This window comes from Staphylococcus sp. T93, from assembly GCF_016743875.1.
GTDB lineage: Bacteria > Bacillota > Bacilli > Staphylococcales > Staphylococcaceae > Staphylococcus > Staphylococcus aureus.
The window spans coordinates 2,479,872-2,537,542 of sequence record NZ_CP068247.1; the positions used below are offsets into that span (position 1 = coordinate 2,479,872).

Genomic DNA, 57,671 nt, shown 5'->3' on the forward strand with positions numbered 1-57,671 from the left:
TAAAAATGAAAAATTACGTTACTTACTCAATATCAAAAATTTAGAAGAAGTAAATCGTACACGCTACACATTTGTGTTGGCACCAGATGAATTATTTTTCACAAGAGATGGATTACCCATTGCTAAAACAAGAGGGTTACAAAATGTTGTTGATCCATTACCTGTGTCAGAAGCTGAATTTTTAACAAGATATAAAGCGCTGGTTATCTGTGCATTCAATGAGAAACAATCATTTGATGCTTTAGTTGAAGGAAACTTAGAACTACATAAAGGAACGCCATTTGAAACTAAAGTTATTGAAGCGGCAACGTTAGATTTACTAACGGCATTTTTAGATGAACAGTATCAGAAACAAGAACAAGATTATAGTCAAAATTATGCATATGTACGCAAAGTAGGACATACCGTTTTCAAATGGGTTGCTATCGGTATGACAACGTTAAGTGTTTTATTAATTGCATTCTTAGCCTTTTTATATTTTTCAGTAATGAAGCATAATGAGCGCATTGAAAAAGGATACCAAGCATTTGTAAAGGATGATTATACGCAAGTACTAAATACGTATGATGATTTAGATGGTAAAAAATTAGATAAAGAGGCACTTTACATTTATGCCAAAAGTTATATCCAAACAAATAAACAAGGTTTAGAAAAAGATAAGAAAGAAAATTTACTTAATAATGTGACACCAAATTCAAACAAAGACTACTTATTATATTGGATGGAATTAGGACAAGGACATCTTGATGAAGCGATTAATATTGCCACTTATTTAGATGATAACGATATTACAAAGTTAGCGTTGATTAATAAATTAAATGAGATTAAAAATAACGGAGATTTATCGAATGATAAACGTTCTGAAGAAACGAAAAAGTATAACGATAAATTGCAAGATATTTTAGACAAAGAAAAACAAGTTAAAGATGAAAAAGCGAAATCTGAAGAAGAGAAAGCAAAAGCGAAAGATGAGAAATTAAAGCAACAAGAAGAGAACGAAAAGAAACAAAAAGAACAAGCACAAAAAGATAAAGAAAAACGCCAAGAAGCTGAAAGAAAAAAATAGTATAGGACTGAGGCAAAGACAATGCATAAATTGATTATAAAATATAACAAACAATTGAAGATGCTCAATTTGCGAGATGGTAAGACATATACTATTAGCGAAGACGAGCGTGCAGATATTACGTTGAAATCGTTAGGCGAAGTCATTCATTTAGAACAAAATAATCAAGGTACTTGACAAGCGAATCATACTTCTATTAATAAGGTGCTTGTTAGAAAAGGTGACCTTGATGACATTACATTACAGCTTTATACAGAAGCTGATTATGCATCATTTGCGTATCCTTCAATTCAAGATACGATGACAATTGGACCAAATGCGTATGATGATATGGTTATTCAAAGCTTGATGAATGCCATCATTATTAAAGATTTTCAATCAATACAAGAATCACAATACGTACGCATTGTGCACGATAAAAATACAGATGTGTATATTAACTATGAACTACAAGAGCAACTAACGAACAAAGCTTACATTGGTGATCATATTTATGTTGAAGGGATATGGCTCGAAGTACAAGCTGATGGTTTAAATGTATTGAGTCAGAATACAGTGGCATCGTCATTAATTCGCTTAACACAAGAGATGCCACATGCACAGGCAGATGATTACAATACGTACCATCGTTCGCCAAGGATTATTCACCGTGAACCGACGGATGATATTAAGATTGAAAGACCGCCACAGCCAATACAGAAGAACAATACAGTGATATGGCGTTCCATTATACCGCCATTAGTAATGATTGCTTTAACTGTTGTCATCTTTTTAGTGAGACCAATTGGTATTTATATTTTAATGATGATTGGTATGAGTACAGTAACGATAGTATTTGGTATTACAACGTATTTCTCTGAAAAGAAAAAGTATAACAAAGATGTTGAAAAACGAGAGAAAGATTACAAAGCTTATTTGGATAATAAATCTAAAGAAATTAATAAAGCGATTAAAGCACAACGTTTTAGTTTGAATTACCATTATCCAACGGTTGCTGAAATTAAAGATATCGTTGAAACGAAAGCACCAAGAATATATGAAAAAACATCGCATCATCACGATTTCTTACATTATAAGTTAGGTATTGCGAATGTAGAAAAGTCATTCAAATTAGATTACCAAGAAGAAGAATTTAACCAACGTCGTGATGAACTATTCGACGATGCTAAAGAATTGTATGAATTTTACACAGATGTAGAACAAGCACCATTAATCAATGATTTAAATCATGGGCCAATTGCATATATTGGTGCACGACATCTCATTTTAGAAGAATTGGAGAAAATGCTAATTCAATTGTCAACATTCCATAGTTATCATGATTTAGAGTTTCTATTTGTGACACGTGAAGATGAAGTTGAAACATTGAAATGGGCACGTTGGTTGCCACATATGACATTGAGAGGGCAAAACATTAGAGGATTTGTTTACAATCAACGAACGCGTGACCAAATTTTAACGTCAATTTATAGCATGATTAAAGAACGTATCCAAGCTGTGCGTGAACGCAGCAGAAGTAATGAGCAAATTATTTTCACACCGCAATTAGTGTTTGTCATTACAGATATGTCATTAATTATTGATCATGTCATTTTAGAATATGTAAACCAAGATTTATCAGAATATGGTATTTCATTAATCTTTGTTGAAGATGTGATTGAAAGTTTGCCAGAGCATGTAGATACCATTATTGATATCAAGTCTCGTACTGAAGGCGAACTGATTACGAAAGAAAAAGAATTAGTTCAATTGAAATTTACACCTGAAAATATTGATAACGTCGATAAAGAATATATCGCGCGACGTTTGGCGAATTTGATACACGTCGAACATTTGAAAAATGCAATTCCTGATAGTATTACATTTTTAGAGATGTATAACGTGAAAGAAGTAGATCAGCTTGATGTGGTTAATCGATGGAGACAAAACGAAACATACAAAACGATGGCAGTACCTTTAGGTGTAAGAGGTAAAGATGATATTTTATCATTGAACTTACATGAAAAAGCACACGGGCCACATGGTTTAGTTGCTGGTACCACTGGTTCAGGGAAATCTGAGATTATCCAATCATACATTTTATCTTTAGCTATTAATTTTCACCCTCATGAAGTTGCATTCCTATTGATTGACTATAAAGGTGGGGGTATGGCGAACTTATTTAAAGATTTAGTCCATTTAGTTGGTACGATTACAAACTTAGATGGCGATGAAGCGATGCGTGCCTTAACATCAATCAAAGCCGAATTGAGAAAACGTCAACGTTTATTCGGAGAGCATGATGTTAACCATATTAATCAATACCATAAGTTATTTAAAGAAGGTATTGCGACAGAACCAATGCCACATTTATTCATTATTTCCGATGAGTTTGCCGAATTAAAATCAGAACAACCTGATTTTATGAAAGAACTTGTATCAACGGCACGTATTGGACGTTCGTTAGGTATTCATTTAATACTTGCGACACAAAAACCATCGGGTGTTGTTGATGACCAAATTTGGTCTAACTCTAAATTTAAGTTGGCATTAAAAGTACAAGATAGACAAGACAGTAATGAAATTTTAAAAACACCAGATGCAGCAGACATTACATTACCAGGTCGTGCGTATTTACAAGTTGGTAATAATGAAATTTATGAATTATTCCAATCTGCATGGAGTGGTGCAACATATGACATCGAAGGCGATAAATTAGAAGTTGAAGATAAGACGATTTACATGATTAATGACTATGGTCAACTTCAAGCAATCAACAAAGACTTGAGTGGACTTGAAGATGAAGAAACGAAAGAAAATCAAACTGAGTTAGAAGCGGTCATAGATCATATCGAATCTATTACAACACGATTAGAAATCGAAGAAGTTAAGCGTCCATGGCTACCACCATTGCCAGAAAATGTATATCAAGAAGATTTAGTAGAAACAGATTTCAGAAAATTATGGTCAGATGATGCAAAAGAAGTGGAATTAACATTAGGACTTAAAGACGTACCAGAAGAACAATATCAAGGACCGATGGTATTGCAATTGAAAAAAGCTGGGCACATCGCGTTAATCGGAAGTCCAGGATATGGTAGAACAACGTTCTTACACAACATTATTTTCGATGTTGCAAGACACCATCGTCCTGATCAAGCACACATGTACTTGTTCGATTTCGGTACCAATGGTTTGATGCCAGTTACAGACATACCACATGTCGCTGATTACTTTACAGTAGATCAAGAAGACAAGATTGCTAAGGCGATACGTATATTTAATGATGAAATTGATCGTCGTAAGAAGATTTTAAGTCAGTATCGTGTCACTAGTATTTCTGAATATCGAAAATTAACTGGTGAAACAATTCCGCATGTCTTTATTCTTATTGATAACTTTGACGCAGTAAAAGATTCACCTTTCCAAGAAGTTTTTGAAAATATGATGATTAAAATGACGCGTGAAGGGCTAGCATTAGACATGCAAGTAACCTTAACTGCTTCAAGAGCTAACGCTATGAAAACACCAATGTACATTAATATGAAAACGCGTATCGCAATGTTTTTATATGATAAATCAGAGGTGTCGAACGTAGTAGGACAGCAAAAATTTGCGGTTAAAGATGTTGTGGGTCGAGCATTGTTAAGTAGTGATGACAACGTATCATTCCATATTGGCCAACCATTTAAACATGATGAGACCAAATCATATAATGATCAAATTAATGATGAAGTATCGGCGATGACAGAATTTTATAAAGGTGAAACACCAAATGATATTCCTATGATGCCAGATGAAATTAAATATGAAGATTACAGAGAATCATTAAACTTACCAGATATAGTTGCAAATGGTGCTTTACCAATTGGATTAGATTATGAAGGTGTTACACTACAAAAAATTAAATTAACTGAACCAGCAATGATTTCATCAGAAAATCCGAGAGAAATTGCGCATATTGCTGAAATTATGATGAAAGAAATTGACATATTAAATGAAAAATATGCGATTTGTATCGCAGACTCAAGTGGAGAGTTTAAAGCTTATAGGCATCAAGTGGCTAACTTTGCCGAAGAAAGAGAAGACATTAAAGCGATTCATCAACTAATGATTGAAGACTTAAAGCAAAGAGAAATGGACGGCCCATTTGAAAAAGATTCACTTTATATTATCAATGATTTTAAAACATTTATTGATTGCACGTATATTCCGGAAGATGATGTTAAAAAGCTTATTACAAAAGGACCAGAACTTGGCTTGAACATTTTATTTGTCGGCATTCATAAAGAATTAATAGATGCTTATGATAAACAGATTGATGTTGCACGTAAAATGATTAACCAATTTAGTATAGGTATTCGTATTTCAGACCAACAATTCTTTAAATTTAGATTTATTCAACGAGAACCTGTTATTAAAGAAAATGAAGCATATATGGTCGCAAACCAAGCTTATCAAAAGATTAGATGGTTTAAATAGCAATGAATTAAATAGGAGGGAGGTATGTTATGAATTTTAATGATATTGAAACAATGGTTAAGTCGAAATTTAAAGATATTAAAAAGCATGCTGAAGAGATTGCGCATGAAATTGAAGTTCGTTCTGGATATTTAAGAAAAGCTGAACAATATAAGCGATTAGAATTTAATTTGAGTTTTGCACTAGATGATATTGAAAGCACAGCAAAGGACGTACAAACTGCAAAATCTAGTGCTAATAAGGACAGTGTAACTGTTAAGGGAAAGGCGCCCAATACGTTATATATTGAAAAAAGAAATTTGATGAAACAAAAGCTTGAAATGTTGGGTGAAGATATCGATAAAAATAAAGAATCCCTCCAAAAAGCTAAGGAAATTGCTGGCGAAAAGGCAAGTGAATATTTTAATAAAGCAATGAATTAATATTGAGGTGAAGATATGGGTGGATATAAAGGTATTAAAGCAGATGGTGGCAAGGTTGATCAAGCGAAACAATTAGCGGCAAAAACAGCTAAAGATATTGAAGCATGTCAAAAGCAAACGCAACAGCTCGCTGAGTATATCGAAGGTAGTGATTGGGAAGGACAGTTCGCCAATAAGGTGAAAGATGTGTTACTCATTATGGCAAAGTTTCAAGAAGAATTAGTACAACCGATGGCTGACCATCAAAAAGCAATTGATAACTTAAGTCAAAATCTAGCGAAATACGATACATTATCAATTAAGCAAGGGCTTGATAGGGTGAACCCATGATGAAAGATGTTAAGCGAATAGATTATTTTTCTTACGAAGAATTAACAATTTTAGGTGGTAGTAAATTGCCTCTCGTAAATTTTGAATTGTTTGATCCATCAAATTTTGAAGAAGCTAAAGCTGCTTTAATTGAAAAGGAATTAGTAACAGAGAATGACAAGTTAACTGATGCAGGTTTTAAAGTGGCTACATTAGTCAGAGAGTATATTAGCGCCATTGTAAATATTCGAATTAATGATATGTATTTTGCACCATTTAGCTATGAAAAAGATGAATATATTTTGTTAAGCCGGTTTAAAAATAATGGGTTTCAAATACGAATTATCAATAAAGACATTGCATGGTGGTCGATTGTACAATCATATCCTTTATTGATGAGACAAGAAAAGTCCAATGATTGGGACTTTAAACAAATTGACGATGAAACATTGGAGAACTTAAATAATGAAAGTATCGATACGATTGGGCGTGTTTTAGAAATTGAAATATACAATCATCAAGGTGACCCTCAACAAAGTTTATATAACATTTATGAACAAAATGATTTGTTATTCATTCGATACCCATTAAAAGATAAAGTGCTGAATGTTCATATTGGTGTCATTAATACATTTATACGAGAATTATTTGGATTCGATACTGATGAAAATCATATTAATAAAGCAGAGGAGTAATGACGTTGAGTGGAAAAATTAGTGTTAAAGCTGAAACGATTGCACATGTTGTAAAAGAATTGGAAAGCATAAGTCAAAAGTATGATGAAATAGCTCAAAACTTTGGAAAAATAGCGCAATTAAATTACTACAGTAGTGAAAAAGCTGCACATTCTATGGAAAATGGCTATAGTAGTGCTGCAACAGTCATTAGTGGTCTCAAAGGTCCATTGAGTACACTCGGTGGTGGCGTCATGAATTCAGCACAAAAGTTCTTTGAAGCAGATGAACATTGGGGTACGGAATTTGCCAAGCTTTACTATAATATTGAGGGATAGGTGCATGACATGACAAAAGATATTGAATATCTAACAGCTGATTATGACAATGAAAAGTCATCTATCCAAAGTGTAATAGATGCAATAGAGGGTCAAGACTTCTTAGATGTAGATACAACAATGGATGATGCGGTAAGCGATGTCAGTTCTTTAGACGAAGATGGCGCAATATCATTAACAAGTAGTGTAGTAGGTCCACAAGGATCTAAATTAATGGGGTATTATCAAAATGAGTTATATGATTATGCATCTCAATTAGATTCGAAAATGAAAGAAATTATTGACACGCCATTTATAGAAGATATAGATAAAGCATTCAAAGGTATAACGAATGTTAAATTGGAAAATATACTAATTAAAAATGGTGGTGGACATGGTAGAGATACCTATGGGGCTTCTGGGAAAATTGCAAAGGGAGATGCCAAGAAAAGTGACAGCGATGTTTATAGCATCGATGAAATATTAAAATCGGATCAAGAATTTGTAAAAGTAATTGATCAGCATTACAAAGAAATGAAAAAAGAAGATAAGAAATTATCTAAAAGTGATTTTGAAAAAATGATGACTCAGGGCGCTTCTTGTGATTACATGACAGTAGCTGAAGCGGAAGAGCTAGAGGAGCAAAAGAAAAAAGAAGAAGCTATAGAGATTGCAGCACTAGCTGGTATGGTAGTTTTATCTTGTATTAATCCTGTTGCTGGAGCAGTAGCTATTGGTGCTTATTCCGCTTATTCAGCAGCAAATGCAGCCACAGGAAAAAATATTGTAACTGGAAGAAAGCTATCTAAAGAAGAACGAATCATGGAAGGACTTTCGCTTATTCCATTGCCAGGTATGGGCTTCCTCAAAGGTGCTGGGAAAAGTTTAATGAAATTAGGCTTCAAAGGCGGAGAAAAATTTGCAGTTAAAACAGGATTGCAAAAGACAATGCAACAAGCAGTTAGTCGTATTTCACCTAAAATGGGAATGATGAAAAACAGTGTGTTGAATCAATCTCGTAACTTTGCTCAAAATACTCATGTTGGACAAATGCTGAGTAACATGCGTGGTCAAGCAACTCATACTGTTCAACAAAGTAGAAATTGGATTGGACAACAAGCACAAAATGTCAAACGAATAGTGAATAATGGACTTGATAAAGAAATAGCACATCCATTTAAACAACAACTTGCACCAGCGGGAATGGGTGGTATAAAATTTGCTGAAACAACTACTTTGAGAAACATGGGTCAAAACATAAAGCGTGCTGTTACACCACAAAATCACGTGACACATGGTCCAAAAGATAGTATGGTGAGAAGTGAAGGCAAACATAGTATAAGTAGCCATGAAATGAATTCATCAAAGTATGTTGAATCACCAAACTACACCAAGGTTGAATTCGGAGAACACTATGCAAGACTTAGACCTAAGAAACTAAAGGCGAATATTGAATACACAACACCTACTGGTCACATATATCGAACCGATCATAAAGGTCGCATAAAAGAAGTTTATGTAGACAATCTCTCTCTAAAAGATGGGGATCGTAATAGCCATGCACAAAGAACTGTGGGGGGAGAGGATAGATTACCAGACGATGATGGAGGTCACTTAATCGCTAGAATGTTTGGTGGTTCAAAAGACATTGATAACCTTGTGGCACAAAGTAAATTTATCAACCGTCCATTTAAGGAGAAAGGTCATTGGTATAATCTTGAGAAAGAGTGGCAAGAGTTCTTAAACTCTGGGAAAGAGGTGAAAAATATTAAAATGGAAGTAAAATATAGCGGTAATAGTCAAAGACCGACTATATTTAAAGTTGAATATGAAATTAATGGTGAAAGAAATATTAGAAGAATATTAAATAAGTAGAGGTGCCAACATGACATTTGAAGAGAAGCTTAGCAAAATATACAATGAAATTGCGAATGAGATTAGCAGTATGATACCGGTAGAGTGGGAAAAAGTATATACAATGGCTTATATAGATGATGGAGGAGGTGAAGTATTCTTTAATTATACTAAACCAGGTAGTGATGACTTGAATTATTACACCAATATACCTAAGGAGTATAACATTTCTGTGCAAGTATTTGATGATTTATGGATGGATTTATATGATTTATTTGAGGAGTTAAGAGATTTATTTAAAGAAGAAGATTTAGAACCATGGACATCATGCGAATTTGATTTTACAAGAGAAGGTGAATTAAAAGTTTCATTTGATTATATTGATTGGATAAATTCAGAATTTGGTCAAATAGGTCGACAAAATTACTATAAGTATAGAAAATTTGGAATTTTACCAGAAACGGAATATGAAATTAATAAAGTTAAAGAAATCGAGCAATATATTAAAGAGCTAGAAGAATAAACTATCTTAATGTAAGACTAAACAATAAAGCTTTGTTTAGTCTTTTTAGCGTTTAAGTAAAAAGCAATAGATACCGTAAAGTTGATGCTCATCAAATAATAATATAAAGATAATTTTAGGTTTTTAAACTTTTAATCGAAAAGAATCTAAGTTTATAGCTTTAAATACGTAATATGCTATTTAAAAAATAATGTATAGGAGATAGATATGACTACTAAAGAAAATATTGATACTCTTCGAAAGCCAGGTGCACAAGCCTTAAGTTTAGCATCATTATTTATGATACTTTTTTCATGTCTAACTTTCTTTTTTGGTTTAGATTATGAAAGGTTTCCAAATTATTTAAAGATAACGACAATTATAGAATTAATAATTATCATAATTAGTTTACTTCAATGGATTAGATTTATAGATTTCGAAAAGGAAAGCGCACAGAAATATAAGAAAATATATGCCCGATTTTTAGTTATTATAAATGTGCTAACTACTATCACCGCAGTATTTGCAACATGTAACCTTTATTATTTTGTTGCTGTACAAAATCATTATGACCTATTCAATTATTGGTTGATGGGTACGATTTCAATCATAATTAGTTATTTGTTATTAGTAATTGGCGGAATGTTCACGTTATTAAAATTACCTAAAGTAACAAAACGTTGGGGTGGTAAAACTAAAACACATTTCGGTTTATTATTAACTGCGTTGAGCTCATTTATATATATTGAAAAAATTATCGAATATATATTGGTTCCTAATGTCGTAGAATCTAAGTTTATAATTATTGTGAGCATGTTGGTTATCGCTGGAGCACAATTTGTGGCATTTCAATTTATTATGCAATACAGTAGATTCTATATTTTTGAATTAAACACTGAAGATGATGACTAAACAATTTTATAAATTCTGTGAAGTATACTTATATATAAGATAATCAACTTCAACGTATATCACCATATTATTTTATACTCAATGATGTGAATGGATTTAAGTGGATTGATATTAAAGTAAAAGTTATGGAATATTGAGGTGTGAATATGGAGTTCTTATTATTAATTGTCGTAGCCGGACTGTATTATATTATATATTTAACTGCTGTGATGTATTCTGAAAAAATAGTAGTATTGCCTATAATCATCTATGCCATTGTGTTTGTAATAATTGGTATCACTTATATCTTTATAGGCGACAGCTATGATCAATTAACAAATTTCAATGTGATTTTGTATATGGGGAGTTTGTTTTATGCATGGATGGCTATTAGAAATCTTTGGAACAGACCACTATTACTAAAATATAAGAACATTACAGATAGTTCAAGTGGAATAGTTAATAAATCTGAATACAATTCAGTTGAAAGCTTACGTATAAATATTGAAATAGCTAAGTATAAAGGGATTATTTCTTTGATAGTAGCTATAGTACTAACGGTATTAATGACATTAAAGTCAACACCTCAAATCACTGCAGAAACACGTGACTTAAGTATCTCATTTTTCATACTCAGCTTATTTATCATTATTATATTTGCAGTTTGGGATTTGTTTATTAGAGTTAGAAAAGGAGCGTTTGCTTTTGTTGTAATAAGGCCAATATTATTTAGTTGTTGGTTATTTATTTTGAATATGATTTTATCAAGATTATTATAATTGTATTACATATAGGTGTGGGTAAATTTTTATTTATGAAATGATAAAAAAGTATATACTATTAATATCTTTTTTACTATAATTATAAATAGTTAAATAAATTGAAAGACAAAATAATGAGTAGGAGTTAATGAGATGGAAAACCAAAAACAAGGCAATGGCTTAAAAATTGCAACATGGGTATTTATTGTATTAACAGTAGTTACACCGCTATTTGGTATTGGAAGTATTGTTTGTAGTATTAATTATAAAAAATACGATGCTGAAAAAGGTTCGAAGTTATTGCAAATTGCAATTATCGTAACAATAATTGCTTTTGTTTTAAATTTATTAGCATATTTAGGTTTAAGATAAGTAAAACGAATTTGAAGAAGCATTAAGCGACATTTGGGTGTTGTTTAATGCTTTTTATTTAACGGAAATAAGTGTAGAGAATAAATTAATAGTTTAATCAAGAGATATTTCGAACACATAGGGGCGATAACATGACTTTCGAAGAAAAATTAAGTGAAATGTATAGCGAGATTGCGAATAAGATTAGCAGCATGATACCGGTAGAGTGGGAAAAGGTATATGCAATGGCATATATAGATGACGGAGGAGGAGAAGTGTTCTACTATTACACAGAACCTGGAAGTAATGAATTATACTACTATACTAGTGTATTAAATAAATATGATATATCGGAATCGGAATTTATGGATTCAGTGTATGAGTTGTATAAACAATTTCAAAATTTAAGGAATTTATTTAAAGAAGAAGGACATGAACCATGGACATCATGCGAATTTGACTTTACAAGAGAAGGTGAATTAAAAGTTTCATTTGATTATATTGATTGGATAAATTCAGAATTTGGTCAAGTAGGTCGACAAAATTACTATAAGTATAGAAAATTTGGAATTTTACCAGAAACGGAATATGAAATTAATAAAGTTAAAGAAATCGAGCAATATGTTAAAGAGCAAGAAGAAGCTGAACAATAGAGGCGATAACATGAATTTCGAAGAAAAATTAAGTGAAATGTACAATAAAATTGCAAATGAGATCAATGAAATGATACCAGTAGAGTGGGAAAAGGTATATGTAATTGCATATGTGGACGATGGAGGTGGGCAAGTTATATTTTATTATACCAAGCCCAGAAATGATGAGCTGTATTATTATTCGAGTATCGTTGAAGATTATAATGTTTTAGAAGAAATCTTTGATGATTTATGGATGGAACTTTATAGATCATTTAAAAAATTAAGAAATATATTTAAAGAAGAAAGTCTTGAACCATGGACATCATGTGAATTTGACTTTACAAAAGAAGATAAATTAAAAGTTTCATTTGATTATATTGATTGGAAGAATACAGAATTTGATCAATTAGGCCAAGAAAACTACTATAACTATAGAAAATTCGGAATTATACCAGAAATGGAATATGAAATGGAAGAGGTTAAACAAATCGAGCAATATATTAAAGAGCAAGAAGAAGCTGAACAATAGAGGCGATAACATGATTTTCGAAGAAAAACTAAATGAAATGTACAACGAGATTGCGAATAAAATTAGTAGCATGATACCAGTAGAATGGGAAAAGGTATATACAATGGCTTATATAGATGATGGAGGAGGTGAAGTATTCTTTAATTATACTAAACAGCGATGAATTGAATTATTACACCGATATACCTAAGGAGTATAACATTTCTGTGCAAGTATTTGATGATTTATGGATGGATTTATATGATTTGTTTGAGGAATTAAGAAATTTATTTAAAGAAGAAGGACTAGAACCATGGACATCATGCGAATTTGATTTTACAAGAGAAGGTAAATTAAAAGTTTCATTTGATTATATTGATTGGATAAATTCAGAATTTGGTCAAGTAGGTCGACAAAATTACTATAAGTATAGAAAATTTGGAATTTTACCAGAAACGGAATATGAAATTAATAAAGTTAAAGAAATCGAGCAATATATTAAAGAGCAAGATGAAGCTGAACTATAGGGGCGATAATATGACTTTCGAAGAAAAATTAAGTGAAATGTATAGCGAGATTGCGAATAAGATTATTAGCATGATACCGGTAGAGTGGGAAAAAGTATATGCAATGGCATATATCGATGAAGAATGTGGAGAAGTGTTTTACAATTATACTGAACCAAGCAGTGATGAATTATTTTACTATACAAGTGTGATAAAGAAGTATAATTTATTGAAATCAAGCTTTATGGATTCAGTATATGAGTTGCATGATCAATTTGAGGAACTAAGAGAAGTATTTATAGAAGAAGGTCTTGAACCATGGACATCATGCGAATTTGATTTTACAAAAGAAGATAAATTAAAAGTTTCATTTGATTATATTGATTGGATAAATACAGAGTTTGATCAATTAGGCCGTGAAAATTATTATATGTACAAAAAATTTGGTGTTTTACCAGAAACGGAATATGAAATGGAGGAGGTTAAAGAAATCGAGCAATATATTAAAGAGCAAGAAGAATAGACAATCTTAATGTAAGATTAAACAATAAAGCTTTGTTTAGTCTTTTTAGCGTTTAAGTAAAAAACAATAGAGACCATAAAGTTGTCATCAAATAATAATATAAAGATAATTTTAGGCTTTTATACTTTTAATCGAAAAGAATCTAAGTACTTATAACTTTAAATACTTAATATGCTATTACAAAATCAATGTATAGGAGATAGGTAAATATGACTACTAAGGAAAATATAGACATTCTTCGAAAGCCAGGTGCACAAGCCTTAAGTTTAGCATCATTATTTATGATACTTTTTTCATGTCTAACTTTCTTTTTTGGTTTAGATTATGAAAGGTTTCCAAATTATTTAAAGATAACGACAATTATAGAATTAATAATTATCATAATTAGTTTACTTCAATGGATTAGATTTATAGATTTCGAAAAGGAAAGCGCACAGAAATATAAGAAAATATATGCCCGATTTTTAGTTATTATAAATGTGCTAACTACTATCACCGCAGTATTTGCAACATGTAACCTTTATTATTTTGTTGCTGTACAAAATCATTATGACCTATTCAATTATTGGTTGATGGGTACGATTTCAATCATAATTAGTTATTTGTTATTAGTAATTGGCGGAATGTTCACGTTATTAAAATTACCTAAAGTAACAAAACGTTGGGGTGGTAAAACTAAAACACATTTCGGTTTATTATTAACCGCGTTGAGCGCATTTATATATATTGAAAGAATTATCGAATATATATTGGTGCCCAATGTCGTAGAATCCAAGTTTGTCATAATGGTAAGTATCATTATTATTGCTTGTACACAATTTGTGGCATTTCAATTTATTATGCAATACAGTAGATTCTATATTTTTGAATTAAACACTGAAGATGATGACTAAATAATTTTATAAAATACTGTTGGAGTATACTTAAATAAGAAAATCAACTTCAACGTATATCACCATATTATTTTATACTCAATGATGTGAAAGAATTTGAGTGGATTGATATTAATGGGATTTGATTATTAGAATTAGAAAAGGAACGTTTGCTTTTGTTGTAATAAATCTATTATTTTTCAATTGTTGGTTATTTATTCTGAATATAATTTTATCAAGATTATTATAATTGTATTACATATAGGTGTTGGTAAATTTTATTTACGAAATGGCAAAAAAGTATATACTATCAATATCTTTTTTACTATAATTATAAATAGTTAAATAAATAGAAAGACAAAATAATGAGTAGGAGTTTTAGGGCTATTATTTACAAATAATATAATACTGCAAAGACTCGAAATTATTTAGAATTCCAGTTATCGTAACAATAGTTGCAGTTATTTTAGTTCCATTAGTGTATTTAGGTTTAAAATGAGTAATATTAATTTGAAGAAGCATTAAGCGACGTAGAGGTGTTGTTTAGTGCTTTTTATTTAACGGAAATGAAACCAATATCTATTTTGAAAATATAGGGGCGATAACATGACTTTCGAAGAAAAACTAAGTGAAATATACAACAAGATTGCGAATGAGATTAGTGGGATGATACCAGTAGAATGGGACCAAGTATTTACGATAGCTTATGTAAATGATAGAGGTGGAGAGATCGTTTTTAATTATACTAAACCAGGTAGCGATGAATTGAATTATTACACATATATCCCTAGAGAGTATAATGTCTCTGAAAAAGTATTTTATGATTTGTGGACGGATTTATATAGATTGTTTAAGAAGTTAAGAAACGCATTTAAAGAAGAAGATTTAGAACCATGGACATCATGTGAATTTGACTTTACAAGAGATGGTAAATTGAATGTTGTATTTGATTATGTTGATTGGATGAATTCAGAATTTGGTCCAATAGCAAAAGAAAATTATTATATGTACAAAAAGTTTGGTGTTTTACCAGAAACGGAATATGAAATTAATAAAGTTAAAGAAATCGATCAATATGTTAAAGAGCAAGATGAAGCTGAACTATAGGGGGAGATAACATGACTTTCGAAGAGAAACTAAGTCAAATGTACAATAAAATTGCAAGTGAGATCAGTGGAATGATACCAGTAGAATGGGAGCAAGTATTTACAATAGCTTATGTAACTGATCAAGCTGGGGAAGTCATTTTTAATTATACTAAACCAGGTAGTGATGAATTAAATTATTATTCAGACATACCTAAAGATTGCAATGTCTCAAAAGATATTTTTAAGAATTCATGGTTTAAAGTTTATCGAATGTTTGATGAGTTAAGAGAAACTTTTAAAGAAGAAGAGCTTGAACCATGGACATCATGCGAATTTGACTTTACAAGAGATGGCAAATTGAATGTATCTTTTGATTATATTGATTGGGTGAATTCAGAATTTGGACCAATGGGAAGAGAACATTATTATATGTATAAAAAATTTGGAATTTGGCCTGAAAAAGAATATGCCATAAATTGGGTTGAAAAAATAAAAGATTATGTTAAAGAGCAAGATGAAGCTGAACTATAGGGGAGATAATATGACTTTCGAAGGAAAACTAAGTCAAATGTACAACGAGATTGCGAATGAGATTAGTGGGATGATACCGGTAGAATGGGAGCAAGTATTTACAATAGCTTATGTAACTGATCAAGCTGGAGAAGTCATCTTTAATTATACTAAACCAGATAGTGATGAATTAAATTATTATTCAGACATACCTAAAGATTGCAATGTCTCAAAAGATATTTTTAAGAATTCATGGTTTAAAGTTTATCGAATGTTTGATGAGTTAAGAGAAACTTTTAAAGAAGAAGGGCTTGAACCATGGACATCATGCGAATTTGACTTTACAAGAGATGGCAAATTGAATGTATCTTTTGATTATATAGATTGGATAAATACAGAGTTTGATCAATTGGGCCGTCAAAATTATTATATGTACAAAAAATTTGGGGTTATACCAGAAATGGAATATGAAATGGAAGAAGTTAAAGAAATCGAACAATATATTAAAGAGCAAGAAGAAGCTGAACAATAGAGGTGATAACATGACTTTCGAAGAGAAAATAAGCAAATTATATAATGAGATTGCGAATGAGATTAGCAGTATGATACCGGTAGAGTGGGAAAAAGTATATACAATGGCTTATATAGATGATGGAGGAGGTGAAGTATTCTTTAATTATACTAAACCAGGTAGTGATGACTTGAATTATTACACCGATATACCTAAGGAGTATAACATCTCTGTGCAAGTATTTGATGATTTATGGATGGATTTATATGATTTGTTTGAGGAATTAAGAGATTTATTTAAAGAAGAAGGACTTGAACCATGGACATCATGTGAATTTGACTTTACAAGCGAAGGTAAATTAAAAGTTTCATTTGATTATATAGATTGGATAAATACAGAGTTTGATCAATTAGGCCGTGAAAATTATTATATGTATAAAAAATTTGGGGTTTTACCAGAAATGGAATATGAAATGGAAGAAATTAAAGAAATCGATCAATATATTAAAGAGCAAGATGAAGCTGAAATATAGGGGAGATAACATGACTTTCGAAGAGAAAATAAGCAAATTATATAATGAGATTGCGAATGAGATTAGCAGTATGATACCGGTAGAGTGGGAAAAAGTATATACAATGGCTTATATAGATGATGGAGGAGGTGAAGTATTCTTTAATTATACTAAACCAGGAAGTGAAGATTTGAATTATTATACCGATATACCTAAGGAGTATAATGTTTCTGTGCAAGTATTTGATGATTTATGGATGGATTTATATGATTTGTTTAAGAATTTAAGAAATTTATTTAAAGAAGAAGGACTTGAACCATGGACATCATGTGAATTTGACTTTACAAGAGACGGCAAATTGAATGTTTCATTTGATTATATTGATTGGGCGAATTCAGAGTTTGGACAAATGGGAAGAGAACATTATTACATGTATAAAAAATTTGGAATTTGGCCTGAAAAAGAATATGCCATAAATTGGGTAAAAAAAATAAAAGATTATGTTAAAGAGCAAGATGAAGCTGAACTATAGGGGCGATAATATGACTTTCGAAGAAAAACTAAGTCAAATGTACAATGAAATTGCAAATGAAATCAGTGGAATGATACCAGTTGAATGGGAAAATATATATACAATTGCCTATGTAACTGATCAAGGTGGAGAGGTCATTTTTAATTATACTAAACCAGGTAGCGATGAATTGAATTATTACACATATATCCCTAGAGAGTATAATGTCTCTGAAAAAGTATTTTATGATTTGTGGACGGATTTATATAGATTGTTTAAGAAGTTAAGAGAAACTTTTAAAGAAGAAGGGCTTGAACCATGGACATCAAGTGAATTTGACTTTACAAGCGAAGGTAAATTAAAAGTTTCATTTGATTATATTGATTGGATAAATACAGAGTTTGATCAATTAGGCCGTGAAAACTATTATATGTATAAAAAGTTTGGTGTTTTACCAGAAATGGAATACGAAATGGAAGAAGTTAAAGAAATCGAGCAATATATTAAAGAGCAAGATGAAGCTGAACTATAGGGGCGATAACATGACTTTCGAAGAAAAGCTAAGTCAAATGTACAATGAAATTGCAAATGAAATCAGTGGAATGATACCAGTAGAATGGGAAAAAGTATATACAATTGCCTACGTAGATGATGAAGGTGGAGAGGTTGTTTTTAATTATACTAAACCAGGAAGTGAAGATTTGAATTATTATTCAGATATTCCTAAAGATTGCAATGTCTCAAAAGATATTTTTAAGAATTCATGGTTTAAAGTTTATCGAATGTTTGATGAGTTAAGAGAAACTTTTAAAAAAGAAGATTTAGAACCGTGGACATCATGTGAATTTGACTTTACAAGAAAGGGAAATTTAAAAGTATCATTTGATTATATAGATTGGATTAAATTAGGTTTTGGCCCATCAGGAAAGGAAAACTACTATATGTACAAAAAATTTGGTATTTTACCAGATATGGAATATGAAATGGAAGAAATTCGAGCAGTAGAGAAGTATGTTAAAGAGCAAGAGTAGCAGACATGTTATAAAAGACTGTGCAAAATCACCCTCGTTTTACATTTGATTCAAAGAAGAAGGTAAAAGATAAGATTATTTGCAACTTAAAAAGTCAATTAGCTTATCGGTATCCATACATCATGGATAAATGAGTTCAACTAATTAACAAATCACGATATAAATTTAAAATTGTCATTAATTGAAAAGGTTATTGTAGTGTATTTTATAAAGTTGATGTACATCGACTTATTTTTTAAAACTTATATCAAAAAAATATGAGAAAAGTATATACTATTAAAATGTTTTTTACTATAATTATAAATAGTTAAATATTTGGGAATTAAATAAATATATAGGAGGCAATTTTTAGAGATACATAGCAATGTAAAGGTATCAAATAGTTATTTCATAATTTATTATGATGACATAATTTTCAGTAGATAGTTGTAAATTAACACTGAAATAGATGTTTATATTAAGAAGACTTTAATATCATAATTAATCAAAATCTTGCGTCAAACATTTAAACGAATTTTAAGTTGATAACAATTGGCAAAACATTGTTCAAACATCACAATGATAAAGCATATTATCAGTATTGTAGTGTGTGGAAAATGACAGCCATCTAAGGAGAAAAATGATGAAAAGAATATTGGTAGTATTTTTAATGTTAGCAATTATATTGGCAGGTTGTTCTAATAAAGGTGAAAAGTATCAAAAAGATATTGATAAAGTGTACAAAGAACAGAATCAAATGAATAAAATTGCCTCGAAAGTACAAAACACTATTAAAACAGACATTAAACAAGAAGACAGTAATACACATGTTTATAAAGATGGTAAAGTCATTGTTATTGGTATTCAATTATATAAAGATCGTGAAAAAATGTATTATTTCGCATATGAAATAAAAGATGGTAAGGCAGAGATTAATAGAGAAATAGACCCAATTAAGTATATGAAAGACCATAAAGCAGATTATGAAGATGAAAATGTAGAAGTGGAAAAAGATTAACATAGGCTTTCTTTAAAACTTTTAACCAGTTTCAAAAAGTAAATGAGCTTTAGCGACAATAATTTTTAAAATAAACACGATATAAATTTAAACATTTATATATAAGAACACAAACGCAAGTTTGTAAATAATAATAATAAAGGAGTAAGACAATGGAAAAATCGATCAAAATAATGACAATAATAGGAATTGTTGTTCAGGGTTTAGCAACGGTATTTAGTTTACTATTGATGGTTTTAGCAGCATCAGGTGTAATGACTACAGATGTGTCAACAACAGTTAATGGTGAGGTTGACCCAGTTGATGCAGAAACAGCAGCAGCAATTTTCACTGTATTATTCTTATCCCTATTCATATTTGGAATCATTTCAATTATTTTAGGTGCAATCGGTATGTTTAAAGCATCTAAAAACAAAAAAATGAGTGGTATATTGTTGATTATTGGAGCTGTAATAAGTGGTAACATAATTACATTTGCTTTATGGTTAATCAGTGGTATTAAACTACTTACTAATAACAAGCCTAAAGATGAAATAAGCGACTTATCATAAACATCGTATATTGAAATTTCAAGATTTCTTAAGTAATTAAATAAAGTGCTCTCTTAGAAGTAGATTTTCAGTCAATAACTGCTTTTAAGAGAGCATTTTGTATTTGATAATGCTCATAGCATCGGATAAAAATCATTGACGAACTTTAAAAAAATACGTTAGACAATGCACTTCTAAATATTAAAGGCATCGACTAACGCATTGTTCAAATATAGTTAATTATTTTTATAAAATTGATGATGATCATTCAAGTAAGCATAGAATAAACCTATAATGAGTCCGCCTCCAATATAGTTACCGATAAAAGCCGCAGCGATATTCGAAATAGCTGGTATGAAGTGCAATGTATCAACTTGATAAATTAAACCACCCATAAATAAGCAACTGTTGTAAACGACGTGTTCATAACCCATAAAGGCGAATATGGTAACACCGAACATCATGACAAACATTTTTGCGAGTACATCGTCAATTTGCATGGCAATAACTAATGAAATATTGATAAAGAAATTGGCGAAGATCGCTTTCATTAATATACTTACAAAACCAGTAGACAACGTTTTATGCTCTATAACTGCTGATAACTGATTTAACATATCTGGCGTCATTACATTTGAAAAACGCATGAAACTAAATAAAATAGCAGCACCTAAAATATTTCCTGCAAAGCATAATAAAAATATTTTCAATACTCTAGTTGGTTTAATTACTTTATAATACAGGCCTACAGTAAAGTACATGAAGTTACTGGTTAGTAGTTCGGAGTTTGTAAATAAAATGAGTACTAACGCAAAGCTGAATGTAATGGCACTGGCCATATTCACAATGCCTGGCGGTAAATCTGGTTCGTGTGTTGCTTTAACTGATAATACGAAGACCGTAATAATCCCGATAATAAATCCTGCCATCATCGCGCGTAATAAATAACGTTTTAAATAAACGCTTTGTAATATATCTTTTGTTCTTATCGTTTCGACTACGTTATTTACCCAGTCGTCCCCATAAAAAATCTTATCCCATTTAATATGTTTCTCCTTCACAATGACATCCTCACTTTTCATTTGTTAATCAGAGTATACTATGAATTGCCTTATTTGTGAATAATTTCACAAAATTAATTTTAAAAACTAATATTTTTGAATAACAGCTAGGATTTTTTAACAAATCATTTATTTTAAAATAATCAATAGACAGACGGTATCACTGAAAAGTCATGAATTTCATATAAAAAAGCCTAGTAACGATGGGTCAATCATTACTAGGCAGTGAGCATTTATTAAGTTGTCGCTTGTTTCGGACGGCGTATAAATACATCGATTATGAAACCGATAATAGCAAAGAGCATGAATGGTACAAGCCAAGCTAAATCGATATCTGCTAAAGGTAACATCATAAACGATTTCAAAATAACACCGTGTAATAAGTTGAAACTATTTAGTATTTGTAAAATTGAAATAATCAATGTAATAACAGTTGCGAGTCGATAGGCCCAACTGAATCTGAATGTGCTAAACATGTTAGCAAATGATATGAGTACAAGTGCAATCGACACGGGATATATTAAAGTCAATAATGGGACAGCAATTTTTAAAATCATTTCTAAACCAAGTGTTGTAAATAAGAACCCTATGATAGAGAAAATAAGTGCGAATATTTTATAAGAAAACTTAGGTACGTGTTTCTTAGTAAATGTGGCGCAAGCATTGACGAGTCCTATACATGTTGTTAGGCATGCAAGGATAACCGTCATTCCAAATACGAGGTTACCGAACGAACCAAATAATCGTAATGAGTTGTACGTCAATATATCTGTACCATCTTTAAAGTTTCCTGGAGCTGTTGATGCCCCAACGTATGCAAGTGCAAAGTAAATCATTCCAAGTAATATGGCTGCAATAAGACCTGAAAAGCAGACATATTTTAAAATTTTCATGCGATCTGTGAGGCCTTTAAACTTATAGCCATTGACAATGACTACGGAAAAAGCTAACGCAGCAACAAGATCCATTGTAAAATAGCCTTCCAAACTTCCTGAAATGAAAGGATGTGTTATATATTTATCCTTAGGTGCACTTAGTGCAGATTCAGGGTTGAAAATGACAGCAATACTTAATAGAGCGACCATTAATAGTAATAACGGTGTTAATAATTTACCTAAATTATCAACGATTTTCGATGGATTTAAACTAATCCAGTAAACGATGGCAAAAAAGATTGCTGCGAATATAATTAAAGTCCATTGGTTATGCACAGGTAAAATGTGTCTTGTACCAATTTCGTACGCGACATTTGCAGCACGTGGAATACCGTAAAATGCTCCGATAGACATGTAAATCACGACAGCAAAAATAAACCCGAACCATGGATGTATACGATTGCCTACACTTTCAACACCTTCATCATAAAATGCAACAACAATAACAGTAATAAAGGGGAGTAATATGCCTGTAAGGGCAAAGCCTAGCATACCAATCCACATATTTTGACCCGCTGTATGGCCAAGCATGGGCGGGAATATTAAATTTCCGGCTCCAAAAAATAGTGAAAATAACATGAGGCCCGAAATAATAACTTGTTTTTTCAATGTAATTTCCTTCCTAAAACTAGATATTCATAATAATTTAAAAAATCTGAAAAATAAAAACGTTCTTACTTTATCTTTAAATGACAATACTATGATTCTATTATTTTATAAAAAAGATTGCAATAATAACGTCTTGCTATTATTGGATAATGACAATTAAAGTGTCGTTTTTATGAATTAAAATAGGTGAAAGTAAGTTGGAAATACGTTGGAGCGTTGTGATTTTTATGAGAAATTGTATGAGTGAGGACTGCTATTTATAAAAGGTAAACTATGGATGAGTTTATGGTTGTTCCAATAGGTAAATAAGAGATAGCACACTGTACACATAATGATACGTGGATGAGTGAATATGTCTGATAGGAAGGCCTAGTCACTCAAATGAATTTAAGTTTATTACGTGATAAATCACAAATCTCTCTCATGTGATAGGTCTCCCATTAAATCATGCTTATATGAAATGTTCACATATTTGTTAGCTTTTCAAGAAATAATATTAAATATCTTTTCATAGTATAGCAATATTAAATAAATGCATTTATAATTTTAACTGTATTTTAAATATTAATCATGAGGTGATAAGATGAATAAAATTTCAAAGTATATTGCAATAGCATCATTATCGGTAGCGGTTACAGTTTCAGCACCACAAACGACAAATTCTACAGCGTTTGCCAAAAGTTCTGCTGAAGTTCAACAAACGCAACAAGCTTCTATACCAGCATCACAAAAGGCGAATCTTGGTAATCAAAATATTATGGCAGTGGCTTGGTATCAAAATTCAGCTGAAGCAAAAGCATTATATTTACAAGGTTATAACAGTGCAAAGACACAGTTAGATAAAGAGATTAAAAAGAATAAAGGTAAACATAAGTTAGCTATTGCTTTGGATTTAGATGAAACAGTTTTAGATAATTCTCCATATCAAGGCTATGCATCAATACATAATAAACCTTTCCCAGAAGGTTGGCATGAATGGGTACAAGCTGCTAAAGCTAAACCTGTCTATGGCGCAAAAGAATTCTTGAAATATGCTGACAAAAAAGGTGTCGATATCTACTATATTTCTGATAGAGATAAAGAAAAAGATTTAAAGGCAACACAAAAGAACTTAAAACAACAAGGTATCCCTCAAGCTAAGAAGAGTCATATTTTACTAAAAGGTAAAGATGATAAGAGTAAAGAATCACGCAGACAAATGGTTCAAAAGGATCATAAACTTGTCATGCTATTTGGAGATAATTTATTAGACTTTACAGATCCAAAAGAAGCTACAGCTGAATCTCGTGAAGCATTAATTGAAAAACATAAAGACGATTTCGGTAAGAAATATATCATTTTCCCTAACCCAATGTATGGTAGTTGGGAAGCTACGATTTACAACAATAACTATAAAGCAAGTGACAAAGCAAAAGATAAATTACGTAAAAATGCTATTAAGCAATTCGATCCTAAAACAGGCGAAGTTAAATAATATATGAATTGGACGTCTACATGTACTTAAAGGTATATGTAGGCGTTTTTAAATTGATCCTTAATTTTAAATGTACCGTACAAAAATAATAGACAATTAATTGCATTTTCCATAAATTTGCTTTTAATATAAAAAGTTCGGGTATAATGAAGGATAAGTGTATGTATAACATTACAGAGCGCAACACGACGTACGTGCATCTAAGAATATAAACAATGTTTAAATCATAGTAGTAGGGAGAGAAATGCATGTTTTTAGCTTGGAATGAAATACGGCGCAACAAATTGAAGTTTGGACTAATTATTGGTGTGTTAACGATGATTAGTTACTTGCTATTTTTATTATCTGGATTGGCGAATGGTCTTATCAATATGAATAAAGAAGGCATTGATAAGTGGCAAGCAGATGCCATTGTTCTAAATAAAGATGCCAATCAAACTGTGCAACAATCTGTTTTTAACAAGAAAGATATTGAAAATAAATACAAGAAGCAAGCTACTTTGAAGCAAACAGGGGAAATTGTGTCTAATGGCCATCAAAAAGACAATGTTTTAGTGTTCGGTGTTGAAAAGTCATCATTTTTAGTTCCGAGTTTAATAGAAGGGCATAAAGCGACTAAAGATAATGAAGTGTTAGCTGATGAAACGCTTAAAAATAAAGGATTTAAAATTGGTGACACATTATCACTATCTCAATCAGATGAAAAATTGCATATCGTAGGTTTTACAGAAAGTGCAAAATATAATGCGTCATCAGTCATTTTCACGAATGACGCTACCATTGCCAAGATCAATCCTAGATTGACTGGAGATAAAATTAATGCAGTTGTTGTACGTGATACAAATTGGAAAGACAAAAAATTAAACCAAGAGCTTGAAGCGGTAAGTATTAATGACTTTATTGAAAATTTACCAGGTTATAAACCACAGAACTTAACATTAAACTTTATGATTTCATTCTTATTTGTCATTTCAGCTACAGTTATAGGCATTTTCCTATATGTCATGACATTACAAAAGACGAGTTTATTTGGCATATTAAAAGCTCAAGGATTTACGAATGGCTATTTGGCGAATGTGGTAATTTCGCAGACGGTCATATTAGCACTATTTGGTACGGCATTTGGCTTACTGTTAACAGGCGTTACAGGTGCATTTTTACCTGATGCAGTACCTGTCAAATTCGATGTACTAACATTGCTCGTATTTGCAATTGTGTTAATGATTGTCTCTGTATTAGGAAGTTTATTCTCCATTTTAACAATTAGAAAAATAGATCCGTTAAAGGCGATTGGGTAGGAGGTGTAGCAAATGTTGAAATTTGAAAATGTAACAAAGTCATTTAAAGATGGGAATCGTAACATTGAAGCGGTTAAAGATACAAATTTTGAGATAAATAAAGGTGATATTATAGCATTGGTTGGACCTTCTGGCTCTGGTAAAAGTACATTTCTAACTATGGCAGGTGCTTTACAAACACCGACATCTGGGCACATTTTAATCAATAACCAAGATATTACGACAATGAAGCAAAAAGCATTGGCAAAAGTTAGAATGTCTGAAATAGGTTTTATTTTACAAGCTACAAACCTTGTACCATTTTTAACGGTAAAGCAACAATTTACATTATTGAAAAAGAAAAATAAGAATGTTATGTCTAATGAAGACTATCAGCAACTTATGTCACAATTAGGTCTAACTTCATTGCTTAATAAGTTACCTTCAGAAATTTCAGGTGGTCAGAAACAACGTGTGGCGATAGCCAAAGCGTTATATACGAATCCGTCGATTATTTTAGCGGATGAACCTACCGCGGCGTTAGATACTGAAAATGCGATTGAAGTCATTAAAATTCTACGTGATCAAGCCAAACAAAGAAAGAAAGCATGTATTATTGTTACACATGATGAACGACTTAAAGCATATTGTGATCGTTCATATCATATGAAAGATGGCGTCCTTAATCTTGAAAATGAAACAGTAGAATAGTTTTATTAAGCCGGTACATCATGTGCCGGTATTTTTATGTTTATGTATTATTTGAATAAACTTTCACATTCAATTAATAATAATTATTATCGAAAATCAGAAATATTCCGTGAAATATAATATTTTTTGTAGTAAAATGGCCTCTAAGTATTCAATATTTAAATATGGGGATTGAATATAAAATTATCGTAATGGGGGTCAATGGTTATGGATTTATTGATAGGTACTTTATTTTTATTTTTGGTCTTAGTGATTTTTACATTATTTACATATAAAGCGCCTAATGGTATGCGTGCCATGGGAGCATTAGCTAATGCAGCAATCGCAACATTTTTAGTGGAAGCATTTAATAAATATGTTGGTGGCGAAGTATTCGGTATTAAATTTTTAGAAGAGCTAGGAGACGCTGCGGGAGGTCTAGGTGGTGTCGCTGCCGCTGGATTAACAGCATTAGCTATCGGTGTGTCACCAGTATATGCATTAGTTATAGCAGCCGCGTGCGGTGGTATGGATTTATTACCAGGTTTCTTTGCGGGTTATATGATTGGATATGTGATGAAATATACAGAGAAATATGTGCCGGATGGTGTCGACTTAATTGGATCGATTGTCATCTTAGCGCCATTAGCTCGTCTTATTGCAGTATTATTAACGCCAGTAGTGAATAGTACATTGATTCGAATTGGTGATATTATCCAAAGTAGTACGAATACGAATCCAATTATCATGGGTATCATTTTAGGTGGTATTATTACGGTTGTCGGCACAGCGCCATTGAGTTCAATGGCATTGACAGCATTATTAGGTTTAACGGGTGTACCTATGGCTATTGGTGCCATGGCAGCATTTAGTTCGGCATTTATGAATGGGACGCTATTCCATCGCTTAAAATTAGGTGATCGTAAGTCTACGATTGCAGTAAGTATTGAACCTTTATCACAAGCAGATATTGTATCAGCCAATCCAATTCCAATCTATATTACAAATTTCTTTGGTGGTGCGATTGCTGGTTTAATTATTGCTATGTCAGGTTTAATTAACGATGCGACAGGTACAGCTACACCGATTGCAGGATTTTTAGTTATGTTTGGATTTAATCATCCGACGACAATTGTGATTTATGGTGTAGTAATGGCGATTGTAGGTGCGCTTGCAGGTTATCTTGGTTCAATTGTATTTAAAAAATATCCAATTGTTACTAAGCAAGACATGATTAATCGAGGTGCAGTAGACGCATAGCATCATCATATTGAATAGTAAAAACAAATAAAACATAGTAACGTGATTCAGTCGATGTAACAGTCGATAATGAGTCACGTTTTTTTATAGAAAAATACAAGACATAAAAATGTCATAATTTATTGTCGACAAATATCATACTGTATAAACATTTATCATTTTTTCAAGTACCTTTTACACGATGGAATGAACTTACTTTTTACGAAATTATGCGTATTTTATAAACAAATATCATTGATATAACGGTAAATGTAAGCGTTTACAACAGAAATAACAGCATGCTACGATATTTTTGTAAATTCACTGATTCAAGTATTTTAAGTCAATATGAGGAGGGATGTTATGAGCGATTCTGAGAAAGAAATTTTAAAAAGAATTAAAGATAATCCGTTTATTTCACAACGTGAACTTGCTGAGGCAATTGGATTATCTAGACCCAGCGTAGCAAACATTATTTCAGGATTAATACAAAAGGAATATGTTATGGGAAAGGCATATGTTTTAAATGAAGATTATCCTATTGTTTGTATTGGCGCAGCGAATGTAGATCGTAAGTTTTATGTGCATAAAAATTTAGTTGCAGAAACATCAAATCCTGTAACGTCAACACGCTCTATTGGTGGCGTAGCAAGAAATATTGCTGAGAACTTAGGTAGGCTTGGCGAAACGGTCGCTTTTTTATCTGCTAGTGGACAAGATAGTGAATGGGAAATGATTAAACGATTGTCCACACCATTTATGAATTTGGATCATGTTCAACAATTTGAAAATGCGAGTACAGGTTCATATACAGCTTTAATTAGTAAAGAAGGCGACATGACATATGGCTTAGCAGATATGGAAGTGTTTGACTACATTACGCCTGAATTTTTAATTAAGCGTTCACACTTATTGAAAAAGGCTAAGTGCATTATTGTAGATTTGAATTTAGGCAAAGAGGCATTAAACTTCTTATGTGCCTATACCACGAAACATCAAATCAAATTAGTTATCACCACGGTTTCTTCCCCAAAAATGAAAAATATGCCTGATTCATTACATGCTATTGATTGGATTATCACGAATAAAGATGAAACAGAAACATACTTAAATTTAAAAATAGAATCTACTGATGATTTAAAAATAGCTGCTAAACGCTGGAATGATTTAGGTGTTAAAAATGTTATTGTGACAAATGGCGTGAAAGAACTCATTTATCGAAGTGGTGAGGAAGAAATCATTAAGTCAGTTATGCCATCAAATAGTGTGAAAGATGTTACAGGTGCAGGCGATTCATTCTGTGCTGCAGTAGTGTATAGCTGGTTAAATGGGATGTCTACTGAAGATATATTAATTGCTGGTATGGTTAACGCAAAGAAAACGATAGAAACGAAATATACAGTTAGGCAAAACCTAGATCAACAGCAACTTTATCACGATATGGAGGATTATAAAAATGGCAAATTTACAAAAGTATATTGAGTATTCTCGAGAAGTTCAGCAAGCACGGGAGAACAATCAACCGATTGTAGCATTAGAATCAACAATTATTTCGCATGGTATGCCGTACCCACAAAATGTTGAAATGGCAACAACAGTAGAGCAAATTATCAGGAATAATGGTGCCATTCCAGCAACCATAGCCATTATAGATGGCAAAATTAAAATTGGTTTAGAAAGCGAAGATTTAGAAATACTGGCAACTAGTAAAGACGTTGCTAAAGTATCTAGAAGGGATTTAGCAGAAGTTATTGCGATGAAGTGTGTTGGTGCTACTACTGTAGCGACGACGATGATATGTGCTGCAATGGCTGGTATTCAATTTTTTGTTACAGGAGGTATTGGGGGCGTCCATAAAGGTGCAGAACATACGATGGACATTTCAGCAGACTTAGAAGAACTGTCTAAAACAAATGTCACTGTTATCTGTGCAGGTGCCAAATCAATTTTAGACTTACCTAAGACGATGGAGTATTTAGAAACAAAAGGCGTTCCAGTTATTGGATATCAAACGAATGAATTGCCAGCATTCTTCACTCGCGAAAGCGGTGTTAAGTTAACAAGTTCGGTTGAAACGCCAGAACGACTTGCTGACATTCATTTAACAAAACAGCAGTTAAATCTTGAAGGTGGCATTGTTGTTGCTAATCCAATTCCATATGAGCATGCCTTATCAAAAGCATATATTGAGGCAATCATAAATGAAGCTGTTGTTGAAGCGGAAAATCAAGGTATTAAAGGTAAGGACGCCACACCGTTCTTGTTAGGGAAAATTGTAGAAAAAACGAATGGTAAAAGTTTAGCAGCAAATATAAAACTTGTTGAAAACAATGCGGCGTTGGGTGCTAAAATTGCTGTCGCTGTTAATAAATTATTGTAGGTGATGATACATGAATATTTTATTCGCTATCACAGGGATAGCATTTGCACTATTTGTTGCGTTTTTATTCAGTTTTGATCGTAAAAAAATAGACTTCAAAAAGACGTTAATAATGATATTTATTCAAGTGTTGATCGTGTTATTTATGATGAACACAACGATTGGTTTGACAATTTTAACTGCACTAGGTTCATTTTTTGAAGGGCTAATAAATATTAGTAAAGCAGGCATAAATTTTGTTTTTGGAGATATACAAAATAAAAATGGCTTTACGTTCTTTTTAAACGTATTACTGCCATTAGTTTTTATTTCTGTATTAATAGGCATCTTTAATTATATTAAGGTATTACCATTTATTATCAAATATGTAGGTATCGCTATTAATAAAATAACTAGAATGGGGCGCTTAGAAAGTTATTTTGCTATTTCAACAGCAATGTTTGGGCAACCAGAAGTATATTTAACAATAAAAGATATTATTCCAAGATTATCTAGAGCGAAATTATATACAATTGCGACGTCTGGTATGAGTGCTGTTAGTATGGCAATGCTAGGTTCATATATGCAGATGATTGAACCCAAGTTCGTAGTTACAGCAGTAATGTTAAATATTTTTAGTGCGCTTATCATCGCCAGTGTAATCAATCCCTATAAATCTGATGATACTGATGTTGAAATTGATAACTTAACGAAATCCACAGAAACTAAAACATTGAATGGAAAAACAGGAAAACCTAAGAAAGTTGCCTTTTTCCAAATGATTGGTGATAGTGCGATGGATGGGTTTAAAATCGCTGTTGTAGTAGCCGTAATGTTGTTAGCATTTATTTCATTAATGGAAGCAATTAATATCATGTTTGGTAGTGTTGGTTTGAACTTTAAACAGCTTATTGGCTATGTGTTTGCACCAATCGCATTCTTAATGGGGATTCCATGGAGCGAAGCTGTTCCAGCTGGCTCTTTAATGGCGACTAAATTAATTACAAATGAGTTTGTAGCAATGCTTGATTTTAAAAATGTCCTGGGTGATGTATCAGCTCGAACACAAGGTATCATTTCAGTTTACTTAGTAAGCTTCGCTAATTTTGGTACGGTTGGTATCATCGTAGGTTCAATTAAAGGCATTAGTGATAAACAAGGAGAAAAAGTTGCATCCTTTGCAATGAGGTTGCTACTTGGTTCAACTCTAGCTTCAATCATTTCAGGATCAATCATTGGCTTAGTATTGTAAATGAATCGAAGTACCTAAATTAAATTCATGGCAAAGCTAAACCCCGTCACCAAGTTGGCGCAACAGCGCATCATAACTTAGTGACGGGGTTTTATCATAACAATCTACTTTTTCGTAGCCGTTTTTGAAATGTATGTTGATGGTTTATCTTTTTCAAAAATTGTTAATCCCGTTATATCTTTTTTATGTTTTGAAGGGACAATGAAGCTAAGTATATAAGCAAAGACAAAAGCAACTGTAAATGAAATGGTAGATACATAGAAAGGTGAGTTACCTTTGCCAACACCATTATAGACATAAGCAAAGATGATACCCAATATTAATCCACAAATAACACCGAATGTATTCGTACGTTTAGTGAAAATACCAACTGCAAATACACCAGCCAATGGAACGCCGAATAATCCAGTCACAAACAAGAATAAATCCCATAAGTCATTTGAATTAGAAGCAATTAAGTATAGTGACATTCCAAAACCGAAAATACCTGCAATGATAATAATGAAACGTGCAAAGTTAACTTCGTGTCGCTCGCTACCTTTTCCGAAGAAGCGTTGCTTAATGTCGATTGAAATACAAGCAGATATAGAATTTAAACTAGATGAAATGGTAGACTGTGCAGCGGCGAAAATGGCTGCAATAAGTAATCCTGCTACAAATGGTGGCATCTCAGTCAAAATGAAATATGGCACTACAGATGATGTATTGAAGCCTTTTGGTAAAACAGCTTCATGTGTATAAAATGAATACAGCATTGTACCCATACCATAAAATAAGGGTGCTGAAATTAAAGCTAGGATACCATTTGTCCATAACGATTTATTTGTTTCTTTTAAACTATCAGAAGCTTGATAACGCTGCACGACGTCTTGACTCGCTGTGTATTGATACAAGTTGTTGAAAATATTTCCTAGGAAAATAATTGGAATGGCAGCTGCCGCAGTATTTAGTTTCCAATTGTCTGCACTAATTAATTTTTTGTGCTCAATCGCATCTGCAAAGACAGTGCCGAAACCGCCTTTAATGTTCACAACACCTAGAATAATAATAACTAAAGCGCCGCCTAATAAAATGACGCCTTGAATGAAATCACTCCAAACCACACCTTCGAAACCACCTAAAAATGTATATAAAATACATAGTAAACCAACGAGTGATGCAACGATATAAGGGTTCATGTCTGATACAGATGTGATTGCTAATGTTGGTAAGTAGATAACAATTGCAACACGCCCTAAATGGTAAACGACAAATAATAATGAGCCAATGACACGTATGCTAGGGCCAAATCTAGCTTCTAAATATTCATATGCAGATGTTACCTTTAACTTTTTAAAGAAAGGGACATAGAAATAAATAAGTAATGGAATAATTGCGACGATAGCAATGTTACCAGCGATATATGACCAATCTGTTAAAAATGCTTTCTCTGGTGTCGACATAAATGTAATCGCACTTAACGTAGTAGCATAAATTGAAAAGCCAACTACCCAAGATGGCAAGCGACCACTTGCGGTAAAGAAACTATTGGTACTTTGGCTCGCGCGCTTGGTAAAATAAACGCCAATGAACAACATAGCTAGTAGATAAATGATAACGGCAACCCAGTTTAGTGTGCCAAATCCAACTTCTTTCATGGGCAACATCCCCTTTACAATGTATTGATTCTTTGATGTCTATAAATCGTATTTTGCAATGAGTTGATCTAATGTTTGTCGATGTGCTTCGTTAAAAGGTTTGAAAGGTCTTTTCGGTAATCCTGCATCAATGCCACGATGACGTAATATTTCTTTCAATGTTGGATAAATCCCCATTGATAACACTGTTTCGATAATGTCGTTTGAATCATGTTGCAGTTGGTAAGCTTCTTGAATTTGACCTTGTCGTGCTAAGTCGAAGATTTTTCTTGCACGGCGACCATTAACGTTATATGTAGAACCAATTGCACCATCTACGCCAGAAATCGTAGCTTGAACTAACATTTCATCAAAGCCAGATAAGATTAATTTGTCTGGGAATGCTTTTCTAATACGTTCGAGTAGGAAGAAGTTTGGCGCTGTATATTTAACACCAACAATTTTTTCATGATTAAATAGCTCGCTGAATTGTTCAATAGAAATATTCACACCTGTTAAATCTGGTATTGCATAAATAATCATATTGTTCTGAGTTGCTTCGATAATATCGAAATAGTAATCTCTAATTTCTTCAAAAGTAAATGGATAGTAGAATGGTGTTACGGCAGAAAGTGCATCATAACCGAGTTCTGTGGCATATTTTCCAAGTTCAATGGCTTCATTTAAATCTAACGAACCTACTTGAGCAATCAATTTCACTTTATCCCCAACTGCCTCTTTGGCAACCTTGAAAACTTGCTTCTTCTGCTCTGTATTTAATAAAAAGTTTTCGCCTGAGCTACCATTTACATAAAGACCGTCTAATTCTTCAGTTTCAATGGCATTTTGAGCAATTTGTTTAAGTCCTTGTTCATTTACTTGACCATTTTCATCAAAAGGAACGAGTAACGCTGCATATAAACCTTTTAAATCTTTGTTCATTATGAAGTCCCTCCAAAAATCATTTGATAATATAGTTTACAGCTATAATTGTAAACGCTATCATAAAATGTAACAATATCTTTTTGAAAATTGTAGTCATATTTATGTATAATTAATGAAAATGTTTTTCAAAATCAATAGAAATGGAGTGAGTAAGGTGTATTACATCGCAATCGATATTGGAGGCACTCAAATTAAATCGGCAGTTATTGATAAGCAATTGAATATGTTTGACTATCAACAAATATCAACGCCGGACAACAAAAGTGAGCTTATTACTGACAAAGTATATGAGATTGTAACAGGATATATGAAGCAATATCAGTTGATCCAACCTGTCATAGGTATTTCATCAGCAGGCGTTGTTGATGAACAAAAAGGCGAAATTGTATACGCAGGGCCAACCATTCCGAATTATAAAGGTACTAATTTTAAGCGATTATTAAAATCACTGTCTCCTTATGTCAAAGTAAAAAATGATGTAAACGCTGCATTACTAGGCGAATTGAAATTACATCAATATCAAGCAGAACGGATCTTTTGTATGACGCTTGGTACAGGCATTGGGGGTGCGTACAAGAATAATCAAGGTCATATTGATAATGGTGAGCTTCATAAGGCAAATGAAGTTGGGTATTTATTGTATCGTCCAACTGAAAATACAACGTTTGAGCAACGTGCTGCAACGAGTGCATTGAAAAAGCGCATGATTGCCGGAGGATTTACGAGAAGCACACATGTGCCAGTATTGTTTGAAGCAGCTGAAGAAGGTGATGATATTGCAAAACAAATATTGAATGAGTGGGCAGAAGATGTAGCAGAAGGGATTGCCCAAATACAGGTCATGTATGATCCAGGGCTTATATTAATTGGGGGCGGTATATCTGAACAAGGAGATAATCTCATTAAATATATCGAGCCGAAAGTTGCACACTATTTACCAAAAGACTATGTTTATGCACCAATACAAACGACTAAGAGTAAAAATGATGCAGCATTATATGGCTGTTTGCAATGATAGTTGAAAGAAGGAGTCATTCTAAAATAGAATTTGAAACCGTTACGAGAGATGAGAGCTGTTGTTAGTTCCACACATCACACTCTATCTAGGACCAATCTAAACTATATCAACCAACAGTGTGCCACGGGCAAATTAAATTGAAGAAGCTGAGATATTAAAATTTTAGAAAATGTAAAAAAATATTTGGTATTGAAATTAAAAAAGCACCTAGCAACTCGTTGGGACAATCACGATGATTGTCTACAGTTGCAGGTGGATTTGAATATACTACTAGTTATTTGTTGTCTAGGATAATAGATTTAGTATGTTGATAAGTTTGACTCAGATTCGTATTTTCTAATAAATGATAACTCACGATATCGATTAAAAAGAGTGTCGCAATTTGTGTGTTGATAAATTGATGGTCGGTATTACGCGATTGATCCGTTGTTAAAAGTACTAAATCTGCACAATCTGTAAGTTTACTACCTTCAAAATTTGTGATGGCAACGACATATGCACCATGAGATTTGGCGACTTCCGCTGCAGAAATTAATTCCGAAGTATTACCACTATTTGACATAGCAATAAACATATCCGAATGAGATAGTAGGGATGCCGATATTTTCATTAAATGTGAATCGGTAGTAACATTACCTTTTAGCCCCATACGAATCATACGATAATAAAATTCAGTCGCTGATAAACCAGAGCTACCTAGTCCAGCAAAGAGTATATGTCGACTTGATTGAAGTTTGTCGATAAAGGTTTGGATAATGTCGTTATCAATAAATTCACCAGTTTGTTGAATGATTTGTTGATGATATTTATGAATTCTTTGAATAATTGGGCTATTTTCAATAACTGTCTCTGTCATTTCTTGTTGAATATTAAATTTTAAATCTTGGAAATTCTCATAATCCAGCTTATGACTAAAGCGTGTCATCGTTGCTGGTGATGTACCAATCGCATGGGCTAAGGAGTTAATCGTTGAAAAGGCATCGCTATAACCATTTTGTCTTATATAATTGACGATGCGTTTATCAGTTTTTGTAAATAAATGTTGATAACGTTGAACACGATTCTCAAATTTCATTGTGTCACCCCTTCATCTTAATGATTACTATTATATATGAAAAATATTTTCAAGATAGTAAAAAGCATTGATAAAAATTATCTTAATGATATATTGTAAATGACTTTACGTGAAAAAACGACTTATGGAGTGAGGAATAATGTTACCACATGGATTAATAGTATCTTGTCAGGCACTACCAGATGAACCATTGCATTCATCTTTTATTATGTCGAAAATGGCATTAGCTGCGTATGAAGGTGGTGCTGTTGGTATTCGCGCAAATACTAAGGAAGACATTTTAGCAATTAAAGAAACGGTAGATTTACCAGTTATTGGCATTGTGAAACGTGACTATGATCACTCAGATGTTTTCATTACTGCAACGTCAAAAGAAGTTGATGAACTGATAGAAAGCCAATGTGAAGTCATTGCATTGGATGCAACGTTACAGCAACGTCCGAAAGAAACGTTAGACGAATTAGTATCATATATTAGAACACATGCACCGAACGTTGAAATCATGGCTGATATCGCGACCGTTGAAGAAGCTAAAAATGCCGCACGACTTGGCTTTGATTATATTGGCACGACGTTACATGGCTATACTAGTTATACGCAAGGACAATTACTTTATCAAAATGACTTCCAATTTTTAAAAGATGTACTACAAAGTGTTGATGCAAAAGTTATTGCGGAAGGTAATGTCATTACACCGGATATGTATAAACGTGTGATGGACTTAGGCGTTCATTGTTCAGTCGTTGGTGGTGCGATAACACGACCAAAAGAAATTACGAAACGTTTTGTTCAAATTATGGAAGATTAAATGATAACGATAAAAAAACGAGATGACCATCATTAATTAAAGGCACCTAATTATCTTAGGTGGCTGAATGAATGTAATGGGTTCATCTCGTTTTGTTTGTTTATGATAGTGATTTTATTTTCAACTTTATCCAAAAATAAGTAAAGCGACGGGGATGGTGATTAATAGCGACAACGCCACGCGTAAAAACCAAATGATGATGAGTTTCCAGACAGGTATTTTAATTTCAGTTGCTAGTATACATGGCACTAATGCTGAGAAAAAGATAATGGCTGATACGCTTACTACACCGACGACAAATTTAGTACTCATTGCAGCTTTAGTTACTAACAAAGATGGTAGAAACATCTCTACAATAGAAATCGCTGACGCTTTTGCTAGTAAAGCCTGATCAGCAATTGGGAAAATATAAATAAATGGATAGAAGATATAGCCAAGCCAATCAATGAATGGTGTATAGTTCGCTACAATCAGTCCTAAAAAACCAATCGATAATATAGAAGGTAAAATACCAACAGTCATTTCTAAACCGTCTTTCAAATTGTCCCAAACGTTCTTCACGAGAGATGGTGTTAATGCATTTTGTTTCATCGCCTCTGCATATGCAGTTTTCAGTCTGCTTCCTTCAATAGCAACTTCTTGTTCTCCTTCTTGTCCGTTATAATATTCTGTTGATTCATTGCTGATTGGCGGTAGCCATGCAGTAATTGCAGTCACGACAAATGTGATGACTAAAGTTATCCAAAAGTATAAATTCCAATGCGGCATTAATCCTAAAGTTTTAGCAACGATAATCATAAAAGTTGCTGAAACTGTTGAAAAGCCAGTCGCAATAATCGTGGCTTCTCGTTTGTTGTACATCCCTTGCTTATAGACACGATTAGTAATCAATAATCCTAAGGAATAACTGCCGACAAACGAAGCCACTGCATCGACAGCGGATTTTCCTGGTGTTTTAAAAATAGGTCTCATAATAGGCTCCATATAAACACCGACAAATTCTAATAAGCCATAGCCCACTAATAAAGAAAGCGCAATTGCACCTACTGGAATTAAGATACTTAATGGCATCATTAATTTTTCAAACAAAAACGGACCATAGTTAGCTTTAAATAGTATTGATGGACCGATTTTAAATACATACATTATACCGATCATTGCACCTGCAACTTTAAATAATGTAATGACCAAGTTTGTGATTGAAGTCATAAAAGTACGTCTCACTATTGGTAACGCTGTACCAATTAAAATCATAATCAGTGCAACATAGGGCATAAGTGGACCTATGATTGAGCGAATGGCTAGATGAACATGATCGACGAAAATAGTGTTGTTACCATTAATCGTAAAAGGAATAAAGAAACATAGTATGCCCACTAAACTATAGACAAAAAAACGCCATGCACTTGGTTGTTGTGCATTAGAATGATATTGATTCATTAAAGCAACCCCTTTGTTTAAATGAATACACAAAACTGTATGATGCATCTTCCCCTTAATGAGATGAATCATTATTTTAATTTAGAAAAATCTGAAAACTTACTATAATTGTATAGTTTGAATTATTTTCATACCAATACAAATTAACTAATTATATATAGATTGAAACTATATTACTTAATAAAATATTTATCTTAAATGTTGTTGTGTTGATTCAACACCACAACTAAAAGTGTTTATAAATTATTTGGAAATACACATATTTGTAAATGATTAGTATCGATTTAATATCGTATTATTAAATTTTTATTAATTTTGTAGTCTTAATCAAAAAATAATATATGTCATGTTATATTGAAGGTGCAGTTGTTTTTCATTCTCAAGAGGGGGTCAAAAAAATACTTTTGAGGTGATTATATGTTAAGAGGACAAGAAGAAAGAAAGTATAGTATTAGAAAGTATTCAATAGGCGTGGTGTCAGTGTTAGCGGCTACAATGTTTGTTGTGTCATCACATGAAGCACAAGCCTCGGAAAAAACATCAACTAATGCAGCGGCACAAAAAGAAACACTAAATCAACCGGGAGAACAAGGGAATGCGATAACGTCACATCAAATGCAGTCAGGAAAGCAATTAGACGATATGCATAAAGAGAATGGTAAAAGTGGAACAGTGACAGAAGGTAAAGATACGCTTCAATCATCGAAGCATCAATCAACACAAAATAGTAAAACAATCAGAACGCAAAATGATAATCAAGTAAAGCAAGATTCTGAACGACAAGGTTCTAAACAGTCACACCAAAATAATGCGACTAATAATACTGAACGTCAAAATGATCAGGTTCAAAATACCCATCATGCTGAACGTAATGGATCACAATCGACAACGTCACAATCGAATGATGTTGATAAATCACAACCATCCATTCCGGCACAAAAGGTAATACCCAATCATGATAAAGCAGCACCAACTTCAACTACACCCCCGTCTAATGATAAAACTGCACCTAAATCAACAAAAGCACAAGATGCAACCACGGACAAACATCCAAATCAACAAGATACACATCAACCTGCGCATCAAATCATAGATGCAAAGCAAGATGATACTGTTCGCCAAAGTGAACAGAAACCACAAGTTGGCGATTTAAGTAAACATATCGATGGTCAAAATTCCCCAGAGAAACCGACAGATAAAAATACTGATAATAAACAACTAATCAAAGATGCGCTTCAAGCGCCTAAAACACGTTCGACTACAAATGCAGCAGCAGATGCTAAAAAGGTTCGACCACTTAAAGCGAATCAAGTACAACCACTTAACAAATATCCAGTTGTTTTTGTACATGGATTTTTAGGATTAGTAGGCGATAATGCACCTGCTTTATATCCAAATTATTGGGGTGGAAATAAATTTAAAGTTATCGAAGAATTGAGAAAGCAAGGCTATAATGTACATCAAGCAAGTGTAAGTGCATTTGGTAGTAACTATGATCGCGCTGTAGAACTTTATTATTACATTAAAGGTGGTCGCGTAGATTATGGCGCAGCACATGCAGCTAAATACGGACATGAGCGCTATGGTAAGACTTATAAAGGAATCATGCCTAATTGGGAACCTGGTAAAAAGGTACATCTTGTAGGGCATAGTATGGGTGGTCAAACAATTCGTTTAATGGAAGAGTTTTTAAGAAATGGTAACAAAGAAGAAATTGCCTATCATAAAGCGCATGGTGGAGAAATATCACCATTATTCACTGGTGGTCATAACAATATGGTTGCATCAATCACAACATTAGCAACACCACATAATGGTTCACAAGCAGCTGATAAGTTTGGAAATACAGAAGCTGTTAGAAAAATCATGTTCGCTTTAAATCGATTTATGGGTAACAAGTATTCGAATATCGATTTAGGATTAACGCAATGGGGCTTTAAACAATTACCAAATGAGAGTTACATTGACTATATAAAACGCGTTAGTAAAAGCAAAATTTGGACATCAGACGACAATGCTGCCTATGATTTAACGTTAGATGGCTCTGCAAAATTGAACAACATGACAAGTATGAATCCTAATATTACGTATACGACTTATACAGGTGTATCATCTCATACTGGTCCATTAGGTTATGAAAATCCTGATTTAGGTACATTTTTCTTAATGGCTACAACGAGTAGAATTATTGGTCATGATGCAAGAGAAGAATGGCGTAAAAATGATGGTGTCGTACCAGTGATTTCGTCATTACATCCGTCCAATCAACCATTTGTTAATGTTACGAATGATGAACCTGCCACACGCAGAGGTATCTGGCAAGTTAAACCAATCATACAAGGATGGGATCATGTCGATTTTATCGGTGTGGACTTCCTGGATTTCAAACGTAAAGGTGCAGAACTTGCCAACTTCTATACAGGTATTATAAATGACTTGTTGCGTGTTGAAGCGACTGAAAGTAAAGGAACACAATTGAAAGCAAGTTAAATTCATCTTCTGAATTTAATATGCTATGTAAATCGTGCTGTTATCATGGCACATCAGATATAAGTAGCATCACAGTGTTGAATTTAAAAATAGTAAAGTGAAATAAAGCGCCTGTCTCATTAGCGAAAACTAAAGGGACAGGCGTATCTGTTTATGAGCTTAATAAATTGTATGAATAATATGGTTGATCGAATAACTGTTTATCATGATGATAAATTGAGTTTTTTAAAATAATGATATATTACATCATTGTTATAGCGTTTAAGAAATCAACAACTTTACGATAAATAGTGATTGCTTCGTCATTAGGTCTACGATCAAAATCATGCTCGTTTTTATTCACGCGTTCAAATGTTGAATGTGGAACATGATTCATGATATGTTCGCTTTCCTCAACGGGAACATCATAATCGCCATTACAATGCGCAATGAAAACAGGTGGAAGTGTTTTAAGTTCATCTGGTGCAATATTATATTTTGAATTAGTATAATCAGCAATGTTAATCATATTTATCCATTTACCTGTGCCACGTGCATAAACGTAGATTAAAAAACGTTGTGCGATTTGATCTTGAACAACCGGTGTTGGTGAAGTGAGTTGTGCAATCATTGTTTCGTTTACGCTTTGAGCTATTTTTGCGTAATAACTATTAGTTGTTTTAAAAGGTTCAGTGTTGATGCGACTATAACCATAAAAATCAATAACACCATCAATATCTCTGTCTCGTGCAATTAATAGACTTAAATATGCACCTGATGATCTGCCAAAGGTAAAAATAGGGCAATTAGAATATTGTGATTGAATCGCATCGAATGATGCGTAGACATCCTCAATAATGCAATCGAGACTTACTTCTGGTAATAAACGATAACTTAGTTGAATTAAATCGTAATGTTCCGTAAGGATATCGATATACTGTGGGGATAAATCGTTAGCTTTACCGAACATTAATCCACCACCGTGGATGTAGACAATAGCGCCTTTTGTTGGTTGATTTTTTGCTTTAATAATTGTGTAAGGTAATGCAAATGCATCTTTAGTAATTACTTTATCTTTAATTTCAGTCACGATTTAATAGGCTCCTTATTTTTGATATTGATGTCATTATAACACTGTCTTAAATTTCCATGAAAAATAGTCTTAAGACGATGAGTCATGATAATTCTGTTCCAATTGACGTAAAGCGTCACGGGTATGCTTCTTTAGACCTTCCCCATAATCCATCATTTTAACAATATCTTTAAAAGCAGCATGTGGAATGGCTAAATCTTCTAAATCTGCCATAGAAAATTCAAGATTGATATCATGTGGTCGCTGTTCAGCAAGTTTATGCACAAAGTCAGGTTCTGTGACAAAAGGCGAAGACATGCCGACCATATCTGCATGTTGTAAAGCATCTAAAGCAGACTCTGGAGAATTAATCCCGCCACTTGCAATTAAAGGGATACGACCTGCTAAATGTTCATAGACAATTTGGTTAACTGGTCGACCGAAATGATCACCTGGTGTACGAGACGTATTTTGATAAATATGTCGACCCCAGCTAGCGATTGCTAAGTATTGGATGTTTGAAACGTCCATGACCCAATTGATTAATTGGTTGAACTCGTCAATGGTATATCCTAAATCACTGCCTCTGGTTTCTTCTGGCGTTGCTCGAAATCCTAAAATAAAATTGTCAGGTGCTTCTTTATCAATCACTTCTTGTACCGCACGCATAACTTCTAAACATAATCTTGCACGATTTTTTAATGAGTCGGCACCGTAATGGTCTGTACGTTTATTCGAAAAAGTTGAGAAAAATGTTTGAATCAGCAAACGTTGTGCAATCGAAATTTCCACACCATCAAAACCTGCTTTAATCGCGCGTAATGTAGCATCGCGATACTGCTGAATGATGCTATTGATTTTCTCATGAGACATGGCGATAACATCGTGTTCAATCGGTGAATGCAATGTCATAGGGCTTGGTCCATACACCTTTCCAAAATTTAAAATGGCTTGATTTGAAAAACGACCAGCATGCGCTAGCTGGATAATAGCGAGGCTACCATGTTGTTTCATCGTAGATGCCATGTTAGTTAATCCAGGGATACAAGCATCATGATCAATATTAAAGCCATATTCAAACAATTGACCATAAGGTTCAATGTAAGCAGCGCCGGTGACTTGCATTCCAGCTGAATTAGAGCGACGTGCAGCATAAGCCAAGTCTTCTTTTGTAATATAGCCTTCTTTTGTTGATGTGTTTACGGTCATTGGTGATAATACAAAGCGATTCGAAATTTTGATGCCATTAGGTAAGTGGATTGATTGTAAAAGTGGTTTGTATCGGTACATACTATGATTCCTTTTCTATTCAATATTGTTTTCAAAGTACCATGGAAAGAATGAATAATCAATGATGAACAGTCTTGATAGAATAGAATTGGTACATGGAAAGTATTTTTAAAATTAAACTAATGAATGGCATTTGTAGGTCTGAAAATATGAATATGAAAAAGAAAAATAAAGGCGAAAAGATATAAAAGTTAATTGAAAAACGTTATCATATACGTGGGTATATGAAGAGGGAATGGTATTAAGAACGCTAAAATGTTATGTCGGTTTGACATGACAGGATAAGTTTGGAGATGACGGATTGGTTAAATTAAGCGTATTAGACTATGCCTTAATAGATGAAGGTAAGGATGCACAAAAGGCATTGCAAGATTCAGTGACACTTGCAAAATTAGCAGATCGACTTGGCTTTAAGCGAATTTGGTTTACGGAACATCATAATGTACCAGCGTTTGCGTGTAGTAGTCCAGAACTTTTGATGATGCATACATTGGCGCAGACAAATCACATACGAGTTGGCTCTGGTGGTGTGATGCTGCCGCACTATCGACCTTATAAAATTGCTGAGCATTTTAGAATGATGGCAGCGTTATATCCAAATCGTATTGATTTAGGTATTGGTAATAATCCAGGTACTACTATGGTAAAGCAAGCTTTAGATGGAATAAATCCTACATATGATAGTTACGATGAATCGATTTCGTTATTACGTGATTATCTTACAATAAAGGATAAACCAAGTGCGCATACGTTAGGTGTCCAACCACACATTGATCATTTTCCAGAAATGTGGTTATTAAGTAGTAGCGCAACATCTGCCAAAATAGCTGCCGAACTAGGTATAGGGCTTTCTGTTGGAACATTTTTGCTACCAGATATAAATGCGATACATACAGCGAAGGATAACATTGATATTTACAAAAAACATTTCCAAGCATCAACGATTAAAATGGACGCAAAGGTGATGGCATCTGTATTTGTCATTGTAGCTGATAACGAAGCGGAAGTAGCAGCATTACAACATGCCTTAGATGTTTGGTTATTAGGTAAATTACAATTTGCAGAATTTGAAGATTTTCCTTCAGTAGACACAGCACAAAAGTATAAGCTTAATGATCGAGACAAAGAGATGATTCAAGCACATCAAGCACGCATCATTGCAGGTACACAAGAAAAGGTTAAAGCACAATTAGATGATTTCATTGCTACGTTTGAAGTTGATGAGGTGTTAGTAGCACCGCTTATTCCAGGTATTGAACAGCGTTGTAAAACATTAAAATTACTCGCGGAAATTTATTTGTAGCATTTTAAATAGAAGAGAAAGGATGAAGATAAGATGAAAAAGTTAGCCAATTATTTATGGGTAGAAAAAGTAGGAGATTTGTATGTGTTTAGTATGACACCTGAATTGCAAGATGATATTGGGACAGTAGGTTATGTTGAATTCGTAAGTCCAGATGAAGTTAAAGTGGATGATGAAATTGTGAGTATCGAAGCATCGAAAACGGTCATTGATGTGCAAACGCCATTGTCAGGAACGATTATTGAGCGAAATACAAAAGCGGAAGAAGAACCGACAATTTTAAACTCTGAAAAACCAGAAGAAAATTGGTTGTTCAAATTGGATGATGTCGATAAAGAAGCATTCCTAGCATTACCGGAGGCTTAAATGGAAACGTTAAAATCAAATAAAGCGAGACTTGAATATTTAATCAATGATATGCATCGAGAGAGAAATGACAATGACGTATTGGTAATGCCATCTTCATTTGAAGATTTGTGGGAATTATATCGAGGCTTAGCAAATGTCAGACCGGCATTACCTGTAAGTGATGAATATTTAGCTGTACAAGATGCTATGTTAAGTGATTTGAATCGTCAACATGTTACGGATTTGAAGGATTTGAAGCCGATAAAAGGTGACAATATCTTTGTTTGGCAAGGTGATATCACGACGTTAAAAATCGATGCTATTGTTAATGCTGCAAATAGTCGTTTTCTAGGATGTATGCAAGCTAATCATGACTGCATTGATAATATTATTCATACAAAAGCGGGTGTTCAAGTTCGACTTGATTGTGCAGAGATCATTCGACAACAAGGGCGCAATGAAGGTGTAGGTAAAGCCAAAATAACACGTGGATATAATTTGCCAGCAAAGTATATAATTCATACGGTTGGTCCGCAAATACGTCGATTGCCTGTTTCAAAGATGAATCAGGACTTGTTAGCTAAATGTTATCTTAGCTGTCTTAAATTGGCTGATCAACATAGTTTAAATCATGTCGCTTTTTGCTGTATATCTACAGGTGTATTTGCTTTTCCTCAAGATGAAGCAGCAGAAATTGCTGTTCGAACAGTAGAAAGCTATCTCAAAGAAACAAATTCAACATTGAAAGTCGTGTTCAATGTATTTACAGATAAGGATTTACAACTGTATAAGGAGGCATTTAACCGTGATGCAGAGTAGTAAGTGGAATGCAATGTCTCTGTTAATGGATGACAAGACAAAGCAGGCTGAAGTATTGCGTACTGCGATTGATGAAGCAGATGCGATAGTGATTGGAATTGGTGCAGGCATGTCTGCATCTGACGGATTTACATATGTAGGAGAGCGTTTTACGGAAAATTTCCCAGATTTTATTGAAAAATATCGCTTCTTTGATATGTTGCAAGCGAGTTTACATCCTTATGGCAGTTGGCAAGAGTATTGGGCATTTGAGAGTCGTTTTATTACATTAAACTATTTAGATCAACCTGTAGGTCAGTCTTACCTCGCTTTAAAATCCTTGGTGGAAGGTAAACAGTACCACATTATAACTACGAATGCAGATAATGCTTTCGATGTAGCTGATTATGATATGACTCATGTATTTCATATACAAGGGGAGTATATACTGCAACAGTGTAGTCAGCATTGTCATGCTCAAACGTATCGCAATGATGATTTAATTCGTAAAATGGTTGTTGCGCAACAAGATATGCTTATACCTTGGGAGATGATTCCAAGATGTCCAAAATGTGATGCCCCAATGGAAGTGAATAAACGTAAAGCGGAAGTTGGGATGGTTGAAGATGCTGAATTTCATGCGCAACTACATCGTTATAATGCTTTTCTAGAGCAACATCAAGATGATAAAGTGTTGTATTTGGAAATTGGAATTGGTTATACTACACCACAATTTGTGAAGCATCCTTTTCAGCGTATGACACGTAAAAATGAAAATGCCCTTTATATGACGATGAATAAAAAGGCATATCGCATTCCGAATTCAATTCAAGAACGTACCATACATTTAACTGAGGATATCTCAACATTGATTACAGCAGCACTCCGGAACGACAGCACAACGAAAAATAACAACATTGGAGAGACAGAAGATGTACTTAATAGAACCGATTAGAAATGGAGAATATATTACTGATGGTGCGATTGCACTCGCTATGCAAGTTTATGTTAACCAGCATATCTTTTTAGATGAAGATATTTTATTCCCTTATTATTGTGATCCAAAAGTGGAAATTGGACGTTTTCAAAATACTGCTATAGAAGTGAATCAAGATTATATAGATAAACACAGTATTCAAGTAGTTCGCCGAGATACTGGTGGTGGCGCTGTGTATGTTGATAAAGGTGCCGTTAATATGTGTTGTATTTTAGAACAAGACACTTCAATTTATGGTGATTTTCAACGATTTTATCAACCAGCTATAAAGGCGTTGCATACATTAGGTGCAACAGATGTGGTACAAAGCGGTAGAAATGATTTAACATTGAATGGTAAAAAAGTGTCAGGCGCCGCAATGACATTAATGAATAATCGTATTTATGGCGGTTATTCGCTATTACTTGATGTTAATTATGAAGCAATGGATAAAGTGTTAAAGCCTAATCGCAAAAAGATTGCATCGAAAGGGATTAAATCTGTGCGCGCACGTGTTGGTCATCTTAGAGAAGCACTGGATGAAAAGTATCGTGATATAACCATTGAAGAATTTAAAAATTTAATGGTGACGCAGATTTTGGGAATCGATGACATTAAAGAGGCGAAACGATATGAATTAACGGATGCAGATTGGGAAGCGATTGATGAATTAGCTGATAAAAAGTATAAAAATTGGGATTGGAATTATGGCAAGTCACCCAAATATGAATACAATCGAAGTGAAAGATTATCTTCAGGTACGGTAGACATAACAATTTCTGTTGAACAAAATCGTATCGCAGATTGTCGTATTTATGGGGATTTCTTTGGACAAGGTGATATAAAAGATGTGGAAGAAGCATTACAAGGAACAAAAATGACAAGAGAAGATTTAACGCATCAGTTAAAGCAATTAGACATCGTTTATTATTTTGGCAATGTTACGGTAGAAGCATTAGTGGATATGATTTTAAGTTAATATTGTTATTTTATGTATGCTGAATCATTGGAAGTGTTTGCTTGCTCTTGAAAAGGTGACAATAGTGTTTGGTGAAGGTTGAACATATGAGTGGAAATTATTGCCTTTAACTATTCAAAGTATGATATATATATGGTTTTTGTTTCTAAATGATTGGGTATTTGAAAATAGATGAGTTTAATATTTTAAGGAATATAATGATGTTTACTTTTATAATTCATATAGAATATTAAGCAATATAAGTCTGTTGATATATACAAAATATAATGACTGCTATAATGAGTAATCAATAGACACAAAGAGGAGATTATGTGATGAATAATAAAGTATTAGTAACCGGTGGTACAGGGTTTGTTGGCATGCGAATTATTTCACGATTATTAGAACAAGGTTATGACGTACAAACGACGATACGTGATTTAAGTAAAGCTGATAAAGTAATTAAAACAATGCAAGACAATGGCATTTCCACAGAGCGATTAATGTTTGTCGAAGCGGATTTATCACAAGATGAACATTGGGATGAAGCAATGAAAGATTGCAAGTATGTCTTGAGTGTAGCATCTCCGGTGTTTTTCGGTAAAACAGACGATGCAGAAGTGATGGCGAAGCCTGCAATTGAAGGTATACAACGTATTTTAAGAGCTGCAGAACATGCGGGTGTTAAACGTGTGGTAATGACTGCAAACTTTGGTGCAGTTGGTTTTAGTAATAAAGATAAAAATTCAATCACAAATGAAAGTCATTGGACAAATGAAGATGAACCAGGCTTATCAGTATATGAAAAATCAAAATTGTTAGCTGAAAAGGCAGCGTGGGATTTTGTTGAGAATGAAAATACAACAGTAGAATTTGCCACAATCAATCCAGTTGCAATTTTTGGGCCATCATTAGATGCACACGTTTCAGGAAGCTTTCATTTATTAGAAAATTTATTGAATGGTTCAATGAAACGTGTACCGCAAATTCCGTTAAATGTTGTTGATGTGAGAGACGTAGCTGAACTGCACATTTTGGCAATGACAAATGAACAAGCTAATGGCAAGCGATTTATTGCGACGGCTGATGGACAAATTAATTTGTTGGAAATTGCAAAATTAATTAAAGAAAAGAGACCTGAAATAGCTCAAAAAGTTTCTACTAAAAAATTACCAGACTTTATTTTGAGTCTAGGTGCTAAATTTAATCATCAAGCTAAAGAAGGTAAACTTTTATTAGATATGAACCGCAATGTAAGTAACGAACGTGCAAAAACATTACTTGGTTGGGAACCGATTGCGACACAAGAAGAAGCAATTTTAGCAGCTGTCGATAGTATGGCTAAGTATCATTTAATATAATACAAAACACCGTCCATAAGTAAGTGGCTTTCCTCTTGATAAAAGGGGCATTCACTCAATATGTGACGGTGTTTTATATTTCTACGTTAACACTATTGCTGTTCTTTTTGACGGCCTTTTAATAAAATTGTTGTCGCACCTACGATAATAATAAATAGAATCGCACCAAATAATCCCATATATTTTACTGCGTTACCGAACACGATACCGACAGCTAAAAAGTCTGTATCTGAGAATGTTGTTGCAGCACCACCTAATTCGCCTAAAAATGGCAAGAATAATAATGGTAAAAACGTGATTAGGATACCATTTAGAGCGGCGCCAGCAATAGCACCTTTAATACCGCCTCTTGCATTACCGAATACAGCAGCCGTTGCACCTAAGAAGAAGTGTGCAACTACGCCAGGTAAAATGACGACGCCACCAAATAAGAATAAGATAAACATACCGATGACACCTGTAATAAAGCTGACAAAGAATCCAATTAATACTGCATTTTGTGCATAAGGGAACACAATAGGGCAGTCTAATGCAGGTTTAGAATTTGGTACAAGCTTTTCAGAAATTCCTTTAAATGCTGGGACGATTTCAGCTAAGATTAAACGAACGCCCGTTAAAATAATAAATACACCAGCAGCAAATGTCACACCTTGAATTAATGAAAAGACAATAAAGTTTTGACCATCACTAATAGATTCGTGTACATAACTAACGCCCGCAAATAAGCATGCGATGAAGTAAAGTAATGCCATCGTAATCGAGATACTAATTGTACTTTCTCGTAAGAAACTTAAGCCTTTTGGAAATTTAATCTCTTCCGTTGATTTAGACTTACCTTTGAATAATTGACCTACAGCACCTGCGGCAAAGTAACTGATTGAGCCAAAATGACCTAAAGCTACTTGGTCATTCCCTGTAATTTTTCGCATCGTAGGTTGGAGTAATGCAGGTAATACTGCCATGATTAATCCTAATACGAGTGCGCCGATAACAATCGTTAGCCAGCCTTTAATATGACTGACTGTTAAAATGATTGCTAAAAACGCAGCCATGTAAAATGTATGATGACCTGTTAAAAAGATATATTTTAAATTAGTGAAGCGGGCAATTAAAATATTAACAATCATGCCACAGACCATGATGAGTGCAGCTGTTGTTCCAAAATCTTTTAAGGCTAGTGAGACGATAGCTTCGTTGTTAGGTACGATACCTTGCACACCAAATGCGTGTTGGAATATTTTGCCGAATGGTTCAAGAGATCGAACGACGACATCAGCACCTGCACTTAAAATTAAGAAGCCTAATATCGTTTTAATGGTTCCTGAAGTGATCGTTGCGGCAGGTTTTTTCTGAACGATTAAACCTATAAAGGCAATCAGTGCAACAAGAATGGCTGGTTGACTTAAAATATCGACTATAAAATTAAGGATTGCTTGCATAGGTCGTACCTCCTTTAAATCATGTTAAGTTGTTGTAATTTTTCTGAGAGCTTTTGTTGTAATTCAGCTTTATCTAAAATATTATCAAGAACTAAGACATCCCCTAGACGTTCGGCATTTTCAGCTAAATCTCTACCACAAATAAACAAGTCAGCCATCTCTGGACTTGCTGTCATAATGTCACTATGTTCAACTTCGATATCAGATGGTGCATTAAGTTGCCTAAGTGCTTCTTGTGCGTTCATTTCTACCATAAAACTACTTCCTAAACCGTGGCCACATACTACTAAAATTTTCATATTAATCATGCTCCTTTAAAATGTTTTTAATGTCTTGTGCATTTGTTGCAGTTAATAGTTGCTGGACTGTTTGGTTATCGCCCAGTACGGTTGCTAAATTTTGTAATACAGATAAGTGTGAATGATTGTCGATGGCACTCAATACAAAAATGAGAGATGCGTAGTGATCTTCATCACAAAATGCCACATGTTGATTCAACTTTAATAGACTTAAACCAACTTGATGTACGTCATTGTTCGGTCTTGCATGTGCAATTGCAATTTCAGGTGCGATAACGATATAAGGTCCAAGTTCATTAACGCTATCAATCATTGCTTGAACATAGCCTTGTTCAATAATTTGTTCTTGTAGTAATGGCTGAGAAGCTATAGTTATAGCTTCAGTCCAATCATTTACTTGTTCTTTTACAATGATGCGTGTTGTTGACAAAATGTCTAATGACACGTTATTAAGCCTCCTTTGTCATAGTTAAAGCAATGTGTTGTTTAATTTTAAAAATATTCCCATCTAAGAAATCTTGTCGATATAAGTCGTTGCTTAAGCATTCGCTTAACTGTCCCAATGCCTTTAAATGTGCATTGGGGTGGTCCGTTGCTAATGTAATTACAAGGTGAACGGGATCGTTAGCTTTACTACCAAAGATAATCCCTTCAGTGAAATATGTTAGTGCGAAACCTACACCATTCTGTACATAATCAGTACCAGCGTGAATAAGTGCAATATGTGGACTAATGACCATATATGACCCGAATTGTTCAAATTGTTTTAAAATTGCAGCTGTATAATTTGAATAGACAATGCCATCATTGATTAAAGGTTGCACAGCCACTGCAATTGCGGATTCAATTGATAATGGTTGTTTATTTATAATGATGCGATGTTCAGGCAATAAATCTGCGAGTGACTTGCCATCAGTTGCCATTTTCATGACTCGTTGTTCTCTTGAGTCATTGATAATTTGATTCAATTTTTGACGAGATTGTTGATTGATAAATGGATCGACATGAATAACTGGTACAGCTGATATTTCACAAGGTACTGTTGAAATGACATAATCAATGTTATCTTGCAATAATCGACTTTCTTCCAATTGATAAATGGAATAGGCATCCCAAATGTGAAACTCAGGATACAGGTGATTTAGTTTTGATTTTAAAAGTTGTGACGTGCCTATACCAGAACCACATAGTAAGACAACCTTAATCATTGATTGTTTATGTGTTGCAACACGCTCTATACTTGATGCGAAGTGAATTGTAATGTATGTTAATTCATCTTCGTTGAAGCGAATAGCAGCATCTTGTTCAATTGGACTAATATGCTTGCTAACGGCTTCAATGATTTGAGGATAGCGACGCATAACTTCTTGCCTCAAAGGATTAGGTTGTAGCATATCGTATTTAATACGATGTATAGCTGGTTTGATATGTGTGATCAGACTGGTATGTAACTTGTTGTCTTTTGACATATCAATGCCTAATTCTTGGCTAACACAAGTGATCAATTCATGTATATTTTGCGATAAATCATGGTATTCAAAGGTAATTGAAGATGCTGTATGTTCAGTCATTTTAGAGCCTAGTAAATGTAACGTGATAAAGATAATTTCAGACTCTGGAAATGTGACATTACAACTGCGTTCTAAGTTTTCTATCATTTTTGAAGCAATAGCATACTGATTAGTATGTCGCCATTTATCAATTTCATTGATAGGTATATCGAACGAAAAATTTTCATTTAAACGCTGAATGGCAATGAGTATATGATAGATTAAGCCATCGATAGCCGACTGAACTAAATGATAATTTTCACTATTTAATGTCTTAATAATGGCACGGCGAACCAATGCGATTGATTCTGAATTAAAGATATCCGCCTCTATAAAAGGTGCAGCTTGTTTCATATATTGATGTATAAAGTGTGCATACGCTTTACGATAATGATCTTCCTCACCAATAATATTGAATCCTTTATTGTGGACATAATTTAACTTTAAATGGTATTGATCTAGTTGGGCTTGAATCATTTTAATATCATCTGCAATTGTCCGACGCGAAACATTAACATCTTGCGCAAGTTGCTTTGTTGAAACAGGATCGGTTGTTTCGAATAACTTTAAAGCGATATGTGTGAGTCGTTCATCTTTTGAAAAATGAATTTGATTTGTTAGATTGTGCTCTAATTCATTTAATAGTGTCGCGTGAGCTGTTGTTACTTTGATGCCTGCAGCTTTATTACGGCTGACTTGGTAATGATAAGTTTCAGCATATTGCTCAATATATGCTATATCATATTGAATGGTACGAGGTGATACACCAAGTTGATTAGCAATGGTATTGATTGGAATAAACGTTTGCTCATGAATTAAAAGATACAAAATTTCGATTTGTCTATAACTTAACAACGTAATATCCTCCTATTTGTAATTGTAAGCGATTTCTTAAAAACGTAGATATGCAATCTCTTTCATATTTTAATCCGAAAAATTGCATATCAAAATGTTTATGGCGCAAGATTTTATAGGAACTTTTAAAATAAATTAGATATTCATGTTGACAATTTAAAAATGTCGCAGTATATTTAGTTAGACATCTAACGAAATGGTGGTGCAATAAATGGAATTCACTTATTCGTATTTATTTAGAATGATTAGTCATGAGATGAAACAAAAGGCTGATCAAAAGTTAGAGCAATTTGATATTACAAATGAGCAAGGTCATACGTTAGGTTATCTTTATGCACATCAACAAGATGGACTGACACAAAATGATATTGCTAAAGCATTACAACGAACAGGTCCAACTGTCAGTAATTTATTAAGGAACCTTGAACGTAAAAAGCTGATCTATCGCTATGTCGATGCACAAGATACGAGAAGAAAGAATATAGGGCTGACTACCTCTGGGATTAAACTCGTAGAAGCATTCACTTCGATATTTGATGAAATGGAACAAACACTCGTATCGCAGTTATCTGAAGAAGAAAATGAACAAATGAAAGCAAACTTAACTAAAATGTTATCTAGTTTACAATAAATGATAAGTGTGACTGGTAGAAATCAGTCACTTTGTCTTTAATATTATAGTTAGATATCTAATTGTTAGTAAGCTAATTATTGGAAAAGACAAGGAGTATTGAACAATGAAAGACGAACAATTATATTATTTTGAGAAATCGCCAGTATTTAAAGCGATGATGCATTTCTCATTGCCAATGATGATAGGGACTTTATTAAGCGTTATTTATGGCATATTAAATATTTACTTTATAGGATTTTTAGAAGATAGCCACATGATTTCTGCTATCTCTCTAACACTGCCAGTATTTGCTATCTTAATGGGGTTAGGTAATTTATTTGGCGTTGGTGCAGGAACTTATATTTCACGTTTATTAGGTGCGAAAGACTATAGTAAGAGTAAATTTGTAAGTAGTTTCTCTATTTATGGTGGTATTGCACTAGGACTTATCGTGATTTTAGTTACTTTACCATTCAGTGATCAAATCGCAGCAATTTTAGGGGCGAGAGGTGAAACGTTAGCTTTAACAAGTAATTATTTGAAAGTAATGTTTTTAAGTGCACCTTTTGTAATTTTGTTCTTCATATTAGAACAATTTGCACGTGCAATTGGGGCACCAATGGTTTCTATGATTGGTATGTTAGCTAGTGTAGGCTTAAATATTATTTTAGATCCAATTTTAATTTTTGGTTTTGATTTAAACGTTGTTGGTGCAGCTTTGGGTACTGCAATCAGTAATGTTGCTGCTGCTCTGTTCTTTATCATTTATTTTATGAAAAATAGTGACGTTGTGTCAGTTAATATTAAACTTGCGAAACCTAATAAAGAAATGCTTTCTGAAATCTTTAAAATCGGTATTCCTGCATTTTTAATGAGTATCTTAATGGGATTCACAGGATTAGTTTTAAATTTATTTTTAGCACATTATGGAAACTTCGCGATTGCAAGTTATGGTATCTCATTTAGACTTGTGCAATTTCCAGAACTTATTATCATGGGATTATGTGAAGGTGTTGTACCACTAATTGCATATAACTTTATGGCAAATAAAGGCCGTATGAAAGACGTTATCAAAGCAGTTATCATGTCTATCGGCGTTATCTTTGTTGTATGTATGAGTGCTGTATTTACAATTGGACATCATATGGTCGGACTATTTACTACTGATCAAGCCATTGTTGAGATGGCGACATTTATTTTGAAAGTAACAATGGCATCATTATTATTAAATGGTATAGGTTTCTTGTTTACTGGTATGCTTCAAGCGACTGGGCAAGGTCGTGGTGCTACAATTATGGCCATTTTACAAGGTGCAATTATCATTCCAGTATTATTTATTATGAATGCTTTGTTTGGACTAACAGGTGTCATTTGGTCATTATTAATTGCTGAGTCACTTTGTGCTTTAGCAGCAATGTTAATCGTCTATTTATTACGTGATCGTTTGACAGTTGATACATCTGAATTAATAGAAGGTTAAATATTTCGTCCACTTCTGGCTGAGTATATTTCGGTCGGAAGTGTATTTTTCGAAAAAAATAAATATATGATACGATTATGAAAAAATAAAGTGAGATTGGCATATGTGTAAATCTAAAATACTGTTGAAAAATATTTTTAGTGAAGAATCAGAAGTTAAAGATTTAACTGAAGAAAAATATAATCAAGATTACGAAGCATTAACATTTAGCTTTAAAGAGGAAACATATCAAAGTAGGTTAGCTAAGAAAACACCGACTAAATCGGGATATTTCGTGACATGTTGGACAAAAGACGAAGATAATTATAATCGGCCATACAAAATTGAAGAGTTTGCTGATTACCTGATTGTTGCTGTTATCGATGATGAATTAAATGGCTACTTTCTATTTCCTAGGGAATTATTGGTAGAAAAAGGTATCTTAGCTTCATCTAAGTATCAAGGGAAAATGGCTTTTAGAGTTTATCCTAAGTGGTGTAATCAATTGAATAAAACAGCAGGGCAAACACAAAAGTGGCAATGTAAATATTTTTTTGAATACTAATAAAAAGTCATATGGTTGAACTTATAAGAGATGAATATATCATCTTTCGATAAGATAACCATATGACTTTATTTTTTATCATTTAATGATGAACGGTTTCTTGTCCTACTTTATTCCAAGTGAGGATAAAGCTCAACATTGCAAACACACTAATTGCTGTTAATAAAATAAAACCGACATCCCATCCGAATTTATCAACTACAGCACCTAAGACGATGTTGGCCATTACAGCACCAAACAGATAACCAAATAATCCTGTTAATCCAGCTGCTGTGCCAGCTGCTTTTTTAGGTACATAATCTAATGCTTGTAAACCAATTAACATAACTGGTCCATATATTAAGAAACCAATGGCAATTAATGAGACATTGTCTAACCAAGCATTGCCTGGAGGATTTAACCAATAAATTAATACAAATACTGTGACACCTAACATAAAGAAGAAACCTGCAGGTCCACGACGACCTTTGAATAATTTATCAGAAATGTAACCACATAATAATGTACCAGGAATTCCAGCCCATTCGTATAAGAAGTATGCCCAACCTGATGCTTTTAAGTCGAAATGTTTTTCTTCACTTAAGTAGACTGGCGCCCAATCAAGTACACCATAACGCACGAAATAAACAAATATATTTGCAAAGGCAATTGCCCATACCCATTTATTGTTCAGTACATATTTAAATAAAATTTCTTTTGTAGTTAATTCTGTTTCTAATGTTTTCTTATCGCTTGTAGCAAAGTCATTTTTATAAATTTCGATTGGAGGTAAACCTTGAGATTGAGGTGTGTCTCTAATCAATACGTATGAAATTGCGGCAATGATAAGTGCTAAGAGTGCAGGGTAAATGAATACACCTTCGAAACCTTTTAAATAACCAAAGTTGATAAATGCAGTTGTTGTAATACCCCAAGCAGCAATAGGTGCCATAATACCTCCACCAACATTATGCGCAACGTTCCAAAGGGCAGTCTTACTTCCGCGTTCACTTACACTAAACCAGTGAACGAGAACACGGCCTGAAGGTGGCCAGCCCATACCTTGAAACCATCCATTTAAGAATAATAGGACAAACATAATACCGATACCTGATGTAAAGAACGGTACAAATCCCATTAACAAATTGACGATAGCAGTGAGTGCTAATCCAAGAACTAAGAATATCCGAGCATTGCTCCGATCACTTACAGTACCCATAAAGAACTTACTAAATCCATATGCGATGGAAACAGCAGAAAGTGCAAAACCTAGTTCCGCTTTTGTAAAACCTTGCTCTTGCAATGCCGGCATCGCTAACGAAAAGTTTTTACGTAATAAATAGTACCCAGCGTAACCGATGAAAATACCAAGAAATACTTGGAGACGTAATCGTTTATAGGTATCATCTATCTGATTTTCTGGCAAAGGCTTAATATGCTTTGCAGGTTTAAGAAAATTCATAAAATCCTCCTTAATATGTATTTATATGCATTTTGTGCGATAAACTTATATTAGACATGTATGAAAGCGTTGTCAATATGCTTTTGTGAAATCTTGCATATTTAGTTATTGAAGTATTTTATAAACATTTAGAAAAAATAAATTGCTACACATAAATTTATAATTATGCAATTATTATGTCGTTATACATACTAGCTGTGTATCTACGAATGAGTACAAACATATTTTTATTTGCAAGGGGTAAATGGCATATAACTATCTTTTTTATGTAAGCTGGTATAAAATTTATACTAATAGGAGGGATAGTATGAATATAGTAGGGCATCATCACATATCCATGTATACAAAAGATGCAAAACGTAATAAGGATTTTTACACAAATGTCCTTGGATTACGATTAGTTGAAAAGTCGGTTAATCAAGACAATCCTTCAATGTATCATTTGTTTTATGGGGACGAAGTAGGTACAGCCGGAACAATTTTAAGCTTTTTTGAAATTCCCAATGCGGGTCATAAGCAGCCAGGTACTGAAACGATTTATCGATTTTCATTATTAGTACCAAATCAAGCGGCACTTCATTATTTTGAAAAACGTCTTGAGAATAATGGTATTAAGTCTGAACGTTTGTACTATCTTGGACAAGAAGGTGTTGTCTTTAAAGATGAAGACGACTTAGAAATCATATTGCTTGTTAATGATAGTTTTGAAGTACCACATCAATGGCAACATAACGCT

58 protein-coding genes and 3 pseudogenes (2 of these 61 cut by a window edge) are annotated in these 57,671 nt (G+C 33.2%); 47 read left to right on the top strand and 14 right to left on the bottom strand.

Features of this window, described 5'->3' with window-relative positions:
- The 26 genes and pseudogenes from essB to JG553_RS12225 form a co-directional block, all read left to right on the top strand.
- A protein-coding gene (gene essB / locus JG553_RS12100; RefSeq protein ID WP_000240338.1) for a type VII secretion protein EssB crosses the window boundary here: on the top strand, positions 1-1,066 show its 3' portion. The gene continues 269 nt to the left of window position 1, outside the view; the window shows 1,066 of its 1,335 coding nt (coding positions 270-1,335); its start codon lies beyond the left edge, outside the window; its stop codon occupies positions 1,064-1,066.
- A 21-nt stretch (positions 1,067-1,087) separates the two neighbouring features.
- Positions 1,088-5,527, top strand: a pseudogene (gene essC / locus JG553_RS12105) (type VII secretion protein EssC).
- A 29-nt stretch (positions 5,528-5,556) separates the two neighbouring features.
- Positions 5,557-5,949 (top strand): type VII secretion substrate EsaC, encoded by a 393-nt coding sequence (esaC, locus tag JG553_RS12110; protein WP_001010289.1) that lies wholly within the window; start codon positions 5,557-5,559, stop codon positions 5,947-5,949.
- A gap of 15 nt (positions 5,950-5,964) precedes the next feature.
- Positions 5,965-6,279, top strand: a complete 315-nt coding sequence (gene esxB / locus JG553_RS12115) for a WXG100 family type VII secretion effector EsxB (protein ID WP_000509668.1) — start codon at positions 5,965-5,967, stop codon at positions 6,277-6,279.
- Positions 6,279-6,953: a DUF5081 family protein gene (locus tag JG553_RS12120; RefSeq protein ID WP_000655875.1), complete on the top strand. Its 675-nt coding sequence runs from the start codon at positions 6,279-6,281 to the stop codon at positions 6,951-6,953. The genes esxB and JG553_RS12120 overlap by 1 nt, the downstream gene beginning before the upstream one ends.
- The gene (gene esxD / locus JG553_RS12125; protein WP_000175722.1) at positions 6,953-7,270 is read left to right on the top strand and encodes a type VII secretion system extracellular protein EsxD; all 318 of its coding nucleotides are present in this window, start codon (positions 6,953-6,955) and stop codon (positions 7,268-7,270) included. Before JG553_RS12120 ends, esxD begins: the two co-directional genes overlap by 1 nt.
- Before the next feature lie 9 nt (positions 7,271-7,279).
- Complete coding sequence (locus JG553_RS12130) at positions 7,280-9,124, top strand: DNA/RNA non-specific endonuclease (protein ID WP_000159025.1); 1,845 nt, start codon at positions 7,280-7,282, stop codon at positions 9,122-9,124.
- 10 nt (positions 9,125-9,134) lie between these two features.
- Positions 9,135-9,626: a TIGR01741 family protein gene (locus tag JG553_RS12135; RefSeq protein WP_000142049.1), complete on the top strand. Its 492-nt coding sequence runs from the start codon at positions 9,135-9,137 to the stop codon at positions 9,624-9,626.
- Between the two features lie 207 nt (positions 9,627-9,833).
- A complete protein-coding gene (locus JG553_RS12140; RefSeq protein WP_000208405.1) occupies positions 9,834-10,517 on the top strand; it encodes a DUF5079 family protein in 684 nt (227 codons plus the stop codon).
- Between the two features lie 146 nt (positions 10,518-10,663).
- A complete protein-coding gene (locus tag JG553_RS12145) occupies positions 10,664-11,275 on the top strand; it encodes a DUF5080 family protein (RefSeq protein ID WP_000394915.1) in 612 nt (203 codons plus the stop codon).
- A gap of 135 nt (positions 11,276-11,410) precedes the next feature.
- A complete protein-coding gene (locus JG553_RS12150; protein WP_000431307.1) occupies positions 11,411-11,629 on the top strand; it encodes a hypothetical protein in 219 nt (72 codons plus the stop codon).
- Between the two features lie 131 nt (positions 11,630-11,760).
- Positions 11,761-12,261, top strand: a complete 501-nt coding sequence (locus tag JG553_RS12155) for a TIGR01741 family protein (protein ID WP_000142036.1) — start codon at positions 11,761-11,763, stop codon at positions 12,259-12,261.
- 10 nt (positions 12,262-12,271) lie between these two features.
- Positions 12,272-12,772, top strand: a complete 501-nt coding sequence (locus JG553_RS12160; RefSeq protein WP_001008475.1) for a TIGR01741 family protein — start codon at positions 12,272-12,274, stop codon at positions 12,770-12,772.
- A 10-nt stretch (positions 12,773-12,782) separates the two neighbouring features.
- Positions 12,783-13,278, top strand: a pseudogene (locus JG553_RS12165) (TIGR01741 family protein).
- A gap of 10 nt (positions 13,279-13,288) precedes the next feature.
- Entirely contained in the window at positions 13,289-13,780 is a 492-nt protein-coding gene (locus JG553_RS12170) for a TIGR01741 family protein (protein ID WP_000142033.1), read from the top strand.
- A 209-nt stretch (positions 13,781-13,989) separates the two neighbouring features.
- Complete coding sequence (locus JG553_RS12175; RefSeq protein ID WP_000208389.1) at positions 13,990-14,673, top strand: DUF5079 family protein; 684 nt, start codon at positions 13,990-13,992, stop codon at positions 14,671-14,673.
- Positions 14,674-14,788: 115 nt separating this feature from the next.
- Positions 14,789-14,902: pseudogene (locus JG553_RS12180) on the top strand (DUF5080 family protein); the annotation flags it as partial.
- A 356-nt stretch (positions 14,903-15,258) separates the two neighbouring features.
- Entirely contained in the window at positions 15,259-15,759 is a 501-nt protein-coding gene (locus JG553_RS12185) for a TIGR01741 family protein (protein ID WP_000141982.1), read from the top strand.
- 11 nt (positions 15,760-15,770) lie between these two features.
- Positions 15,771-16,271 (top strand): TIGR01741 family protein, encoded by a 501-nt coding sequence (locus JG553_RS12190; protein ID WP_000142145.1) that lies wholly within the window; start codon positions 15,771-15,773, stop codon positions 16,269-16,271.
- A 10-nt stretch (positions 16,272-16,281) separates the two neighbouring features.
- Complete coding sequence (locus tag JG553_RS12195) at positions 16,282-16,782, top strand: antitoxin YezG family protein (protein WP_000142176.1); 501 nt, start codon at positions 16,282-16,284, stop codon at positions 16,780-16,782.
- Positions 16,783-16,792: 10 nt separating this feature from the next.
- Positions 16,793-17,293, top strand: coding sequence for a TIGR01741 family protein (locus tag JG553_RS12200; protein WP_000141942.1), 501 nt, complete (start codon positions 16,793-16,795; stop codon positions 17,291-17,293).
- A gap of 10 nt (positions 17,294-17,303) precedes the next feature.
- Complete coding sequence (locus JG553_RS12205; protein ID WP_000141947.1) at positions 17,304-17,804, top strand: TIGR01741 family protein; 501 nt, start codon at positions 17,304-17,306, stop codon at positions 17,802-17,804.
- A 10-nt stretch (positions 17,805-17,814) separates the two neighbouring features.
- Entirely contained in the window at positions 17,815-18,315 is a 501-nt protein-coding gene (locus tag JG553_RS12210; RefSeq protein WP_000142102.1) for a TIGR01741 family protein, read from the top strand.
- Between the two features lie 10 nt (positions 18,316-18,325).
- Positions 18,326-18,814, top strand: coding sequence for an antitoxin YezG family protein (locus tag JG553_RS12215; RefSeq protein WP_000142094.1), 489 nt, complete (start codon positions 18,326-18,328; stop codon positions 18,812-18,814).
- 622 nt (positions 18,815-19,436) lie between these two features.
- Positions 19,437-19,811 carry a DUF4467 domain-containing protein gene (locus JG553_RS12220; protein WP_000822161.1) on the top strand — a complete coding sequence of 125 codons (375 nt, stop codon included), beginning with the start codon at positions 19,437-19,439 and terminating at the stop codon, positions 19,809-19,811.
- A 152-nt stretch (positions 19,812-19,963) separates the two neighbouring features.
- Entirely contained in the window at positions 19,964-20,362 is a 399-nt protein-coding gene (locus tag JG553_RS12225; protein WP_000415675.1) for a DUF4064 domain-containing protein, read from the top strand.
- A 215-nt stretch (positions 20,363-20,577) separates the two neighbouring features.
- Here JG553_RS12225 and JG553_RS12230 read toward each other — a convergent pair whose 3' ends face one another.
- Together JG553_RS12230 and brnQ2 are read right to left on the bottom strand one after the other, a co-directional pair.
- Positions 20,578-21,402, bottom strand: a complete 825-nt coding sequence (locus tag JG553_RS12230; RefSeq protein WP_000659770.1) for a formate/nitrite transporter family protein — start codon at positions 21,400-21,402, stop codon at positions 20,578-20,580.
- A gap of 236 nt (positions 21,403-21,638) precedes the next feature.
- Positions 21,639-22,946: a branched-chain amino acid transport system II carrier protein BrnQ2 gene (gene brnQ2, locus JG553_RS12235; protein ID WP_000745099.1), complete on the bottom strand. Its 1,308-nt coding sequence runs from the start codon at positions 22,944-22,946 to the stop codon at positions 21,639-21,641.
- Positions 22,947-23,529: 583 nt separating this feature from the next.
- Here brnQ2 and JG553_RS12240 point away from each other — a divergent pair.
- The 3 genes from JG553_RS12240 (at position 23,530) to JG553_RS12250 (ending at position 26,408) form a co-directional block, all read left to right on the top strand.
- Positions 23,530-24,420, top strand: a complete 891-nt coding sequence (locus JG553_RS12240) for a 5'-nucleotidase, lipoprotein e(P4) family (protein WP_001033876.1) — start codon at positions 23,530-23,532, stop codon at positions 24,418-24,420.
- Between the two features lie 248 nt (positions 24,421-24,668).
- Positions 24,669-25,718, top strand: a complete 1,050-nt coding sequence (locus JG553_RS12245) for an ABC transporter permease (protein WP_000477934.1) — start codon at positions 24,669-24,671, stop codon at positions 25,716-25,718.
- Between the two features lie 12 nt (positions 25,719-25,730).
- Positions 25,731-26,408: an ABC transporter ATP-binding protein gene (locus JG553_RS12250; protein ID WP_000911019.1), complete on the top strand. Its 678-nt coding sequence runs from the start codon at positions 25,731-25,733 to the stop codon at positions 26,406-26,408.
- A 158-nt stretch (positions 26,409-26,566) separates the two neighbouring features.
- Here JG553_RS12250 and JG553_RS13365 read toward each other — a convergent pair whose 3' ends face one another.
- Positions 26,567-26,707 carry a hypothetical protein gene (locus tag JG553_RS13365; protein WP_011446983.1) on the bottom strand — a complete coding sequence of 47 codons (141 nt, stop codon included), beginning with the start codon at positions 26,705-26,707 and terminating at the stop codon, positions 26,567-26,569.
- Here JG553_RS13365 and JG553_RS12255 point away from each other — a divergent pair.
- From JG553_RS12255 to JG553_RS12270, 4 genes are all read left to right on the top strand, one after another.
- Entirely contained in the window at positions 26,658-27,647 is a 990-nt protein-coding gene (locus JG553_RS12255; protein ID WP_223181135.1) for a PTS sugar transporter subunit IIC, read from the top strand. The two genes, JG553_RS13365 and JG553_RS12255, sit on opposite strands and share 50 nt — an antisense overlap.
- A 342-nt stretch (positions 27,648-27,989) precedes the next feature.
- On the top strand, positions 27,990-29,108 hold the full coding sequence (locus tag JG553_RS12260) for a carbohydrate kinase (protein ID WP_001283977.1): 1,119 nt from the start codon (positions 27,990-27,992) through the stop codon (positions 29,106-29,108).
- Positions 29,083-30,006: a pseudouridine-5'-phosphate glycosidase gene (locus tag JG553_RS12265; protein WP_000002068.1), complete on the top strand. Its 924-nt coding sequence runs from the start codon at positions 29,083-29,085 to the stop codon at positions 30,004-30,006. The genes JG553_RS12260 and JG553_RS12265 overlap by 26 nt, the downstream gene beginning before the upstream one ends.
- Positions 30,007-30,016: 10 nt before the next feature.
- Positions 30,017-31,237, top strand: coding sequence for a NupC/NupG family nucleoside CNT transporter (locus tag JG553_RS12270; RefSeq protein ID WP_001022961.1), 1,221 nt, complete (start codon positions 30,017-30,019; stop codon positions 31,235-31,237).
- A 104-nt stretch (positions 31,238-31,341) separates the two neighbouring features.
- On the opposite strand, the gene JG553_RS12275 is transcribed toward JG553_RS12270, so the two are convergent.
- Both JG553_RS12275 and JG553_RS12280 read right to left on the bottom strand, forming a co-directional pair.
- The gene (locus JG553_RS12275; RefSeq protein ID WP_000665736.1) at positions 31,342-32,874 is read right to left on the bottom strand and encodes a sodium:solute symporter family protein; all 1,533 of its coding nucleotides are present in this window, start codon (positions 32,872-32,874) and stop codon (positions 31,342-31,344) included.
- Positions 32,875-32,913: 39 nt separating this feature from the next.
- Positions 32,914-33,795, bottom strand: coding sequence for an N-acetylneuraminate lyase (locus tag JG553_RS12280; protein ID WP_001030738.1), 882 nt, complete (start codon positions 33,793-33,795; stop codon positions 32,914-32,916).
- Positions 33,796-33,952: 157 nt separating this feature from the next.
- Here JG553_RS12280 and JG553_RS12285 point away from each other — a divergent pair, with 157 nt between their 5' ends.
- Positions 33,953-34,813 carry an ROK family protein gene (locus JG553_RS12285; RefSeq protein ID WP_000291445.1) on the top strand — a complete coding sequence of 287 codons (861 nt, stop codon included), beginning with the start codon at positions 33,953-33,955 and terminating at the stop codon, positions 34,811-34,813.
- Positions 34,814-35,090: 277 nt separating this feature from the next.
- Here JG553_RS12285 and rpiRa read toward each other — a convergent pair whose 3' ends face one another.
- The gene (gene rpiRa, locus JG553_RS12290) at positions 35,091-35,891 is read right to left on the bottom strand and encodes a pentose phosphate pathway transcriptional regulator RpiRA (protein ID WP_000667382.1); all 801 of its coding nucleotides are present in this window, start codon (positions 35,889-35,891) and stop codon (positions 35,091-35,093) included.
- 139 nt (positions 35,892-36,030) lie between these two features.
- Between rpiRa and JG553_RS12295 the strand changes: the two genes are divergently transcribed.
- On the top strand, positions 36,031-36,699 hold the full coding sequence (locus JG553_RS12295; RefSeq protein WP_000936720.1) for an N-acetylmannosamine-6-phosphate 2-epimerase: 669 nt from the start codon (positions 36,031-36,033) through the stop codon (positions 36,697-36,699).
- A 126-nt stretch (positions 36,700-36,825) separates the two neighbouring features.
- Here the strand turns inward: JG553_RS12295 and JG553_RS12300 are convergent, their stop codons facing one another.
- Positions 36,826-38,139 carry a YjiH family protein gene (locus tag JG553_RS12300; RefSeq protein WP_001077722.1) on the bottom strand — a complete coding sequence of 438 codons (1,314 nt, stop codon included), beginning with the start codon at positions 38,137-38,139 and terminating at the stop codon, positions 36,826-36,828.
- A 417-nt stretch (positions 38,140-38,556) separates the two neighbouring features.
- Here JG553_RS12300 and lip2 point away from each other — a divergent pair, with 417 nt between their 5' ends.
- The gene (lip2, locus tag JG553_RS12305) at positions 38,557-40,629 is read left to right on the top strand and encodes a YSIRK domain-containing triacylglycerol lipase Lip2/Geh (protein ID WP_000943836.1); all 2,073 of its coding nucleotides are present in this window, start codon (positions 38,557-38,559) and stop codon (positions 40,627-40,629) included.
- Between the two features lie 241 nt (positions 40,630-40,870).
- Here the strand turns inward: lip2 and JG553_RS12310 are convergent, their stop codons facing one another.
- Entirely contained in the window at positions 40,871-41,698 is an 828-nt protein-coding gene (locus tag JG553_RS12310; RefSeq protein ID WP_000136020.1) for an alpha/beta hydrolase, read from the bottom strand.
- A gap of 72 nt (positions 41,699-41,770) precedes the next feature.
- Complete coding sequence (locus JG553_RS12315) at positions 41,771-42,970, bottom strand: NADH-dependent flavin oxidoreductase (protein WP_000286484.1); 1,200 nt, start codon at positions 42,968-42,970, stop codon at positions 41,771-41,773.
- Between the two features lie 95 nt (positions 42,971-43,065).
- On the opposite strand from JG553_RS12315, the gene JG553_RS12320 reads away from it, so the two are divergent.
- The 7 genes from JG553_RS12320 to JG553_RS12350 all read left to right on the top strand — a co-directional run bounded on the left by JG553_RS12320 (position 43,066) and on the right by JG553_RS12350 (position 48,714).
- Positions 43,066-43,158 (top strand): hypothetical protein, encoded by a 93-nt coding sequence (locus JG553_RS12320; RefSeq protein ID WP_001801779.1) that lies wholly within the window; start codon positions 43,066-43,068, stop codon positions 43,156-43,158.
- 113 nt (positions 43,159-43,271) lie between these two features.
- Positions 43,272-44,273 (top strand): LLM class flavin-dependent oxidoreductase, encoded by a 1,002-nt coding sequence (locus tag JG553_RS12325; protein WP_000240065.1) that lies wholly within the window; start codon positions 43,272-43,274, stop codon positions 44,271-44,273.
- A 33-nt stretch (positions 44,274-44,306) separates the two neighbouring features.
- Entirely contained in the window at positions 44,307-44,639 is a 333-nt protein-coding gene (locus JG553_RS12330; RefSeq protein ID WP_000731878.1) for a glycine cleavage system H family protein, read from the top strand.
- A complete protein-coding gene (locus JG553_RS12335; protein WP_000449060.1) occupies positions 44,640-45,440 on the top strand; it encodes a protein-ADP-ribose hydrolase in 801 nt (266 codons plus the stop codon).
- Positions 45,430-46,374 carry an SIR2 family NAD-dependent protein deacylase gene (locus tag JG553_RS12340; protein ID WP_001191946.1) on the top strand — a complete coding sequence of 315 codons (945 nt, stop codon included), beginning with the start codon at positions 45,430-45,432 and terminating at the stop codon, positions 46,372-46,374. Before JG553_RS12335 ends, JG553_RS12340 begins: the two co-directional genes overlap by 11 nt.
- On the top strand, positions 46,352-47,374 hold the full coding sequence (gene lplA / locus JG553_RS12345; protein WP_000280803.1) for a lipoate--protein ligase: 1,023 nt from the start codon (positions 46,352-46,354) through the stop codon (positions 47,372-47,374). The genes JG553_RS12340 and lplA overlap by 23 nt, the downstream gene beginning before the upstream one ends.
- Before the next feature lie 314 nt (positions 47,375-47,688).
- Complete coding sequence (locus JG553_RS12350; RefSeq protein WP_001060929.1) at positions 47,689-48,714, top strand: SDR family oxidoreductase; 1,026 nt, start codon at positions 47,689-47,691, stop codon at positions 48,712-48,714.
- Positions 48,715-48,806: 92 nt separating this feature from the next.
- Here the strand turns inward: JG553_RS12350 and JG553_RS12355 are convergent, their stop codons facing one another.
- Genes JG553_RS12355 through JG553_RS12370 form a run of 4 tightly spaced genes read right to left on the bottom strand, consistent with a single transcriptional unit; the run spans position 48,807 to position 52,857 of the window.
- Complete coding sequence (locus tag JG553_RS12355; protein WP_001147970.1) at positions 48,807-50,153, bottom strand: PTS ascorbate transporter subunit IIC; 1,347 nt, start codon at positions 50,151-50,153, stop codon at positions 48,807-48,809.
- 14 nt (positions 50,154-50,167) lie between these two features.
- Positions 50,168-50,452 (bottom strand): PTS sugar transporter subunit IIB, encoded by a 285-nt coding sequence (locus JG553_RS12360; protein WP_000699538.1) that lies wholly within the window; start codon positions 50,450-50,452, stop codon positions 50,168-50,170.
- 1 nt (position 50,453) lies between these two features.
- Positions 50,454-50,897 carry a PTS sugar transporter subunit IIA gene (locus tag JG553_RS12365; RefSeq protein ID WP_000050762.1) on the bottom strand — a complete coding sequence of 148 codons (444 nt, stop codon included), beginning with the start codon at positions 50,895-50,897 and terminating at the stop codon, positions 50,454-50,456.
- A gap of 4 nt (positions 50,898-50,901) precedes the next feature.
- Entirely contained in the window at positions 50,902-52,857 is a 1,956-nt protein-coding gene (locus tag JG553_RS12370) for a BglG family transcription antiterminator (RefSeq protein ID WP_000954261.1), read from the bottom strand.
- A gap of 211 nt (positions 52,858-53,068) precedes the next feature.
- Between JG553_RS12370 and mepR the strand changes: the two genes are divergently transcribed.
- From mepR to JG553_RS12385, 3 genes are all read left to right on the top strand, one after another.
- Positions 53,069-53,488, top strand: a complete 420-nt coding sequence (gene mepR / locus JG553_RS12375) for a multidrug efflux transporter transcriptional repressor MepR (protein WP_000397416.1) — start codon at positions 53,069-53,071, stop codon at positions 53,486-53,488.
- Positions 53,489-53,594: 106 nt separating this feature from the next.
- Complete coding sequence (gene mepA, locus JG553_RS12380; protein WP_000651060.1) at positions 53,595-54,950, top strand: multidrug efflux MATE transporter MepA; 1,356 nt, start codon at positions 53,595-53,597, stop codon at positions 54,948-54,950.
- A gap of 103 nt (positions 54,951-55,053) precedes the next feature.
- On the top strand, positions 55,054-55,494 hold the full coding sequence (locus JG553_RS12385) for a MepB family protein (protein WP_000335332.1): 441 nt from the start codon (positions 55,054-55,056) through the stop codon (positions 55,492-55,494).
- 82 nt (positions 55,495-55,576) lie between these two features.
- Here JG553_RS12385 and glpT read toward each other — a convergent pair whose 3' ends face one another.
- Positions 55,577-56,935, bottom strand: a complete 1,359-nt coding sequence (gene glpT / locus JG553_RS12390; protein WP_001010111.1) for a glycerol-3-phosphate transporter — start codon at positions 56,933-56,935, stop codon at positions 55,577-55,579.
- Between the two features lie 307 nt (positions 56,936-57,242).
- Here glpT and JG553_RS12395 point away from each other — a divergent pair, with 307 nt between their 5' ends.
- Positions 57,243-57,671, top strand: partial view of a VOC family protein gene (locus JG553_RS12395; protein ID WP_001028221.1) — the start only. The gene runs 498 nt beyond the window's last position; only the first 429 of its 927 coding nucleotides appear in the window; the start codon lies at positions 57,243-57,245; its stop codon lies beyond the right edge, outside the window.

What these genes read in the sequence shown, in the direction of transcription:
- esaC (WP_001010289.1), top strand. Translation starts at nt 5,557, where the DNA reads ATGAATTTTAATGATATTGAAACAATGGTTAAGTCGAAATTTAAAGAT.
- esxB (WP_000509668.1), top strand. Translation starts at nt 5,965, where the DNA reads ATGGGTGGATATAAAGGTATTAAAGCAGATGGTGGCAAGGTTGATCAA.
- JG553_RS12120 (WP_000655875.1), top strand. Translation starts at nt 6,279, where the DNA reads ATGAAAGATGTTAAGCGAATAGATTATTTTTCTTACGAAGAATTAACA.
- esxD (WP_000175722.1), top strand. Translation starts at nt 6,953, where the DNA reads ATGACGTTGAGTGGAAAAATTAGTGTTAAAGCTGAAACGATTGCACAT.
- JG553_RS12130 (WP_000159025.1), top strand. Translation starts at nt 7,280, where the DNA reads ATGACAAAAGATATTGAATATCTAACAGCTGATTATGACAATGAAAAG.
- JG553_RS12135 (WP_000142049.1), top strand. Translation starts at nt 9,135, where the DNA reads ATGACATTTGAAGAGAAGCTTAGCAAAATATACAATGAAATTGCGAAT.
- JG553_RS12140 (WP_000208405.1), top strand. Translation starts at nt 9,834, where the DNA reads ATGACTACTAAAGAAAATATTGATACTCTTCGAAAGCCAGGTGCACAA.
- JG553_RS12145 (WP_000394915.1), top strand. Translation starts at nt 10,664, where the DNA reads ATGGAGTTCTTATTATTAATTGTCGTAGCCGGACTGTATTATATTATA.
- JG553_RS12150 (WP_000431307.1), top strand. Translation starts at nt 11,411, where the DNA reads ATGGAAAACCAAAAACAAGGCAATGGCTTAAAAATTGCAACATGGGTA.
- JG553_RS12155 (WP_000142036.1), top strand. Translation starts at nt 11,761, where the DNA reads ATGACTTTCGAAGAAAAATTAAGTGAAATGTATAGCGAGATTGCGAAT.
- JG553_RS12160 (WP_001008475.1), top strand. Translation starts at nt 12,272, where the DNA reads ATGAATTTCGAAGAAAAATTAAGTGAAATGTACAATAAAATTGCAAAT.
- JG553_RS12170 (WP_000142033.1), top strand. Translation starts at nt 13,289, where the DNA reads ATGACTTTCGAAGAAAAATTAAGTGAAATGTATAGCGAGATTGCGAAT.
- JG553_RS12175 (WP_000208389.1), top strand. Translation starts at nt 13,990, where the DNA reads ATGACTACTAAGGAAAATATAGACATTCTTCGAAAGCCAGGTGCACAA.
- JG553_RS12185 (WP_000141982.1), top strand. Translation starts at nt 15,259, where the DNA reads ATGACTTTCGAAGAAAAACTAAGTGAAATATACAACAAGATTGCGAAT.
- JG553_RS12190 (WP_000142145.1), top strand. Translation starts at nt 15,771, where the DNA reads ATGACTTTCGAAGAGAAACTAAGTCAAATGTACAATAAAATTGCAAGT.
- JG553_RS12195 (WP_000142176.1), top strand. Translation starts at nt 16,282, where the DNA reads ATGACTTTCGAAGGAAAACTAAGTCAAATGTACAACGAGATTGCGAAT.
- JG553_RS12200 (WP_000141942.1), top strand. Translation starts at nt 16,793, where the DNA reads ATGACTTTCGAAGAGAAAATAAGCAAATTATATAATGAGATTGCGAAT.
- JG553_RS12205 (WP_000141947.1), top strand. Translation starts at nt 17,304, where the DNA reads ATGACTTTCGAAGAGAAAATAAGCAAATTATATAATGAGATTGCGAAT.
- JG553_RS12210 (WP_000142102.1), top strand. Translation starts at nt 17,815, where the DNA reads ATGACTTTCGAAGAAAAACTAAGTCAAATGTACAATGAAATTGCAAAT.
- JG553_RS12215 (WP_000142094.1), top strand. Translation starts at nt 18,326, where the DNA reads ATGACTTTCGAAGAAAAGCTAAGTCAAATGTACAATGAAATTGCAAAT.
- JG553_RS12220 (WP_000822161.1), top strand. Translation starts at nt 19,437, where the DNA reads ATGAAAAGAATATTGGTAGTATTTTTAATGTTAGCAATTATATTGGCA.
- JG553_RS12225 (WP_000415675.1), top strand. Translation starts at nt 19,964, where the DNA reads ATGGAAAAATCGATCAAAATAATGACAATAATAGGAATTGTTGTTCAG.
- JG553_RS12240 (WP_001033876.1), top strand. Translation starts at nt 23,530, where the DNA reads ATGAATAAAATTTCAAAGTATATTGCAATAGCATCATTATCGGTAGCG.
- JG553_RS12245 (WP_000477934.1), top strand. Translation starts at nt 24,669, where the DNA reads ATGTTTTTAGCTTGGAATGAAATACGGCGCAACAAATTGAAGTTTGGA.
- JG553_RS12250 (WP_000911019.1), top strand. Translation starts at nt 25,731, where the DNA reads ATGTTGAAATTTGAAAATGTAACAAAGTCATTTAAAGATGGGAATCGT.
- JG553_RS13365 (WP_011446983.1), bottom strand. Translation starts at nt 26,707, where the DNA reads ATGGCACGCATACCATTAGGCGCTTTATATGTAAATAATGTAAAAATC.
- JG553_RS12260 (WP_001283977.1), top strand. Translation starts at nt 27,990, where the DNA reads ATGAGCGATTCTGAGAAAGAAATTTTAAAAAGAATTAAAGATAATCCG.
- JG553_RS12265 (WP_000002068.1), top strand. Translation starts at nt 29,083, where the DNA reads ATGGCAAATTTACAAAAGTATATTGAGTATTCTCGAGAAGTTCAGCAA.
- JG553_RS12270 (WP_001022961.1), top strand. Translation starts at nt 30,017, where the DNA reads ATGAATATTTTATTCGCTATCACAGGGATAGCATTTGCACTATTTGTT.
- JG553_RS12275 (WP_000665736.1), bottom strand. Translation starts at nt 32,874, where the DNA reads ATGAAAGAAGTTGGATTTGGCACACTAAACTGGGTTGCCGTTATCATT.
- JG553_RS12280 (WP_001030738.1), bottom strand. Translation starts at nt 33,795, where the DNA reads ATGAACAAAGATTTAAAAGGTTTATATGCAGCGTTACTCGTTCCTTTT.
- rpiRa (WP_000667382.1), bottom strand. Translation starts at nt 35,891, where the DNA reads ATGAAATTTGAGAATCGTGTTCAACGTTATCAACATTTATTTACAAAA.
- JG553_RS12295 (WP_000936720.1), top strand. Translation starts at nt 36,031, where the DNA reads ATGTTACCACATGGATTAATAGTATCTTGTCAGGCACTACCAGATGAA.
- JG553_RS12300 (WP_001077722.1), bottom strand. Translation starts at nt 38,139, where the DNA reads ATGAATCAATATCATTCTAATGCACAACAACCAAGTGCATGGCGTTTT.
- lip2 (WP_000943836.1), top strand. Translation starts at nt 38,557, where the DNA reads ATGTTAAGAGGACAAGAAGAAAGAAAGTATAGTATTAGAAAGTATTCA.
- JG553_RS12315 (WP_000286484.1), bottom strand. Translation starts at nt 42,970, where the DNA reads ATGTACCGATACAAACCACTTTTACAATCAATCCACTTACCTAATGGC.
- JG553_RS12320 (WP_001801779.1), top strand. Translation starts at nt 43,066, where the DNA reads ATGGAAAGTATTTTTAAAATTAAACTAATGAATGGCATTTGTAGGTCT.
- JG553_RS12330 (WP_000731878.1), top strand. Translation starts at nt 44,307, where the DNA reads ATGAAAAAGTTAGCCAATTATTTATGGGTAGAAAAAGTAGGAGATTTG.
- JG553_RS12335 (WP_000449060.1), top strand. Translation starts at nt 44,640, where the DNA reads ATGGAAACGTTAAAATCAAATAAAGCGAGACTTGAATATTTAATCAAT.
- JG553_RS12340 (WP_001191946.1), top strand. Translation starts at nt 45,430, where the DNA reads ATGCAGAGTAGTAAGTGGAATGCAATGTCTCTGTTAATGGATGACAAG.
- lplA (WP_000280803.1), top strand. Translation starts at nt 46,352, where the DNA reads ATGTACTTAATAGAACCGATTAGAAATGGAGAATATATTACTGATGGT.
- JG553_RS12350 (WP_001060929.1), top strand. Translation starts at nt 47,689, where the DNA reads ATGAATAATAAAGTATTAGTAACCGGTGGTACAGGGTTTGTTGGCATG.
- JG553_RS12355 (WP_001147970.1), bottom strand. Translation starts at nt 50,153, where the DNA reads ATGCAAGCAATCCTTAATTTTATAGTCGATATTTTAAGTCAACCAGCC.
- JG553_RS12360 (WP_000699538.1), bottom strand. Translation starts at nt 50,452, where the DNA reads ATGAAAATTTTAGTAGTATGTGGCCACGGTTTAGGAAGTAGTTTTATG.
- mepR (WP_000397416.1), top strand. Translation starts at nt 53,069, where the DNA reads ATGGAATTCACTTATTCGTATTTATTTAGAATGATTAGTCATGAGATG.
- mepA (WP_000651060.1), top strand. Translation starts at nt 53,595, where the DNA reads ATGAAAGACGAACAATTATATTATTTTGAGAAATCGCCAGTATTTAAA.
- JG553_RS12385 (WP_000335332.1), top strand. Translation starts at nt 55,054, where the DNA reads ATGTGTAAATCTAAAATACTGTTGAAAAATATTTTTAGTGAAGAATCA.
- glpT (WP_001010111.1), bottom strand. Translation starts at nt 56,935, where the DNA reads ATGAATTTTCTTAAACCTGCAAAGCATATTAAGCCTTTGCCAGAAAAT.